Raw genomic sequence first — 56,288 nt, 5'->3', positions numbered from 1 at the left:
CCACCTGGCGGTAGACAGTTTTACCGACAAACACCCCGATGTACTGGCAAGCAAGCGGCTTTTTTCCGCTCAGCGGCGCAGGTTTGCGGGTGTTGCTCTGGATATTCTGTATGACCACTTCCTTCTGCTCCATTGGAGCGAGTTTACCGATGCCGACCAGAACACCTTTATAAAAGACGTTTACACCGAACTGCAGGCTAACGAAGACCTGATGACGCCCGTTATGAGCAGAACGACACGGCACATGGTGTCTCACGACTGGTTTGGGTCGTACCGCGACCTCGACAACATCGGTTATGCGCTGGACAGGGTAGCCGCGCGTATCCGGTTTCAAAATTCGTTTGCGGGCATTATTGACGAAATACGGCCAGTTCACTCAGAACTTGAAGAACGTTTCCTATCATTTTTCCCGGATTTACAGGAATTTGCAGGAGGAATTGAATGAAGTTTGCGATCCCTTTTTTACTCGCTACAGCTCTCATCATACCAACAGCGGCATTCGCAGAAGCAGCGCCCAAAAGCGAAGCTTCGGCCCCCGAGACGCTCGGCTTCGTGGAGTGGATTGTGATGAACGATACTGGTCTGAGACTTAAAGCGCGATTGGATACCGGTGCAAAAACCTCGTCGCTGCACGCAGTGAATGTAGAAGAGTTCAAGCAAGATGATCAGAAATGGGTCAAATTCCAGATTCCACTGGCGGACCACAAAGATCAACCCGCTGAAGGTGATATTGACCACGAAGAGATCATTCTTGAACTTGAGCGGCCGGTAGAGCGCACCGTCCTTATAAAACGTAAAGGCGCACCATCGCAGAGACGTTACGTCGTTATGATGGATTTCTGCATTGCTGGCACCAGCCACAAAACCCAGTTTTCACTGACGGATCGCGGTAACTTTTCATACCCAGTCCTGCTCGGGCGCCGGTTTATGCGGGACGACAACATACTAATTGACTCAGCAGACAGCTTTATCGCCAACAAGGAATGCGAGTACATGAGCCTGGAGGAGTTGGTCGAGCAGCATCAGGCAAAAGTCATCCAGGCTGACAATACGAAGTAATCAATGGGCGTGCTGTGCCAAAAAATCTCTGACCAGCTCCGTAACCACTGCTGGTTTATCTCTGTGAGGGACGTGCCCACACGCTCTCAACAGTTCCATCACACAAGGGCCGGCCGGCAGGGATGTGTATAGTTCCGGGTGCGCGACCGAGCCGAACTCGTCGTCCTCACCGTGAATGGCCAAAACAGGGCAGTTAACCCGGGCCAAGGTCTCATGCAAGGTCCAATGTTGAAAGTCTTCTGAAAGCCAGGTATCGGTCCAGGCTCGCAGAACCCAGGCCGCCTTTTCACCGTGATACTTTTTAAGCCGGTTTATCTGGCCGTCTTGCGCAAAAACCTGTTCTGCGTCCCGAATACCTTCCACCGTACGATCCTCAACAAACGCCTGGGCCGCTTCAGTAATGAGCGCAACACAGTGATCGGGGAACGTAGCCGCGCACACCGCCGCCATGGCCCCACCAACGCTGTGCCCAAAGGCGATAAAGTCTTCTATGCCAAGCTCTGCGCAGATTGCCGTGAACGGACCGTGCGCTTCGTTAATAATAAAGTCCGCTTCCAGTTTATCCGTCCGGGCATACGAGCGCCCAAACCCGGCCCGGTCGTACGCGATGACATGGCGACCAAGAGAAAACGCGAGATGTTCAGGAAAATCACGCCACAGCTCAACGCTTCCGAGAGAGTCATGAAAGAGCACGACAGGTGCGATGTCAGAAGAGCTGGAGCTTGCAGCAGGCGTCCAGCTCTTTACATAGAGGTTACCGGCAAAGGTAGAAACATAGCGTTCGTGGGTCGAGATCGAAGGCATTGGTCTTTGATTCCTGTCAGGAGCATATGATCAGAGAGCAAGATAGTTCAGGACTGACTGGGATGGAAGGAATGGATGGACTACCATGTATTCGGCTGAATCTGTCCTGATTATTTATGAGTACACTGATGTGTCATTTTTGAACCTTTCTTTGTTATCAGCTTTTATTCCAACCTTTTTTGTAGTCTCGATCACACCCGGTATGTGTATGACTCTGGCATTGTCGCTGGGTATAACCATAGGCGTGCGCCGCGCAATGTGGATGATGGCAGGGGAGTTGGTTGGCGTGGGCATAGTCGCGGCCACCTCCGCCGTAGGTGTCGCTACTTTTATGCTGCGTTATCCGACAGCGTTTGAGCTCTTCAAATACGCCGGTGGTGCCTATCTGATCTGGCTGGGAATTCAGATGTGGCGTTCCCGAGGCAAGATGGCTATGCCCGAAGATAACGCGGAACCAATTACAGCATCACGCTGGCAGTTGGCAGCCCAGGGCTTTATTACAGCGGTTGCCAACCCTAAAGGCTGGGCCTTTTTCGTCGTATTATTGCCACCGTTTATTGATAGCACGCTGCCTATAACGCCACAACTGAGTGCGTTGGTAATCATTATCCTCACGCTGGAGTTTATCTGCCTGCAACTATATGCCCACGGCGGTCGCACATTGCGCCGTGCGCTGAAAAAGGGGGGTAGTGTTCGCCTGGCCAACCGGATTTCCGGGAGCTTGATGATGCTGGTGGGGGTGTGGCTTGCATTTGGTTAGTGGTTTTTTGGTATTTTAAAGGCTCTCTTTAGCAAGAATGTCATTAGACTAGATGGACGGATTTATCGGTATCACAGTTGAATTCACGCAACCCATTCAACACCGTTATGCCTTCCAGCTGCATAGTCACTGATATTGTTCAGTGTGATATGTGCGATAGCATTCAGTGCCTCGCGGGTGAAGAAGGCTTGATGCCCCGTAATAATAACGTTGGGAAAAGTCAGTAGACGGGCGAAGACATCATCCTGCAAAAGCATATTGGAGTTATCCTCAAAAAACAGATCTGCCTCTTCTTCATAGACATCCAGACCCAGATAGCCTAGTTGCCCTGACTTCAACGCATTGATCACAGCAGGAGTATCAATAAGCCCACCACGGCTGGTATTTATCAGCATGGCTCCGGGTTTCATCTGACCTATGGTCGCTGCGTTAATCAGGTGATGAGTCGCCGGAACCAACGGACAATGCAGGCTGATGATGTCTGACCGGGCAAAGAGTTGATCGTTTTCGACATAGTCAACAATACCCTCGAGATCCGGATTTTCATGAGGGTCGCTCGCAATAACCTGACACCCGAACCCGGTCATAATCCGCGCAAAAACCGCGCCGATCTTGCCGGAACCAGCCATCCCGACTGTTTTGCCGTAAAGGTCAAAACCGAGCAGGCCGCTGAGTGCGTAGTCGTTCTCGCGAACCCGATTATAGGCACGGTGCAGATTACGGTTAAGGCCGAGTATCAAAGCGACAGCATGCTCGGCCACCGCATGGGGAGAATACTCAGGTACTCGGGCGACCCTGATACCCGCAGCTTTGGCTGCCTCCAGATCGACATTGTTGAACCCGGCACAACGCATGGCAATTAAGCCGACCCCGCAATCGGCCAGAATACCGATAGTCTCACTATTCAGGGTGTCATTTACAAAGCAGCAAACCGCCTCAAAGCCACAGCACAAAATTGCCGTCTGGGGCGTCAGGTGAGGTTCGAAGTAGACCAGCTCGTGGCCACCGTGATTCGCCTGATTTGCCTGATTGGTCGGATCAAAATGTTCTCTGTCATAGGATTTGGCGGAAAACACTGCAACTTTCATAGTGAATGTCCATTTTGGGCAATAAGGTAACCCTATGCCTGCATGAATCAAATATAGACTGCGGCTTAAAAAGTCGGGGGTTTTTAGCAGTTAAACCAGTTTCACGATAAGGGATATAGAGTATTGCTGTGGAAGGAAATCAGGTGAGTGGCCAATACCAGATTGCCTGGTTTCCCGTTGGGAAACCAGGCGCACAAAGCCTAATCTTTAAACATAGAAATCCAGATCTTCCTGGGCTTTCAGCAGGTCCCGCATCTTGATGGGGTCGTCACCTGAGAAGAAGATCAGGCCCCAATGCGTTCCGAAGGCTGACCGGTCAGGCACTGTCTCTTCTGTCGGCGCGACCAGTTCGTGAGACTCGAAGTAGGGGTGATTAATCGTTTCACTGGGCATTTCCAGCTTACTAACCACACGACGTCTTGGATACACACCGAAGCAACCGGCGTAGCATTTCGCGTCGACCACTTCACGAGGGAAGAAGGCCGCGACTTCCTCTTTCGTGCTCTTGGGATCAAACACCAACATGGAAGCCTGGTACGCACTGAATCCGTAGGCCTTTTCAATAAGCTCAAAAGCCTTGAACCCGGGCGGACGATACGCAACTTCGCCAAAGTACATCTCGCCGTCAGCAGTAACGAAGTACTCGGGATGAATCATACCGAATTTGATATCGAAGGTTTTGATCAGCAGTTCGATCTGCTTGGTGATCGCGTTACGCCAGCTCTCGAGTTGCTCGGTAGCGGGCACGAACACCGAATAGCCCAGAGTTACATATTCAGAAATATTCAAAAACTGGATCTTGCCATCGTGGATCCAGGCTTCGACAGCGAACTCCCAGCCATCCAGATGACTTTCCATCAGCAGGGGGTATTCTTCCTGCGGAATGAGATCAATTTCTTCCATTTTGCGAATCATTCGATGGCCAAGGCAACCGGCCTTATCGAATGCTTTGACGTGAATAGGGTCGTCCGGGTCACCATCAAGTTTGAGCAGTGTCTGGTTGACGCGCTTCATGAAACGAACGATGTCTTCCTTCTCGTGCGCCTCCTCGAAAATCCCGACGCGAATACCGCCAAGCTGCGCACGGCGCTTCATCAGAGCCTTGTCGCGGAACAGAATAGACTGGCCGTACATCCGGGGGCTATCCATCAGGACCGAGTTGATGGCACCAGACCACTCGACGGTTTCCTCGAACAACGGTATGGCGACATCGACACCTTCTTCCTTCAGCCTTTTAGCAATATCCATGGAGCGATCATTGAGACGGATAAAATCCCATGGGATGAAAGGTATCTTGTTTGCAGTACAGAAATCCGCAGCCCAGTCAGGTGCAACCACGATATAGCGTCGATCAAACTTCTGCGCGGCCTTGATCGCATTGACGCTCCAGCCAAGCAGGGCGATGTATCCTTTGTTAGGATCTTTGGGCGTCTCGGTACCTTTAACCGAGTCCATGTCCGGATCGAGCCAGGCTGCTACCTCTGAGGGTAACTCTTTCTCAGATGTCATTGACATTCGATGTTCTCCTTGCTGGTTTGTCCAGAAAAAATGGGCTGAGTTTGAAGCGTAAAATGTAAACCGCCGTGTATAAAGAGCAGCTAGGCATTTTCGCTTGTGAGGGGATCGAGTGACCAGAAGCGAAGCGAGACACTTGAATTAGTAACGTTCTCCCTGCGCAGTTATATAAGGCCATTGGTTGCAACCCTCACCTTTAATATAGACGGTATGGTAACAAATTGAAACGAATGCGCCGGAATCGGTTGCTTCCGTAACGCCTTAAGAGCATCTTTGGGCGAGCCCGAGAAGCCCTTTGAGCAGGCAAGGAAAATAGTGTGACGATTACCAGTTTTACCAAAGATATTAATGCTTTAGTTGCAAGTTTTGACGAGGCGCTGGAACAGCTGGCGTTTGCCCGCCGGACCGTTCCGTTGGCGCGTAACACCGAGGTACTGAAGGCGGCACTTAGGGTTATGGAAGTTCCCGAAGGGCTGGACGCGCTGTACGCCCGAGTACCGTCTATGGAATCCAAGGGCGTATTTACCAATGGAGATTGGGGCCAACCAGCAATCCTGAGACCCGCGATCGCCGTGCGAACGCTACGCCAGGGAGCGCCGGACTACACCGCCATCGAAGCCCTGAGTGAGCTTCGCCTGCTTGCTGTGGCCATGGGTGATTATCGCCATCCCGGCATTTCAGCAGAGCAAGCCAGAAACTTTCTGGCTCAGGTGACGGCATTGAATCTGGACCTGCTGTCAGGCCAGATGAGCGAAGCGGACAGGGAGCGGCCGCAGGGGCTAGGGCAAATCGTCAATTCGCTCTATCAGTTCCTGCTCAGCAGGCTGGGGTACGAGAGTATTCTCGACAGCCTGGTGGATGAAGTACGCCGTTTGCTGGCACAGCGCCCGATACAAACAGGCAGCATCAAACAGATGGTCAGCCAGATTGCCAAATGCCTGTTTGATCCAAAAATCGAAACCTCGGGCATGGACAAAGCGGCGCGACTGGTCAGCGCTTTGTTCAGTCCAACTAAGGGCTGTCGCGATGACCCGGGCTTTGCAGTCTACAGCGAACGTCTGGCCGCCATGGACAATTCGGCACTGTCTGAAGAGGCGGAGGGCTTTGCCAAAGCAATGCATGAGACGGGCATGGTTTCCCCGTACCATCCCTTGCTGTTACGACACCTGCGGGGGCAAAGGGATGATTTGATACCTTTGGCATTGGGCCTGAGCATCACCGGCAACGATGTTCTCCAGTGTTACCGCCAGATCGTCCTTAAACTGATCGACGAGGTTGTACACCCGGAAACCTGTCAGGCTGTCTACGGCCTGGCGATGTTTCTTGAACGTGGCGGTTTGTTCACCCCTCCAGTGGCTTCGGGCCTGTGGAGGCAACTCGAACTGACTTTGTGTCCGGCAGTATCTGACAAACTGAGCGCTGTTTTCGGTGACGCACACCCTCCACGGGTGTATTTGCTCGCCGGTGTATTGAGTCTCCTGGGGCAACCACTGGGCGTTGGCCAAGGCAATAACCCGACTTGTCAGTCAGTCATCGGTCTTTCCATGTGGGCCTTCAACGATGCCGATTATCTGTTGCAACTGGTGGCCTGGGCAGCCCGTGATGACGATGTCATTATGCGTTTTGAGGGGCAGCAAATTACCTCACAACACCTGGAGGCAGGCCTTGCGAAAGAACCTCCAACCGATGTGGACCCGGTTTCATTGATTCTGGTGCCGCACCTTGACCGCGTTTATTGTGAGATGGGGCGCTTGTGCGGCGTGCGCGACGACGACCTGCACCGCTGGATAAACCCTGAGATGTATGGCTGGTGGGTAGGGCACGGATTTCTTAGTGTTATTAGTCAGGAGACAGGTAAAATCCATGACTATCAGTATTTTATACGCCATTTCTACGCCTGCTATCACCCATATTACAACGGCAATATACCCGTCATCCATCCACAACCAGCTGGTATCGCGGTCACCGACAGTGGAGGGCGCCTTGTTGGACGCCACGCCATAACACTCATCCGCGTCAACCTTGATCGCGATGGCGAGATTCGCATCTATTTTTTCAACCCCAACAATGACAGTGGCCAGGATTGGGGGCAGGGTATTAACTGCTCGACCCAGAGCCATGGAGAGCGCTATGGCGAAGCATCACTGCCGTTCGCCGAATTTGCCTCACGCTTGTGCGTATTTCATTACGACTCGAGGGAAGTGGGAGACATCTCGGTGGTTCCCGAAACAGACGTTGCACGCGCCATAGAGCTCGGCCGCGACAGTTGGGCTGCAAGTTATGAGTGAGGCGCGGACACCCATACCCAGATCCCTGAGGCCGACACTCAGAGCGTATTGCAAGCCACGCCTGGCACGCAGCATTGCGGAGATCCTGATAACCGCACTACCTTTTGTGTTGATCTGGTTTTTGATGTGGCTGGCTGTCAGTGCTGGATACTGGCCCGTGGCACTGGTGCTGGCCGTCCCTGCTGCGGGATTCCTGGTACGACTGTTCATGATCCAGCATGACTGCAGCCACAGGTCGTTTTTCCATTCGCGTCGCGCCAATGATTGGGCCGGCCGTATCATCGGTGTGCTTACCCTTACTCCCCATGATTTCTGGCGCCAAGCCCACAACCGCCACCATGCCAACTCCGGTAACCTGGACCGACCGCAAATTGGCGGACTCGACACCCTCACAGTCCGCGAATACCAGGACCTGCCGCGGTGGCAGCAATGGCGCTATCGCCTTTATCGCTACCTGTTCTTCGTCCAGCATCAGTTCGAGGCCACCTACTGGGGCGCGACGAACACTGGGACATGCATGACGCCGCGCTGCAGGGCAGCTCCAACTATATACTGCCGGATATCCTGCGCTGGTTCAGCGCCAACATTGGCGTGCACCATGTTCACCATCTAGCTAGCCGAATCCCTTCCTACCGCCTGCCCGAGGTGCTGGAGGACTACCCGGAACTTCAAACATTCAACCGGATCACGCTGCGCGAAAGCATCGGTTCAATACGCCTGGCGCTCTGGGACGAGGACAAAAGACGGCTGGTTTCCTTCACGGAGGCAACTGGGGGATAGGGATCAAGTGTGAATGGCGTCAGACCTCACACTTCACAGAAGCTGACCAGATTGAGATGTCTGCGGGAAATTATCGCGCGCAATCAATGCAGTAGAGGCTTGTAGGGTCAACCTCCAGGCGCCTGGGGTTGATGTGTTCACCGCATTCCATACATTCCCCGTATTCATCGTTGTCGATCCGTAGCAGAGCTGCTTCGGTCAGCCGTAAATGTTGTTCAGCCCGTTGCTTACCAGCCTTTGCCATTGCCTGGCTTTGCAGGGCATCCATCCGCGAGAGCCGGCCGACGCTTTGCTGATCGAGGTGAACGGTTCCGCTTGTCTCATCACGGATTTCGCTGGTTGAGAGCAGATCCTCACGAAGTTGCAACAGCAGTTGACGAAATGTTTCCAGTTCTTCCGGGGCCATTTTTTTACCTCTTGTTCTCTGGTTATTCTCTGGGGCCGATAAGCGAGGCCCAGCGCAAACATGTTACAGAAGATAGGGATCAGTGCAGAGCTCATTGTTAAACCATACTCGATTTAACATAATATACATTATGCGCAGTACGGTATGCCGTTTTGGTGCAGTTTTGGGTCGGTTGGACGACCACAAAAAGTGCTAAAGAATAGCCACAGAAAGTACTAAATTTTCACAGGAAGTGCTAAATCCGTCGCCCACCTCTCTATCTCTATGATTCTGAACGTTTTCCGGATTTTTCCCGAATAGTGCCTTTCGGGCGATCAATGCCTGGGATTCTGGCGATTAATTTCGATGGTGGAATAGCGTCAGCCCCGGCCAGAACTATGTCAGTTTGGGTGACACAAACTGACGCAAAAAGAATGCGTATGTCTGGACGGATGAGCTGCTTCCCCGAGTAGCCCTGTCGAGGTCATCTTCCGTAACAGACCTAGTTTTAGTGTCAGCAGACTCAATATCGTCCAATACCTTACGCGCTTCGTGATGAGCCACTTCATTTGCGAAACGAACTCTCTTCGCACGCTCTTTGAGGTCCTCGTCATAAAGATATCAGCCGCTCGCTTGGCCTTGGCAACGACAACTTCAGTAGGAGGATCGATATCGCGTTTCAGATAGAGAGCGCTTGCTAAAAGCGAGGCGTAGCCTGGCATCTGCATAAGAGCGATAATTTCCTCGCGCTCGATGACATGCAGCTCGACGCCGTGCTCTTGCTCTATTTCCTCTTCCCATTTTTTGCGGTCGGCGTTGCCAACTTTGGCGGGTGTCGCGAAGATAAGCTTTCTGAGATCAGCTTTGCGATCTCGATTTTTGTTCGCGAATGCCATTTTCTCTCAGAGATTAGTTGGTGAAAATCCACCCCCTCCAAAAAATGCGCTCCATCGAACGTTAACACATTCGTGTAAACCTCTGTCGATTCGACACTTCTATGGCCCAGAAGTTGACTCACGAACTTCAACGGCCGCCCGTGCAGGAGCAGATGTACCGCAAAGCTGTGCCGAAAGGTTTGACACCCAATCTTGAACGGTGCCTCTCCCCCAACCTGTTCAATCAACCGGTCGATGTTCGCACTCACCACCTGGCGCGTGATCGGAAAGATTCACTCGTCCTTCCGAAACTTCCCCATCCACAGGTAGCTCTGGATCCGGGTCTGAAAGTCCCGATCCAAGATCGGAACAAACCGTTTCGGTGAGCGTTTCAGGCTGCGTTTGCTGGGCCGCCCTGCCCCTTGTTTCAGCGTCTTGAGCATCACGCCGAAGTCGTAGCTGTCGTCGATGAAGCTGGCCTGGGTGATCGCCAGCACCTAGGGTTTGAGCAGGTACTTGGGCATGGTGTCCAGGCTTTCGAGCAGCATTGGCCGTTTGGCGATCAGCCGGTCCCAGTCGATCTCGACCCGCTGGATCGGGAACGACACCAGGGGCCGCTCTTCGAATCCAAACGGACGGAGGCCCCTACTCTCCTAATACGCTACAAGAGCACTTGGCGTTGATGCAGGGGCAATGGGCAGGTGTTGAGTGAGCCGGGGGTATTGCCCCACCCAGTACAAACCCCGGGGATAAATGGCACTTAATCCGCAGCAACTGCTATGTTGAGAGTCAGGAAGATTTCTTGTCTGGCCTGATGCCGGGCAGGAAGCAGTGTCCGACTCAACCTGTGTGAGGAATGCCATGGATTATGATTTTTTGGATGAAAGCGGGCAAATTCTTCGTGAGGCTGGCCGTCTCGGCAAGATTGATCCCAATGTCATTGAGTTTCTTGCCGCACCGGGGCGTGTGGTGACGTTTCGCATTCCGATGAAAATGGACGACGGCAGTTTCCGGGTGTTTGATGCCCATCGTGTCCGCTACAACGATGCCCTCGGGCCGAGCCGGGACGGGACGCGGATTTCCCCCGATCTCGACCTGGATGAGGTGAAATCCCTCGCGATGATCATGTCGATCAAGCATGCCGCGGGACGCATCCCCGCCGGTGGCGGCAAGGGGGGTATCGTGGCCGACCCGCGTGAACTGAGTGACCGGGAGTTCGAGTCACTCTGCCGCGCCTATATCCGCTTCCTGCGTCCGAGAGGGCAAGCCTACGATGTACCCGGCGCCGATATCGGCACGGATCTGCAAACCATGAGCTGGATGCTGGACGAATACGAGTCGATCACCGGCTACCATGAACCGGCTGCGATCAATGACAAACCGCCCATCCTCGGCGGCTCGCTGGGGGGCTATGAGGCCACCGGGAGCGGTGTTTTCGATGTGTTCCGGGAAGCGGCGAGGCAGGCCGACTTTGACATCGAAAATGCCCGCATTGCCATCCAGGGATTCGGCCAGGTCGGCTCGGTGGCGGCGACCATGTTCTACGAAGCCGGCTGTGATGTTGTGGCAGTTTGCGATAGCCATGGCGGCGTTTATTCCAACGATGGTATCGATATTCCGGCCCTGTTGGCGCACAAGAAATCCACCGGAAAAGTCTCGGGCTATGCCGGCAGCGAGCCGATAACCAGTGAATCCATTCTGGAATGTGACTGCGATGTGCTGGTGCCTGCTTCGGTTCAGGGCGTAATTACCGCGGACAACGCGGACCGGATCCAGGCCCGGATGGTGGTGGAGGCCGCGAATGCGCCAACCACGTTGAAAGCCGATGCGATGCTGCTGGAAAGGGGCGTCATCATTGTGCCGGATGTGCTGGCCAATGCCGGCAGCGTGCACCTGTGCCAGATGGAGCGCAGTCAGGGTCTCTCGGATAATTACTGGGATATCGAGACCATCAACGGCCTCCGACAGGAACGGTTAGCGCGGGGCTACCGGGAAGCCGTGAACACGGCGGCCGCGCACCAGCTGAAATCAGTCCGGCTGGGGGCGTGGATCAACGGGCTCAAGCGCATTGAAGAGGCGATGCACCTGCGTGGTTGGTGCTAGAGCCCCGTCCGGCTAAACGGGTGCACCACCGTTCGATGTCTTTCAGCCAGTGCCGGACGGAATCCCTACCACGCCTGCACGAAAAGCTGCGGACGTTCAATACCAGCCGGTCACGACGAGCAGCTATAGTGTGATGATCCACCAACGTCAAAAAACTCCGGCGGCTTCAGCCGGTAGTATTTCTTCTCCACGTCTTTCGATTGTTCGGCGTATGGCTGCGTCATGACTTCCTGCAGTTCCCGCAGCAAAGCGTAGTTCCCCGCTGCCGCTTGCTGATAGGCAGGCACAACGAACCACTCCCGCAAACTGTACTTTGGGTTGACCAGCTTCATCTGACTGGAAAGCTCATCACAAGAGCGAGATTGAGTGAGCGACTTCCATTCTGTGAGCCACGCTGACCAGCGCTCGTCTATCCCTTCGGGGTCTAAAGCATAGGTCCGCCCCCGGTAGAAGCTTGTTTTGAGTGGCTCAATGTCGTCGGGCACCAACGAGAGTTCCCTGAAAAACAGAGTGTAATCAACCGGCGTTTGCATCATCAGCTTTGCCAGCTCGCTGAATAGGCCTGCGTCAAAAGCGTCAATTCCCAGTTTGGCCGACCACATCTTCTCCATTTGCTGTTGCATCACCTTCGGAAACTCACCTTCAATTTCGTCGAGCTGCCGCAGGCAGTATGGATGCGCAGCCAACAGTGGCCGCACCGCCGAACAAAACGAGTGGAAATTACGTTCTGCCGCCATTGGTTGGTTAAGGAACGAAAAGTGTCGTCCGCCTCCCGTCCATGGTTGGTACTGCGGATCAAACGCATCGCAGAATCCAAAGGGTCCATAGTCGAGCGTGAAGCCGCCGGCCGCACAGTTGTCACTGTTGAAGTTGCCCTGGCAGTAGCCGACGCGGATCCAGTTCGCCACAAGTGACGTGAGCCGGTTAAGGAACTCGCGCGCAAGCAACACTACTTTTTCGGCGGTGGTCAGTGTCTGGTCGATAACGTCACCGTACTCACGATCGATAAGATGCAAGACTATCTTCTCGAGCTCCTCCATCGCTTTTGGATGCTCTTTCTTGCGGGCACGACGACTGAAGAGCTCGAGCTGCCCTACCCTGATGAATGACGGTGCAACGCGCGTAGAGATGGCGACTGGCTCGGATATCAGCACGTCTGGGTTCATTGAGTGTGAGCCCTCCGAATACCACGGACGCCTGACTTTCTCGGTTTTCGACACGTACAGACTCAGAGACCGTGACGTTGGCACACCGAGTGCGTGCATGTGCTCCTGTGCCAGGAACTCCCGGACACTGGACCGCAGAACGGCCCGACCGTCCGCGCCGCGGCAGTAGGGTGTGCGCCCTCCCCCTTTCAGCTGCATTTCCCAGCGCTGACCATTGATGACAGCCTCAAGCACCGAAATTGCGCGACCGTCGCCGTATCCGTTGCCGGTCTGGAACGGGCATTGCTGGTAGAATTCGGTGCCGTAGATAGAAAGTGCGTAGCCACATGCCCACCCGACTTTGCGCATCGAGTCCGGAACATGCGCTAAGTCGCCGGAGAACATGCTGACGAAGTCGCCCGACTGCGCCATGCTGTCGGCGAAGCCCAGTTCGCGAAACAGGTCTTTCCCGTGCGCGACATATTCGGGGTTTTCGATTGGCGTGGGAATAACCGGAACATAGTGGCCGGAGAAGACTTGTCGCGGCGCGTGGTCAGCTCCGTTTGCTTTCCCCTCAGGATCGCAGTTGAGAGTATCCATAAGGGAATAGTCTGCCAACGTTGCGAGATCGTCTAGGGTCGCGACTATAGGTTGTGGTTCCTGGGACAGTCGCTTTGGCATAGGGACTCCTCATATTCTCGCGATTTGCCGTACCCGCCTTTAGCCGTTCGGCTGGCTAGCGAGCTCCTTCAGTGCTTCCATGGCTTCATCGGTTCGATCGCTGGGCACGAACATGTGGTCGTGATAGAAGCCGGCGATGACATTGGTTGTAATTCCCCGTGCGGCAAGCAAGCTCGTTACAACGGATGTGAGCCCCAGAGCTTCGAGACTGGAGTGTCCTTCGAGCGTAATGCGACGGAAGACTCTGGAGTAGTCCAGGCCCTCAGCTTTGGCCTGTTCCAAAGGAACGACCAGCGTAAGACCTTCCAATTCAGCAATGCTGACAATGGGTTTGAGCTTTTCCAGCTCACCATACTGTGCGCGAGCCACAGTGCAATAAACGTAGGTACTCGGATCAAGTTTTGGTGAGAGCTGCGTTATCAAATCCTGTAGAAACTGCGTTCGCTTCATTTTTGAGTATCCTCTGGTCGAATGTCGTGGGCATCGCTTCTTTTGGAAGTTTCAGAATAACCTCTACCAAGCTAATCGTTCCACGCTTAAATTATGCTGCTTAGGGTCCGGACGACGAATTTAGCACTTTGTGTGGTTGTTCACTGGACGTGTGCAGCGCGGGTCAAAATTATCGTCGGAGCTGCCAGAATCCGGAGTAACCAGTGTCAGAGCCCGAACGGGAAGGTTTCCGGCATACCCGAACCCGCCTCCGGGTTTTTTTCCACGTCCCGCCACCCTTCTTCGCCTATCAGCGGAACAAACCTGACCCCGCCGAGCTCTGCGGTCTCCATTTCTTCCTCGCTGGTGCGGGTAATACGTAACAGTTTCTGTTCGTGCACACTGGGACCAACAGGAATCACCAGGCGACCGCCGATGACCAGTTGCCTGGTAAGGGAGCGGGGCACCACGGGTCCTCCAGCAGTTACAACAATGGCATCAAAGGGGGCATGCTCCGCCCAGCCCAGAGTTCCATCACCGCAAAGAACTGAAACATTGTCATAGCCCAGTTTGGATAAGCGTTCCCGGGCCAGATTCGCCAGCCCCCGGTGGCGCTCAACCGTATACACCTGTTTCACAATCCGGGAGAGGATGGCCGCCGCATAGCCAGAGCCGCTACCGATCTCCAGCACCTTATCTCCCGGCTTGAGCTGCATCGCCTCCGTCATCAGGGCGACAATATAGGGCTGGGAAATGGTCTGCCCCTCATCTATGGGCAAGGGGGAGTCATCATAGGCAAATTCGGCCAGGTCAAGGCCGACAAAAACCTCTCGTGGAACAGCCTCCATAGCATCCAGCACCAACTTATCCTGAATGCCTCTCTTTACCAGTAGACCCATAAATGCTTTTTTATTGTCGCGTAGATCATTTTTCATGATGATCCTCCTCATTGGTGTTCTGGGGCTTTTCCTCCCTATAAGGAAGTTTAGTACCTACCGTGGTTGTCCATCGCATTGAATGACACTCATCAACCATCACCCCACTGACTGATCTTCCCTTCTGGCAATTTCGTACTTCTTTCAGCTATGCAGGAACCGGTGTTACAAGATGACTATATGAACGCCTCTTGTCCTCGCTGGCGCACTAAAAGGAGCATCTCAAAGCTATGCGTTATTTCGTGGCCGTCTCAATACTCTTGCTCGCAGGATGCGCATCCACTGGTAACATGTCGCCTTCGGGAACCCAGTTCAAACACCTGGACTTGAGATCTCAATCACTTGTTGGGCTCTACGATCTGGGAGTGAATCGACGCAGGATCGAGTTACTGAGGAGCCGCCTTATAGAGCGCGGTATTGCCGTCGACTGATGTCATAGATACGGGGCATGCCAGCGTGGCGTTTACAGAGCCTGTTTACGTGAACTCAGACCAGGCCCGAAAGTCAAAGCGGGCGACATGCTTGATGTACCGGAACGGGTGCTCTATCTTGATAGTTAGAGGTGTCTTTGAGGGATAAGTCGAAGTTTTAATTTCGTCCAGCTAAGAGGCAATAGAATATAACAATATGTTAGTCAATAGAGTAGCCACAAGAGATTCCGTTCATCAATTATTTGATTCGGTGGATGCTATTTCTGTTCAAGGGTACGATGAAGAGCGTAGAGTTACCTATTGGAATACAGGTAGCGAATTAATTTATGGCTACACCAAAGAAGAGGCTTTAGGGAGAAAATTAGAAGAACTCATTATTCCTGAAAGTATGCGTGACTTTGTCGTCTCTGCACATAGTAACTGGCTCGACCAAGGTATAGAAATCCCTGCATCAGAACTTACATTGCGTCAAAAAAATGGCAAAGATGTAAGTGTTTTTTCAAATCATGTTTTGTTTGTTGATGAAAATAATAAAAAAGAAATGTATTGTATCGATATCAATTTAGCTGAGGTTAGGCAAGCTCAAGCACAAGCAGTATTTAAAGAAAATATGCTTGAAGCCGTACTTGAAGCAACGCCCGACCTGTTTTTCTTAATGGAAGAAAATGGAACCATCATTGATTATCATGCTAGTGACAAAAAAAATCTCTACGTTTCAGCAAAAGAGTTTGTTGGGAATTCCATAGTTGATCTATTGCCAGAGAATGTCGCCAGAAAGTTTAAATCTTATATTGCTAAAGCAATAGATCAAGGTGGCGTATCAAGTTTTGAATATGAGTTAAATATGCCTCATGGTACGACTTACTTTGAAGCACGACTTAGTCACTTGCAAGAATATAAACAAGTAGTCATCGTTGTTCGTGATATCACCGAACAGCACAATTCTGCCGAAATAATACGGCAACACGCCTATTTTGACACTTTGACTCTATTGCCCAATCGGTTTTTATCCCTCGATCGATTATCACAAATACTTGAGGAAGCTAAAAGAAGTAGCGAGAAAATCGCTGTGCTTTTTTTAGATCTAGATGATTTTAAAAAGGTAAATGACTCATTAGGTCATGGAGTAGGCGACAAACTACTTATCGAAGCAGCCAAAAGATTAAAGTACGCATTGCGAAAATCAGATACTGTAGGTCGCTTAGGTGGCGATGAGTTTATTGTTTTGTTAAGAGCCCTCGCAGATGATAACAATGCCATAGACATTGCTGAAAACTTGCTGAAAGTTTTTAGAGAGCCGTTTCAAATTGATGGCAGAGAACTAATTCTGACATTAAGTATTGGTATTGCCATTTATCCTGAAAATGGTATTTGCGCCTCTGATTTGTTACGCAATGCCGATACCGCAATGTACCAAGCAAAAGCATCAGGGCGTAATTCATATTCATTTTTTACGAAAGAAATGAATGAGATCATGTTACGTCGTTTCGAAATAGAGGGGCAACTCCATAGCGCGCTGGAACGTAACGAATTTGAAGTACATTATCAGCCCAAGTTTGATGTAAAAACCGGAAATATTGTTGGTGCAGAAGCTTTACTTCGCTGGAAAAATCCAGCCCTGGGTAATGTAAGGCCCGATGAGTTTATTCCGATTGCTGAGCATACTGGATTAATTGTACCTATCGGAAAATATGTTGTTAAAGAAGCGCTCAGATTTTTAAATGAATGGGAATCTGCTCATCAACGAGATTACACAATGGCGGTTAATCTATCTCCCCGTCAATTCAGGGATAAAGACTTAATCAAATTTATTAAAAATTCTCTTAGTGATGCGAGCATTAAACCTGAAAGTTTTGAATTTGAAATTACCGAAGGTGTATTAATTATCGGTAACTCTTATATCGATGACGCGTTAGATGAACTGCATAAGCTGGGTGTTAAGTTATCAATGGACGACTTTGGAAAAGGATACTCATCCTTAAGTTATTTGCGGAAATATTCGTTTGACATATTAAAAATAGACCAGAGCTTTATCAACGGTATGACGTTAAACAAAGAAGATTTTAACCTTGTAAAAGCAACAATAGCGATGGCGCATAGTTTGGATTTGCTTGTAGTTGCTGAAGGTGTTGAAATGCGCAAACAACTTACGCTACTGGATGAATTGGGGTGTGACCTAGTGCAAGGATATTACTTTAGTCGAGCTATACCGGCTAAAGAACTGATTGCTTTTCAGCACCCCGAAGATAATTAAAGATTGCCTGATAAGATCCAAGCGCCCACTGCAATCAGTGTCAGGCCACCAATGATTTCAGCCTTCTGGCCGAACAGTGAACCCACGACTCGTCCCAACATGACGCCCAACGTAACCATCACTGTTGTGGCCAGGCCAATTAGCCCAGCTGCCAGAAATATACTCACCTCTACAAATGCCAGACCTACACCCACTGCCATTGCATCAATACTGGTGCCAAATGCGGTCAAAGCAATCTTGAGAAAAGAATGTCTGGAGGGTTTTTCTATCTCTTCCCTACTTGGACTCAGGCCTTCATAGAGCATGTGTAAGCCGAGAGCCACCAATACCGCGAATGCTATCCAGTGACCCCAGGCATCCACATAAGACGCGGCGACATTACCGATTAACCAACCGATGAGAGGCGTGATGGCCTCAATTGATCCAAAAATGAGACCCATTCTTAATGCTTCGAAGAAACGGGGATTTTTAAGGCTTGCTCCTTTGCCTATGGCTACTGCAAAGGCATCAGTAGACATTGAAAGAGCTAACAATAGAAGGGCTAGGGGGTTCATTCGATATTCTCCGGTCAGGCGCTGAGTCCACGACACATCCACACGCCCGACCATCAGGCATGGATATATCGATGGTCTCGCCAACCGAGAGGTGTTCGTACCATGGCATGTGGCCAGGTATGTTGATACGAACTCTTCCGAACATCGGAAGCAGGCTACTCCCCAAAGAGCGCTAAACTTAACACAGTCGCCTTACGAATCAAACTGGAAGGCGGTTAACTTAACCGCGAGGCTCTTGCGCCTCCGGAAAGTGGCCTCGGGTGGCGTTGGCAAAACGCACCAGAGCCAGCATTACTGGCACCTCCACGAGAACCCCTACCACCGTGGCCAACGCCGCGCCGGACTGCAAACCAAACAGGGCAATGGCGACTGCCACGGCCAACTCGAAGAAGTTACTGGCGCCGATCAGACCAGCAGGCGCTGCGATGCTATGGGGCACTTTCCAGGCCTTGGCCCAGCCATAAGCGATGAAGAAGACCAGAACAGTCTGAAGAATCAGCGGAATAGCGATCAGCACGATATGCAACGGATTAGCGATGATCACGTCGCCCTGGAATGCGAACAGCAACACCAGAGTGATGATCAAGCCAATCGGAGTGATGGGTGCCAGGCGTTTCATGAAAACGTTGTCGAACCATTCGATACCACGCCGTTTGATAACAGCCTGACGAGTTAGATAACCGGCGCCCAATGGAATGACAATGTAGAGCACCACAGACAGGATGACTGTATCCCAGGGAACCTGAATGTTCGAGACGCCAAGCAGGAAAACGACGATGGGCGCGAAAGCGAATAGCATGATCAAATCGTTGAGCGCAACCTGAACCAGGGTGTAGGCAGCGTCGCCTCGCGTGAGGTAGCTCCACACAAAGACCATGGCGGTACAGGGTGCAGCACCCAGCAAGATAGCCCCGGCCAGATACTCATTGGCTCGTTCGGCAGCAATCAGAGGCGCGAACACCACGGTAAAGAAGAACCAGGCGATAGCAAACATGGTGAAGGGCTTTACCAGCCAGTTCACTGCCGTGGTAATAACCAACCCCTTGGGCTGACGGCGAACGCCGAGGATCGACGTGAAATCAATCTGCACCATCATGGGAAAGATCATTGCCCAGATCAGTACCGCTACCGGGATCGACACTTGCGCATACTCGAAGCGCGACAGGACCTCAGGGACGACCGGAGCGAACTGCCCTATCAACACACCCGCTACAATGGACAGGGCTACCCAGAGCGAGAGAAAACGTTCAAACAGCCCCATACCTTCAGACGTGCTGGGGGCCTGTGAGAGCCTAGATGAAGTCATGGTGCGTCTCGCAGGTAAATTTGGTGCACTCAACCGCTCTTCTGACGGACAGTCCATCTTCGGGGCGGTATAAACACACCCCCCCAGCAATGATCAGCTAGTCACTTTGCGCGACCTTGCAGTTCCTGCTGATGCTCCAGTATTTGCTCCATCATCAACTGCATCTGATCCATGCGTTTTTCCATAAACTGGAAGCGGTCCTCCGGTTTAATTGCAGGTTGGCCCTGGCTGGAATTCCCCTGCATACCCTGACCGTTCATCATACCCTGACCGTTCATCATACCCTGACCGTTCATCATACCGTGGTTGCCCATCATACCGTCACGCATCATGTGCATCTGCTCTTGCATGAGCTCCATATGCTCTTGCATGAGCTCTTGATGGTCTTGTCCGGGATTTTGCCGCATCTGGCCACTCATATCCTGCATGCGGGACATATTCTGTTGCATTTCCTGCATCTGCTCCGGGGAGGTCATCATACCACCAGGCCCCTGCTGGTTACCTGAACCATGCGCCCAGACAATCGGTGTGGCCATAATCAACGAGATTGCGATTACTTTGGTGAAACTCTTCATAGCGAAGCTCCTTAACGAGGTCGATTTGCGACATATTCAGTAAACTTCATCTACCTGAATCGAACCTGAATTTATGCTCAAATCAACCTCACGATTGCTGTACATCAAGTTTTTGCTGGTCGATTCAGCCGTCAGATCGCGTTGACAACTTCAGACAGCATGTCCCTCACCTCACCTGCAATCTCCTCGAGTTGCTTATTACCAATTGCTGTCATGGATGAAACGGGGTCAACCGCACTAACCTCAACGCCCTCGGTTGTCTCGCGAAGAATGACGTTGCATGGCAACATTGCACCTACCCGAGGTTCTACGCCGATCGCTTCCCAGGCCATGTTTGGATTACATGCCCCGAGAATTGTGTAGGCGAGCATATCCTTGTCCAGTTTCTTTTTCATGGTGGCCTTGACGTCTATTTCCGTCAAAATCCCGAAACCCCGGTCGGCAAGGGCTTTACGGGTCCGTTCGTCCACTTCAGCGAAACCGGCATTCTGGATAACGCGATTCATTGTATAAGACATACACATCTCCTTTTTACAGGGAAGGCTCCATCAACCTAGTCATCTGATAGTTTCACTAACCTCAACCGTAGCGCATTCGTAATTACGCTGACCGAAGACAGCGACATGGCCGCCGCCGCAAAAATCGGAGACAGCAGAATCCCTGCAAATGGGTAAAGTATCCCTGCGGCGATCGGCACACCGGCCGAGTTATAAATGAATGCAAAGAACAGGTTCTGCCGGATATTGCGCATCGTAGCCAGCGATAAACGCCGCGCTTCCACAATACCCATGAGATCACCGCGCAACAGCGTAATACCCGCGCTTTCGATGGCAACGTCTGTGCCGGTTCCCATGGCGATGCCTACGTCTGCGGTTGCCAGGGCTGGCGCATCATTCACACCATCACCTGCCATGACAACAATGCGGCCTTCATCCTTCAGCCGCTGGATAATCTTGCCCTTGTCTTCCGGTAGCACTTCCGCTTCCACTTCATCAATATGGAGTTTGCGGGCAACGGCTTCGGCGGAGGTCCGGTTGTCGCCGGTCAGCATCACCACCCGAACTCCCTCCTTTTGAAGAGCGGCTATTGCCGCTTCCGTGGTCTCCTTGACCGGGTCTGCAATCGCCAGCAAACCACAGACGTTGCCATCCACGGCCGCAAAGATCACCGTGGCGCCGTCTTCTCTCAGCTGATTCGCTTCTTCCTCGAAAGCGGAGGTATCAACACTTTCTGCCTGCATCAGCAAGCGATTGCCAAGCAGAACCTTTTTTTCATCGATCGTGCCGGTGACGCCTTTACCGTTCGGGGAGTCGAAACCCTCGGCGTCCGGCAACGTCAGTTCCATAGTTTTGGCTTTTTCGAGAATGGCATGCGCCAAAGGATGCTCACTGCCCTTTTCGAGCCCCCCGGCAAATCGCATCAGGTCCTCCTCGCTGAACCCGTTCGCTGGAACCAGCTTCGTCACCTGGGGTTTGCCTTCGGTCAGCGTGCCGGTCTTGTCCACCACTACGGTGTCGACTTTCTCCATGCGCTCTAGAGCTTCCGCATCCCGGATCAGCACACCACTCTGGGCGCCTCGCCCAACACCGACCATAATCGACATGGGCGTCGCGAGTCCCAAAGCGCATGGACAGGCAATAATCAACACACTAACGGCGGCGATGAGACCAAAGGCCATGGGCGGCGCTGGCCCAAAAATGGACCAGACTACGAACGCAATGACTGCGACAAGGATAACCGCTGGTACGAACCAGCCGGCCACCTTATCGGCCAGCCCCTGGATTGGCGCGCGGCTGCGTTGGGCGCTGGCGACCATTTGCACAATTTGTGAAAGCATGGTGTCGCGTCCGACTTTGTCGGCCCGCATGATGAAACTGCCCTGCTGGTTAATGCTGCCGCCAATGACCTGGTCTCCGGTCTTCTTACTGATAGCCAGCGGCTCACCGGTGACCATGGATTCATCCACGTTGGAACTGCCTTCGAGTACCTCTCCGTCCAGGGGCACCTTGTCGCCCGGGCGAACCCGCAATCGGTCGCCGACCTTTACCTGATCGAGCGAAACGTCGGACTCACTGCCGTCATCACCCAGTTTTCTTGCGGTGGCCGGGGCAAGGTCCAACAAGGCTTTGATGGCACCAGAGGTTTTCTCCCGGGCCCGGAGCTCGAGAACCTGGCCCAACAACACCAGCACCACGATCACGGCGGCTGCTTCAAAATACACGGCGACCGAGCCATCCTGCTGTTGGAAGGCCTCGGGGAATATCTGCGGCGCCAGGGTCGCTACAAGGCTGTAAATCAGAGAGACGCCCGTGCCAATGGCAATCAGAGTGAACATATTCAGATTGCGGCTGAGGATCGATTTCCAGCCCCGAACAAAAAATGGCGCGCCACACCAGACGACCACTGGCGTCGCCAGAACCAGCTGAATCCAGTTGGAGATTTGTGGCGAAACAACATCGTCAATCTTGAAAAAGTGACCACCCATTTCAAGCAAAAAAACAGGAAGCGCCAGGGCCAGGCCGATCCAGAATCGACGAGTCATGTCAGTCAGTTCTTCGGAGGGCCCTTGATCAAGACTCACCTCCTCCGGCTCAAGCGCCATCCCACAAATCGGGCAATCGCCTGGCCCCTGCTGACGAATCTCCGGATGCATTGGGCAGGTGTACATGGTGCCCGGTGCTACCGGCTCCGCCGGCTCACTTTTTTCGCTGAGGTACTTCTCTGGATCGCCCTCGAACTTTGACTGGCATCCGGACGAACAAAAATACCAGGTCTTGCCTGCATGCTCGCTGCGATGCTCTGCGGTATGGGGATCTACCGACATCCCGCAGACAGGGTCTTTTACGGAATGCTCCCCCTGGTTTTCATGTCCGTGATGATCATGTTGATGCTCGTGCTCACTCATTCTGTGCTCCTGTTTTATTCGCAGGCCAATCAGCAAAAGCGATAAAATACAACAACGCCAGATTGACCATCGGAATCAGTATCAGGACTCCCAGCCAGCCCGGATATCCCGCACGCTGACAGAGTCGCCATACCGGTATGACGACTACAATCGCAATCACCAGCATCCACAGCCAGTGCCCGGCCCACATGGTGTTGCCAAACATGTTCTCGTCCATCATGAGATTGTCCTCCCTTATATTGTCGTAGACATCAATGGTGGTGTGAGTGAGCCTCTTCACCGTCCATTGCTTGTTTTCTTGCTGAAGATTTCAGAAATACCTGCTCACCAATCGCAATCACGATCATGGTGACGACTGCCACGCCAATCACAAACGGATCGGACCCCAGCTTGACCCAGACAAAGCCACCTAGCACCAGCAGATCCAGAACGATCGCCACGGTCGGCACCCATATTGTCGCCTTCACATCCTCGCGCAGATAACGCAACACCCCCCAATGAATGGCGATATCCATAATCAGATAGAAGATAATCCCGAGCGCCGCAATCCGTGAAAGATCAAAAAAGGCGGTTAGAATCAGACCCAGCACCACTGTGTAGACAAGTGTGTGTTTCTGAATGCTGCCGGGCATGCCGAAGTGGCTGTGGGGTACCAATTTCATTTCGGTCAACATGGCCAGCATGCGAGACACTGCAAATATGCTGGCAAGAATGCCACCCGCCGTTGCCATCATGGCAATGGCTACCGTGAACCACACCGCATACTCACCCAGCGCCGGGCGTGCTGCGGCCGCCAGGGAGTAATCCCGGCTCTCAATAATTTCGGCGAGCGACAGGTTGCTTGCGACAGCGAAGCCGACCAAGGTGTAGATCACCACGCAGGCGGCAATTGAGATAACGATAGCGCGGCCAACGTTGCGATGCGGGTCTTTGACTTCGGAGCCGCTGTTGGTGATCGTGGTAAAACCCTTGAACGCCAGTATGCCCAGAGCCGTTGCGCCCAGGAAATTGCCAACGGCACCGGCTTCTCCCGTGTTGGAAAAGTCGACGGCAAGGCTGTCGGCCAACCAGACACCGACCAGTCCAATAATCAGAATGCCGCCGATCTTTAACACACCAATGAACGACGCAACCCCCTGAACCATCCGGTTGCCCAACAGGTTGATCACGAACGCCGCCAGGATAAGTGACACCCCGAGAATTGGTACCATGAGCCCACTTTCATCGCCCCCGAACAGCTGCATGGTGTAGGAGCCAAAGGTGCGCGCCAGAAAGCTCTGGGCGATCACCATCGAGAAATACATCAGCAGGGCATGGAAGGCCGTGGGCAGGCGATCGCCGTAAGCTTTATGCAGGTACATGCCAATACCGCCGGCTGACGGATAGGCGTTGGAGATTTTGATGTAGGAATACGAACTAAAGGAAACGATCACCGCCGCAGCCAGAAATGCCAGCGGGAATAGCGCTCCAGTCATTTCGGCCATCTGCCCGGTGAGCGCAAAGATGCCGGCGCCGATCATGACGCCGGTTCCCAGCATAACCGTGCCGGATAGCGTCAGACTGCCCTCTTTGTAGCGGGTCGTCCTATCCTGCTCCTTGCTCATTCCCATGTAGCCTCCCGTTACTTTTTCATCGGTGGAATTTTTGAACAGCAGAAGGGGGCAAGGTTGGCGTTGGCCCGGATGTTTTCATCGCTGAATCGGTACCGTGCCAGTTTTTGACGCTCCCACCAACCGCCCTTCAAACGGCCGCCATACGATTCAACAAGCTCAATTAGAGCGTCGGTAGACCAATGGGTGGCGTCAAAGGTGACGATCAACCGGCATTTCGGCTTGCGTTCAGCAATGTCAACGCATGGGTGATGATTCAGTTCCTGAATAAAATCCACCCACTGGCTGTCCGTAAATCCTTCAACGGTCAGTTTACGCCGAAGCAGAAATTGCGCCTGGTTTGTTGGTTTATTGGCATGGATCATGGCTTTGCACCTCTTAGCCTATTTGCATTGCCTCTATCACAACACTCCAAACTGAACTGCTACTGAAAATCGGTGGGCAACGCCGTTTTTTAAATGGCTATTTGACATGAATCATAAATTGCATTCATAGGTCAGGACGTGTCTGCCGGCTGAAACTTACTGGAACGCGTCTTCCACAGCATCCAGAAAACCTGCCATATCCACCACCTGTTCCGAATCCGGGTCGACGGTTTTGCCCTTGAGATCCGCGGTGACGATCCCTCTGTCGACGGTATCGGTCAGTGCTGCCTTGAGGTTGACCGCGTATTCGGCCAGGGGCGCGTTGCCTTCGCGCTCGCCCAGGGTTTCCAGAGCGTTAGCGAGTGCGAAAATCAGGGCGGAGGGGTTAAAGTGGGCGTCGCGGCCGTCGCTCTCCAGATATTTCAGGTAGAGGTCATGGGCGGTGCCATGGGGCGCCTCGAAGAGCATGGTGCCGTCCTTGCTCTCGATAATGGAGCTGGCAGTGGCCAAGCTGCCGCCGAGAGCAGCGGAGATGTCCGAGAAGATATCGCCGTCCAGGTTCTGGGAGGGATAGAGGGCATTTCTCGGGGGGTCGGTGATCATCTTCTTGAGCTGACTGGAGGGTCGCATGATCATGAAAGACGGCGGTGGTGTGTGCTCCCGGGCCAGTTCTCGCCGCACTTCGGTGATAACGTTGCTGAAGACTTCGTCGTATTCCATATACTCGCGTTTGAGGCCGAAGTAGACCTCTTTGTCCTTGCGGGAGGCATCGCGGAACACCTGGGCCACCCAGTCCTTGATGGCCTCATGGTCATTGGACATGAACAGCATGGGGTCGCCGTTCCGGACGCGGCGGGCATGCTTCTCTTCGCCGTCTACGATCACCTTGAGGATGCCGTCTTCCTGCGCCGGCATGTTGAAGCTGCCGTACTGGTCGCCGCCGCCGGCGCTCATGCGGGAAATTGATACATGGGCACTGCGGCTGGGAATGCCGAACTCCCGAAGCTGGTTTACCAGTTTGAACAGCTTGCGCCCGGTGGTGTTGTCAGGCACGCCCCAGAGCGCTCGCTGTGGCGGGTTGGAGACTATGCGTGCGGCCTGGGCGTCAATGAGCTCGTAGTGATAGCTCAACCCCAGATCCTTGATCTGCTGGCGGTAATCACTGTGGTAGATGTCTTCAATTACCGTTCGCATGGCGCCATCGTAGCCCGGGATAACGGTGTCTTTCAGGCCGAGATAGACATCCCGTTTCTCGTCAATGGCACGCTGAAAAAAGCGGTGAGCCCAGGCTTTGACGTCCTCCACATCGTTGGTGGCCAACAGCCAGGGGTCTCCCTTGCGGACCTCGCGGCGGTGCAACTCCACCGGGTCGCCGCTGCTGCCCACAAACATCAGCTTGACCACACCCGTGGCTTGGGAGAGCTGGTTGAAGCTTTCTTTGATGCCGCCGAACTCCATGGTGTCCACTTCAATGTCGCGACCGACCCAGTCCGGACGGCTGATCTTGAGGTTGCGAAACTGGATATCCTCTCGGGTAATGTTGCCGCTGATGCCCTTGCGGATGGCGCCGTTAGGGGATTTGGTGGCCAGTGGGTGCAGGTTGCCGGCGTCCACATCGGGATGCTTGCGGAGCAGTTCATCCAATTGCTGGCGGTTGACGGTCATACCTGCGTTCTTCACCCCCACACCAAGGCGCTGAAGAGCGTCGATGGCATCAATCACCGCTTGGCCATTGGTCAGCAGACGGTGTTCCGCAGACAGGTCGATTTCTTCGAGCTGGATATCCAGGCGCGCGGTGACGAATTTCTTGAGAATCTGCTCGAAAGCAACCTGGGCCATTTCATCGCCGTGGAGAATGACCAAAGGCGCCGTTACATTAATCCTGCTGTCCATAGATTACTCTCCGCAGTATTGGCAATATTGACAGTGTAGGTCGATCTCACTGCGCCTTGGGCTGAGTGATTCCCAACTGTTTGTTCGCTGCATCGCGAATCTCCCGGTAACGCTCAGGATCATTAGCTAAGGTATCCAGATCATCCTCGGGGAAAATCTCATTCTTCTTTTTCCTGGCTTCCTCTTTAGAAAAGATAGACGGTATCAATTGTTCCAGACAGCGCAACATAACCTCGGGCGAAACCGACGCCCCGGGCGAAGCCCCCAGTAAAGTTCCGTAAGTTTTGTCCTTGGACACAAGGATTTCTGTGCCCATCTGCAAATCGCCGTCTTTGATGATTTGCACTCGCTGGCCGGCTTGAACCGGTTTCCAGTCAAACCTTTTACTCAAGCCTGGAGCAAAGCTATCAAGCTCTTCGAACATGCTCTTTTCGCCTTTGAAAGTCTCTGAAACCAGATATTTAACCAGGGGGAAATGCTCTAAGGCGACGTTCAGCAAGCCCTGGATATCATGCGGGCGAATTGATCTGAGGTAATCAAAAAATCCACGGTCTCTCTCGAGAACAGGATTGAATGAGGCGAAAGGACCAAACAATAAGTAATGCTTACCGTCCACCACCCGCAAATCGAGATGTGGCACGGACATGGGAGGCGCGCCCACTTTCGCTTTGCCATAGGTTTTGGCCCGGTAATACCCGGCTTGCTCTTCACTGATCGGCGCCCGAAGAAAACGCCCCCCGACCGGAAAGCCGGTGAAGCGGTTCCGAAACGGCAAGTGGCTTTTCTTTAGAAGGGGGAATGCGCCCCCACCGGCCCCGACAAACAGCACATCCGCTTTATGCTGGACCGGCTTCCCTTTGCATTCAGCCTCGATAACCCACCGCCCTGTCGGGCTCCGGTGCACGCGCTTAACGTGGGTGCCATACTCAAATTTTACACCCAGGTCCTGCGTTGCGTGGGCCGCCATCTGCTCCGTTAACGCACCAAAATTAACGTCAGTACCTGTCTCAATGACGGTGGCCGCCATTTTTTCATGGCGTGGGCGCTCGTCCATGGTGTAAGGAATCCAGCTCTTGATTTCATCAAAGTCTTCTGAATAACGCATGTGCTCGAAGAAATGATGGGCCGACATTTCCTTGAACCGCAATCGCAGTTCTTCAATAGCGGACTCGGAAACAATGGTGCAGTGCTTGGTTTGATTAATAAACGTTTTAGGGTCTTTGATGACACCTTTTTCGATCAAATAAGCCCAGAATTGCTTGGCAACATTGAACTGGGCGTGGATCTTCAGAGCTTTTTCAACCGAAATGACCTCTGCATCTACTGGGGTGTAGTTGAGCTCGCAATTCGCTTCATGCCCCGTGCCGGCATTCCAGAATGGAGAGGAGTTTCCCGCGCCGGGACCGTCCAGTCTCTCTAAAATGGTGATATCCAACTCGGGTGCCAACGTTTTTGCCAGAGTGGCAAACGTGGTCCCCATAATTCCCGCGCCTATGATGACTACATTCATAAAGTCTACTCGCCAGCGTCAAATTTTTAGACATTCGCCAAAACGTTACTCAAATCTTGCTCATCTATAGATCGAAAATACTTCTCCCTGGCTTCCGGCCAATCCTTTAAAAAGACCGCTATGAGGCTTTGTCACCAACCCGGATCAGAAGGAGAGTCTTGCCCCAATCACCGCGAACCAGTCTTCTACATTGCCGCCCTCCGCACGAACGAAATCGGCAGTGTCAGCATATTTGCGCTCATGAACGACGCCGATATAGGGAGAGAATGATCGGTCGATCAGGTCATAGCTTAACCGCAGCCCGGTTTCTGTGGAAACCAGTCCCTTGCCGACTCCGATCTCCCGGTCTTCACTGAATGCCACCTTGGCATCCAGAGCGGCCACAAGAATCCAGTGGTTAGTCAGCAGGAGTTCGTATTCTGCATCCAGCTCCGTTGAGGTGTCTCCGTCCTTGCTGACATACAGATTAGCATCGATTTCAAACCACTGAGGAGCAAGCCCCGCAATCCCGAGAACTGCATAGGTTCGATCAGGGCCATCCGGCGTGTCAAATCTTAGACCGGCCTTGGCGTCAAAGAAGTCAGAAACAGGCGTCTGCACGACCAACTGATTTTCCAGCTTTTCGTAGGCCTGCTCTTCAATGGCGTATTCTCCCTTTGTCAGCCAACGGACTTTCAGCTCGTCCGTACCATAGAAAAAATCTCCGCTCCATACCCCAAGTTCTTCGTCGTCGTCACTGTAGCGGTATTCAAACTCCTCGAATTGAGCACCCCAGACCTTTAGCGGCATTTTACGCGCAGTGGTGTCCTGAATCCGCTCTTGAGCGGAGGCCGCTGCCGGTATGACGCTCAGCCCAAATACAGCGGTCGCAACCAATGATATCCAGCGACTCATACGTCGCCTCCTTCTTTGTCTATTGAGGCCTCGTCAGCAGCGGTCTGAGTGGTTTCCGGGCCGCCCTCAACAATGATCTTCCGGAACATCCCCGCTGCGGCATGGTAGGACAGGTGACAATGGAAGGCCCACTGTCCCGGCGCATCCACCTCGGTTTCCATATAAACCGTAGTACCGGGCTGAACGCTGACCGTATGCTTGACGGGGTTCATCTGGCCAGCGCCGACATCCAGAATGGACCACATGCCGTGAAGATGCATGGGATGAGTCATCATGGTTGTATTAACAAACTTGAACCGCACCCGCTCGCCATACTTGAGGCGGATCGGATCGGCGTCCTCATATTTGACGCCATTGATGCTCCAGGTGTAACGCTCCATGTTGCCAGTCAGTTTCAGTTCGATTTCCCGGGTCGGCTCCCGCTCGTCGTAAAGTGGCCTTTGTGCTTTCAGATCGGCATAAGACAGAAACTTGCCGCCATTGGCCGCCGTTGGAACCAGGCCGCTGCCCGCAGCGTAAAAGGGATCACTGGCACCACCAGCCGACATCATTGAACCCTGGCCCATATTAGAGTGATCCATGCCGGCCATGCTGGAGTGGTCCATGCCTTCCATTCCTTCCATGCTGCCGTGGTCCATGCCTTCCATGGCGCCCATGTCTGCCATGGTCAATCGGGCCGCTTCGCGCAACTCTGGCACTTCAGCTACCATTCCCGCCTCAGGCGCCAGTGTTCCCCTCGCATACCCTGAACGCCCCATGGATTCGGCAAAAATCGTAAAAGCCTGCGCCTCTCTGGGCCGCACGATTACGTCGAAGGTTTCTGCCACACCAATGCGGAACTCATCCACATTGACCGGCTGAACATTGTTTCCATCCGCCTGCACGACGGTCATTTCCAGGCCCGGAATGCGAACATCGAAATAGGTCATTGCTGAAGAGTTAATAAAACGCAGCCGAATCCGCTCTCCCGGATCGAAAATGCCGGTCCAGTTCTGGTCGGGGCCTTTGCCGTTAATCAGGCCAGTGAAGCCCTGCAGGTCTTCAACATCGGCTTTCATCATGCGCATATCACCCCATGCCATACGATCCTTCACGGTGGTCAGCAGACCGTTTTCAGAGACGTCCGAGAAGAATTCGCCGACGGTTTGCTGCTCGCGGTTGTAGTAGTCCGCCGTCATTTTAAGATTGCGCATGATGCGATCACCGGAATGCGGATGCTTGTCCGTCAGCTGAACCACGTAATCGCGATCGTAACGAAACGGTTCACGGCCATCGGGTTCAATCACAATGGCACCGTAGGCGCCATCCGGCTCCTGGAAGCCGGAGTGGCTGTGAAACCAGTAAGTGCCCGACTGGGTAATGGGGAACTTATAGGTAAAGGTTTCCCCGGGCTTGATACCCGTGAAACTGATACCGGGCACGCCATCCTGGTTAAAAGGCAGGATCAAACCGTGCCAGTGAATCGAAGTCATCTCATCAAGGTTGTTGGTCACATTGATGGAAACCTCTTCGCCTTCCTTGAAGCGCATAACCGGTCCCGGGGATTTGCCGTTGTAGCCAATACCCTCTTTGACAAAGTCTCCCGTGTCGATTTCGACCCGGTCGACAGTCAGATCGTACTCACCCGCCAAGCCCATAACAGGCAAAAGCAGGCCCAAAGTGCCTGCAAGAAAGGCCATTTTCATGGTCATCTACTCCTAACTACCTGATTTATAATGCTCGAAGCGTAAGCTCTCGAGCGGGCTGTTCGGTTACCCGGAGTCTGCAGACAATCACTCAAAATTCACATCGCCGTACATGCCTGCCTGGTAATGACCCGGAACGTTGCAGGCAAATTCAATACTGCCCTTCTCGGAAAACGTCCAGACCACTTCCTTACTTTCACCCGGCTCTAACAGCACGCTGTTCGGGTCGTCATGCTTCATGGAATGGCCGTTTCCCATATCCATTTCCATCATGTCCCGATTGAGTTTGCCCCCCTGAATAACCCCGTGTTCAACCATCATCATCATTTCTTTTTGATGCGCCTCGTGCATGGTGGGGGTGCCAATATTGAACTCATGCACCAGATTGCCCTTGTTTGAAACGACAAAACGCAAGGTCTCCCCTGGCTTAACCTGAATGGACTCAGGTTCGTAGTAGTTGTCATGCATTTCGACGTTAATAGTGCGACCAACGTCAGAAACCTTGCCCGACTTACCGGCTGTCGCGCCCTGGCCGTGGCCATCGTCATGGGCTCCGGCTCCCAGAGCAGTCAATGAAACTGACATGGCTAATGCTGCAACTACGAACTTTGATAGACTCATCAAACCTTCTCCTGTGATATGGCATAGCGTGCGCTCAAAACCCAATGGGCTTGTCCGGCAACGTGAGTACTTTGCTAAAACGCTGGGTACCATCGCGCACCAACCTGAATTCTTTCTGAAAATACCGAACTATTTTCAGTTCAGGCTGAATTCAGGTTGATCAGCGACACTGCACCGGCCTGATTTGGCTGAAAGAAGGAAGCAACAAATGAGATTACTGCTGGTAGAAGACGACCGATTGCTTGCCGACGGGCTTGCCAGTCAGCTTGAGAAAGCCGGTTTCAGCGTGGATGTCACTAGCACCGCCAAAGAAGCCGTTATTCTGGGTGAGCAGGAAGACTACAAAGCAGGCGTGCTGGATCTCGGATTGCCAGACGGAAATGGCCTGGACGTGCTGAGAAAATGGCGTGCAAGCAAAGCCACCTTTCCGGTTCTGATACTGACTGCCAGGGGGGACTGGCAAGATAAAGTAAACGGCCTGAAGGCAGGCGCGGACGACTACTTGGCCAAGCCCTTCCAAACCGAAGAACTGATTGCCCGATTGAACGCCATCATGCGAAGAAGCGAAGGCAGAGTTCACTCGTCGTTGAAGGCGGGGCGCTTTGAGCTGGATGAGAACCGGCAGTGCCTGAAAGGCGAAGATGGTGCAGAACACAGTCTAACCGGCACGGAATTCCGGCTGCTGCGATGCCTGATGAGCCGGCCTGGTCATATTTTTTCCAAAGAACAGCTTATGGAGCAGCTTTACAATCTTAACGAAAGCCCAAATGAAAATATCATCGAAGCCTATATCCGACGCCTGAGAAAGCTGGTCGGGCCGGAGACCATCGCAACGCGGCGCGGTCAGGGATATCTGTTTAATGACGCTGTTTAAAAAGCCTGTATCGGTAAAAGGTGCGCTTCTACTCCTGTTGTTACCAGCGGGCATTGGCCTGATGGCTATTGCATGGCTTGTACACGGGCTACTTCTGGAAAGGATGTCCCGGGAGTTTGTAGAAAGCCGCCTGAAAGACGAAGTGGCCTTCCTGGAGCATCATATTCGCCAAGCCGAAGGTCAATTAAACATGCTTCAGACCGGCGATTATTTTGAGGAGGTATTTCACCATGCCTTTGCCATCAAGTCCCCGGACCAAACGGTCATATCTCCGCAATCCTGGTACCCGTTGTTGAGCCCCTTGCTGCAATCTGATGAGCAGAAAAGTATTAGAGTAAACAATTCGAAGATATCCAACGCGCCTTCCGACATTCTCGCCTACCGAAAATCATTTTCTGTAAAAGGCATTCCTATTACGGTAATCGTCTCAGAAGACATGGGGGCGCTACAAAACAGCCAGGCAGAACTGCATGCATGGACAGCGATCGTATCGATCTTGCTGATCTTTTTGCTTGTGGGGATTATCTGGTTTGGCATTAACCTGTCAATGCGGCCTGTTGTCTCGCTCCAGGCCGCTCTCAAACGATTACAGAGCGGCGAAATATCCCGGATCAACGCACAGGCTCCTGAAGAGTTCCGGCCATTGGTGCAACAACTCAATCAACTGCTTGATTCTCTGGATCAACGGCTTGAGCGCTCCCGGGAAGCGCTCGCAAATCTGTCTCACAGTGTCAAAACGCCCATTGCGGCCGTTAGACAGGTTCTCGAAGATACCAGCCGGCCACTTGATAATGACCTGAGATATGAGATGGGATCGCGACTAAGCGATATCGACAAGCAGTTGGAAGCGGAAATGCGGCGCAGCCAGTTTGCCGGGCCACAGGTAGGTAAAAGCGCCTACCCGGTGAAGCAAGCCCGTGATCTTCTGTGGATGCTGGGCCGGCTTTACCCGGAAAAGTCATTCGAACTATCAACGTCACTCACTGAGGAATTTCGCTGGCCAATTGAGGCGCATGATCTGAACGAAATATTGGGAAATTTACTCGATAATGCCGGAAAATGGTCCGCAGAATGCGTTGAACTTTCTTTAGAACAACATGATGGTTTGGCGCAGATCATCGTAACTGACGACGGGTCTGGGGTTTCAGAAGGTGAATGGGTGCACTTGGGACAGAGAGGGCGACGGCTCGATGAGCAAACTCCGGGGCATGGACTTGGCCTTGCTATTGTCCGCGAGATAGTCGTTCGGTATGGAGGCCAGGTCTTCTTTGCAAATGGGTCAAAAGGAGGTTTGAAAGTACGAATCGAAATCTCTGTTTAATGCCCTTTCTCGCAAAGTGCCATTTGCCTACAAAAATCATTGCCGCCGTACTGCGAGCTGTATACTTACTCAGGGTTCTATGAAATCACACTAACTACGCCAAAAATGCGGCGAAAACATCACGAACACACTAAGCAACTCCAGCCGCCCCAGCAACATAGCCACCATCAGGACCCATTTCGCCGCATCCGGTAACGTTTGAAAATTACCGGCGGGGCCTATGGTGTCGCCGAGCCCTGGCCCGACGTTAGCCAAAGCTGTCGCAGCTCCCGTTAAGCTCGTAACGAGGTCCAACCCCAGTGCAGCAAGAATCGCAGCGACCACGGCCAGTGTTGCGAGGAAAATGAATGAAAACGCAACACTGGAGGCCACAATCTCATCACTGATAATTCGCCCGTTATAGTATCTCGTCATCACTGCATTCGGGTGCAGAAGCCGAAGCACCTGCTCCCTTAAAAGCAGCATGGACAACTGAAACCGGAAGATTTTCATGCCGCCGCTGGTCGAACCCGAACAACCACCCACAAACGTCAGGAAAAAGAACACAACAACCACGAATGGTCCCCAGAGCGAGTAATCCTGAGAGGCATACCCGGTGGTAGTAACGACGGAGGTCACGTTGAACAACGCATGAACAAAGGCATCTAGTGGAACAGTCCCCTCCTTCACTACACGATAGATGGCTATCATCGCTGCCACCACTAACAAGAACTTGAGGAAAAAGTGAACCTGGCGGTCCTTTAGCAGCGGTTTTGCATGGCCATTCAGTAGCCGAACAAACAGAAAAAATGGAATGGCGCCGAGCATCATGAAAATGGACGACGCGAACAGGATTGGAAGCTCGTCAAACTGCCCCATCGAGCTATCTGAAGTCGAATAGCCGCCGGTGGAAACGGTGGTTAACGCGTGATTTACTGCGTTGAAGAGGTCCATCCCCAGTGTCCAATAGACCAGAATGCAACTAAAGGTCAGTGCAAGGTAGCTAAACACCAGACCTTGGGCCAGGCGGTTTGTCCGGGGCACCGCTTTCTCAGTCCACTCTGACGATTCCGTGGCAAACAGTCGCATACCACCGATTCTCAAAAATGGCAGAATCGCCACAGCCATGCCAATGATTCCGATGCCGCCCATCCACTGCATAATGGAGCGCCAAAGCAGAATATCGTAAGGCAAACTATCAAGGCCGCTCAGCACTGTAGAGCCAGTGGTTGTTACACCGGAAATGCTCTCGAAAAACGCATCCGTAATGCTGAGCTTCAGATCACTGAGCAACAATGGCAAGCTCGAAAACAACGGAATAACAACCCATGCCGACACGGTCAGGATAAACATCTGCCGTTGCTTGAGCGCGTGACGTTTTCGACCGACACTGAAGAAACAAAGCAAACCAACCACGAAACAGATACTTGCCGACGTCACAAACGCCTGCCAATCCGGCGTGTCACCGAACATCAGCAGGTTCACTGGCAGTGTCATCAGAAAGCTGAGCAGAATCAGCAGAAACCCAAGAATCTGAACAACAGGCAATACATTGAACAACGCCATCATCAGGATCGCCAAGTCATTTTATGGACCATTTTCGCCAACGCAAAGGCGATTGCGGCTTCGGCTAATTGCACATATTTGGCGCTGCCAGCGTAGAACAAATCTGCTTTTGTGTGAATTACAAATTAACCAAGGCGGAAGCTAGCTCACTTCTTGAGGGTCAACTCATTATTGAGAGTATGGAAGCCGTCCGCTCCTTGAGTGAGTTTTATAGCAGTATCGATTTGCCTCTGTGTGTCGAGGACGCCAACCAGACGCACATCACCTTTACGCGTGGTCACGTTAATATCAAAGCCATTCAGAGCGACGTCTCCCTGCAAAGCTTTTTTGACGTTTTTCGTCACGTCCGCATCAGCTACGTTGGCGGCGTTCGAGGTGGTCCGCTGTATACCTTCGAAATTTCCAGGGGGCTTGTTGCAGGCCGTCAACAACGCAAGGCTGATCAAGGCAATGCTCAGAAATTGTGTTCCACGATGTTTGCTCATTATAGTCTGCTCCTTGTTGGCAGGGTTTCTGCCAGTTTTCAATTGATGAGACTGCGCCTGCATGCGACGTCGGTCTGTATGTTGCCAAACAACAGCGGTCCGTCAGTGACCGAGGTTGAAAGACGATCCCTGTTTCAACGAAATTCAAAAATTTCCTGATGAAAGCGTAATGACATGGACCGTTGCTTCAGTCCGCTTCGCAAGGCTTTTGCCAAGCCTTCCGGCCCGCAAAACCAGATGTCCACCCTATGGGCATGGATCTGCAGTTGGTTCGCGGTCAATCGCTGTCCCTGCAGGCTGTCATGGATGTGCAGTGATATGTCCGGAAGTTGCTCCGTCAGTTTTAGCAGACGCATCACCATTGGATCACTCGCCGCTCCAGCGCTGCAGTAATAAAGTGTGACCGCAGGATGTGCTTGCTCGGTATTGATCAGCCGGTTTTCCAGTGCAGCGAGAAACGGTGTGATACCTATGCCACCTGCCACCCAGATCTGCTGCGCATTTTTTCTGCCGCCATCGAGATTAAAGCGACCATAGGGGCCTTCGAGTGTAACTGCCTGTCCACTGCGTAGCTGCTGCGGGATCTTGCGGGTGTAGTCCCCCAGGGCCTTGATCTGAAAACTGAGCTGCCCGCTGGCATTGTCAGCACAGGACAGGCTGAAAGGATGTGCCCCTTCGATCCGATCGAATGTTACCAGGGCAAACTGCCCGGCGCGATGGCCGGGCCACTGCCTGCCCATGTCACAGACGACCTCTGTGATGTTAGCTGATGTTTGCTTGACGGCCTGAACCAGCCCTTTGTAGCGACGACTGCTTCCGATTTTTCCGGTCAGTGATTGCAGGCTGGCGGTGACACCAGCCACCATTAACAGTGCCATCAGCCAGCCGGTGGGTTGTTGCCACCATTGCAGTGGTGCCAACAACACTGCATGGGCGACCAGTGCCAGATAAATCAGGGGCATCACCCGATGCAGGTAACGCCAGTAGCCAAAGGGCACCCAACGGATCAGGGTAATGACAACCAGAAACACCAGCAGATACAGGCCCGGCTCGCCAAGATCTTCAGCGCCATCCTGAAGACTGTCCAGCAAGCCCGAAAAATTTGCTTCCTTCAAGCTGCGGTCATTACCGAACAGGGCTTCGAGGGCATCATCCGCCATTTCGATCAGCCAGTGCGCCAGCGCAAAAATGACGGCCAGAATGCCGGTCCATTTATGCAGCTGATACATTTTGTCCAGACCAGCCAACGGGGATTCCAGCCATCCGGGTCGGGTCGCCAGCACCATGGTGATGGACATGAAATTGATGGCAAGGTACCCGCTGAGCGTCAGTAACTGCTCATAACTAAGCCCTGGGGTCCAGAAACTGAGCTGAACCGCCAAAAGCAGAAAAAGGGCAACACTGACACGCATGTTGGGCACGAATAAACTCCGACTGGGTTTGTTTGAATTCTGCAGGGTTAACCTGACAGCAGCCTTAAAATCAACAAACTAAGTCGGGTTCAAACTCTCACACAGGGTTCGTATTGCACGTTTCACGCCCTTCAAATAAGATAGTAATCAATTACTATCTTTTGTGGGAGGCTATCATGATCAAGCGCTCAAAGAACCTTCCGGCCGATGCACGCCGGTCCGCTACAGTCGAGTCTGTGGTTCAGCTTGCCGGCTCGCAGAATCCTGGCGAGATAACGACAGCTGCTATCGCCAAGCACATGAATTTAACCCAAGGCGCTTTGTTTCGCCATTTCCCGAACAAGGAGGCCATTTGGCAGGCTGTCATGGAATGGGTGGCGGAGCGTCTGCTGGATCGAATTGACCGCTCTACACAGGGAATTGAATCGCCTTTGGCGGCATTGGAGGCGATATTCATGACTCATGTCGAATTTGTGGCTGAGCATCCTGGGGTGCCCAGGATGATGTTTGGCGAACTTCAACGTGCAGAATCGACGCCAGCCAAGCGTATGGTGCAGACCCTGATTCAACGCTACGGAGAACGCCTCAATCATCTTATTGAGAAGGGCAAGTCGAGTGGTGAGTTGAATTCTTCGTTGGATAACGAGGCGGCGGCCACGCTGTTCATTGGCACGATTCAGGGCCTGGTCATGCAATCGCTATTGAGTGGAGATGTACAACACATACGCCACGATGCACCCCGAGTATTCGCGATTTATCGGCGCGGTATCGGGAGTGATTTATGAAACACTTGCCGCTGCAGGGCCGCACCCTGGCACTGCTGGCTGTCATCGTTCCTTTGCTTGTGCTTTTCATCTACGTTGGCTTGCGCTCTGGTCCACTGGCCCCCGTCGCAGTCACCGTCGTGACAGTGGAATCGCGTGCGCTCACGCCGGCGCTGTTTGGCATCGGCACTGTGGAAGCGCGTTACACCTACAAGATCGGACCAACGTTTGCCGGGCGCGTCAAATTCCTGGAGGTGCATGTAGGCGACCAGGTCAAGGCTGGACAAGTACTGGGCGAGATGGACCCGGTCGACCTTGATGACAAACTGCGCTCGCAGCAAGCGGCATTCAGGCGAGCGCAAGCTGCATTGCGCGACGCGGAGGCTCGGCAAACCTATGCGCAGACCCAGGCGGGCCGCTATAAAAAGTTGTTCGCCGCGGGATCGACAAGCAATGAAGCTCTCAACACCAAACAACAGGAATTGGATATAGCCGCGGCCGGCTTATCCGCTGCGCAGGAAGACCTCGCCCGTGTTCGGTCAGATCAAGAGGCTCTGGTGACGCAGCAGAAAAATCTACGGCTGATCGCCCCGCACGATGGCGTAGTCGCCTCGCGAGACGCCGAGCCAGGCACGACGGTCGTCGCCGGCCAGTCCGTGCTGGAGCTCATCGATCCCGAGAGTTTGTGGGTCAATGTGCGCTTTGACCAGGTCAGCGCAGCGGGGCTGGCCAAAGAGTTACCGGCTCATATTGTTTTGCGCTCACGTAGCGGCCAAACGCTGAATGGACGTGTGTTGCGAATCGAACTGAAAGCCGACGCGGTGACCGAGGAAATGCTCGCCAAAGTGGTCTTCGATGACATTCCCCGGCCTCTGCCACCGATAGGTGAGCTGGCAGAGATCACGGTTGACCTCCCTGCCCTTCCTGCCGCGCCGACCCTCTCCAATGCTGCAATTCGTCGCGATGGCGATAACGTGGGCGTTTGGCAAATCGTTGACGAGGAGTTGCGTTTAACGCCAGTCACTCTGGGTGTTTCGTCCCTGGATGGCTTTGTTCAAGTCCAAAAGGGAATCAAGGAAGGCGATCAAGTTGTGCTCTACAGCGAAAAGGCGCTGACGTTGAGCAGTCGCATCGACGTGGTTGATCACATTCCAGGGGTGTCCAGATGATAAGCCTGGCCGGCCGCGACATTCTTCAGGCGTGGGGGAAATTCGTTTTTACCGGTGTAGGTCTCGGGCTGCTGATTGGCGTAACGCTCTCTATGGCCGGAATCTATCGTGGCATGATAGATGATGCGAAAGTATTGCTGGATAACAGCAGGGCAGATCTCTGGGTGGTGCAAAAGGATACCCTGGGCCCTTATGCAGAACCGTCCAGTGTCTATCAGGATACCTGGCGCGGTATCCGCGGTATGCCCGGTGTCGCACGAACAGCCAATGTCACTTACCTCACCATGCAGGTGCGCCAAGGTCAGCGCGATGTGCGAGCAATGATCGCCGGCATAACGGCAGGCGAACCCGGCACACCTGGCTGGCCGCCGTATCTGGTTGCCGGCCGTCAGATCACCCGTAGCCATTATGAAGCCGTCGCTGATATCGCAAGTGGTTTCAAGCTTGGCGATCGCCTCCAGATACGCCGCAACCACTACACAGTGGTTGGCTTGACCCGCCGCATGGTTTCCTCTGGTGGCGACCCCATGGTGTTTATTCCGTTAAAAGATGCCCAGGAGGCACAGTTTCTGAAAGACAATGATGCCATCTTGCAAAGCCGGCGTCGCACTGAGGCCAACCCGGCATTCAACAAGCCAGGCAGTCCTGACTTGCTTGACGCCGTTATCCATTCGCAAACCACCAACACCTATGTAAACGCGGTTCTGGTACAGATAAAAAACGGTTATAGCGTGGACGATGTGGCTGAATCGATCCGCCGCTGGAAACGGCTGACGGTGTATACCCGGGTGCAGATGGAAGAGATCCTTGTAGGTAAGTTGATCGCCACCTCCGCAAAACAGATCGGTATGTTTCTGGTGATTCTTTCGATGGTTAGTGCAGCTATTGTGGCTTTTATTATCTATACACTGACGCTTGGCAAAATCCGTGAGATCGCCGTGCTCAAGCTGATTGGCACTCGAAACCGCACTATTGCCGGAATGATCCTGCAACAGGCAATTGCCCTGGGAGTCATCGGCTTCGTGGTTGGAAAAATAGTCGCCACCTTGTTTATGGCACCGATATTTCCCAAATATGTGTTGCTTGAACCCCTTGATTCAATATTTGGGTTCATTGCGGTTGTTTTGATCTGCGTATTGTCGAGCGTTATCGCCATTTATGCTGCACTGAAGGTTGATCCGGCCGAAGCGATTGGGTGACAAGATGAGCGAAAAGGGTATCCGTATTGAAGGATTGAGCAAGCGTTACGGCAAGGGCGATACTGCAGTTGATGCGTTAAAGCATGTAGACATGCAGGTTGCACCGGGAGAAGTTGTCGGCCTCATTGGGCCTTCCGGCTCCGGCAAAAGTACCTTGCTCAAATGTCTTGGTGCGGTGATTAACCCGAGCGCCGGGCGCATGATTCTAGGTGATCAAGTAATCTTTGATGATGGCTGGAAAGTCCGTGACCTTCGCGCTCTGCGACGTGATAAAATCGGCTACGTGTTTCAAGCTCCGTATCTGATTCCTTTTCTTGATGTCACTGATAACGTTGCGCTACTGCCTATGTTGAGAGGCATGCCAAATGGCGAGGCGCGTGCAAGGGCACTCGAATTACTCACAGCGCTGGACGTACAACACCGTGCCCGCAGCATGCCATCAAAGCTTTCTGGTGGCGAACAGCAGCGGGTAGCGATCGCACGCGGGCTGGTAAATCAGCCGCCAGTGATACTGGCCGACGAACCGACGGCCGCCCTTGACAGTGAGCGCGCCATGGCCGTCATAAAGATCCTCAACGACATGGCGTGTAAGTTCGAGACCGCCATTATCGTTGTCACCCACGACGAAAAAATCATACCCACTTTCAAGCGTATTTATCACATCCGTGACGGCGTAACCCACGAGGAAATGGGCGAAGGACGGGGGTTTGAATGAGCGCCGTGCTAAGGTCGAACTGATCCGGCAAAAGGACTACAGTCGCACACGATGAGGTATAGTCTATGTCTTGACAAGTGAACCCCTTGAATACATTGAACCTCACAGGGAACTGAAATAGCGCTACGCAGTCCCTCGATAAAACACATTTTTTAGCATCCTTTTGCGGGTGTGTTCGTCTCCATGACGGGAATGCTTCAACCATGCCCCTTCCAAGGAATGTTTAGATGACCACACGATTGCGCGAGCTTTACGCCAGCAACTCTCGTGAAGCCAACCTGCTGTTTTTTATGTTGGCCGTCTTTGTGCTGATCTATTTTATTCCAGCCGGAACTGCGCGCTTCGACAACGCAGTACTGGAGGCGGTTCGCTTGACCCATTGGTACGCCCAGGAACACGTTATCCTGTGCTTGCTGCCAGCGTTCCTGATTGCCGGTGCCATGTCGGCGTATATCAGCCAGGATGCGGTTATGCGCTATCTGGGGCCCGAGGCGTCCAAGCCGGTGGCATTCAGCGTGGCATCGGTATCCGGCACGCTGCTGGCTGTCTGTTCCTGTACTGTCCTGCCCCTATTCGGCGGCATCTACAAGCGTGGTGCGGGCCTGGGCGCGGCGATTGCGTTTCTTTATTCAGGGCCCGCCATCAATATCATGGCCGTTGTCGTCACAGCCAAAGTTCTGGGGCCTGAGATCGGTATTGCCCGGGCCGTCGGAGCCATTCTGTTTGCACTGGTGATTGGTACCATCATGCACCTGATCTATCGCAAGGAAGAGGCACAGCGAACGGTCAAGAACGCTCGCGGATTTGGTGGCGGTGACACTGATAAGCCAGCGAGCGCAATTGTGCCTTTTTTCGCGCTGATGGTCGGGGTGCTGGTATTCGCAAACTGGGCGGCTGCCGACAGCGCTGTCTGGATGCAGATCTATGAGTGGAAGTGGCTGATTACGGCACTGCTTTCCGCCGCTCTGGCGGGACTACTGATCTGGCGCTGGCATTGGCCGGCGAATCAATTGCTGATTCTGGCGGCTGTCATTGTGGTTGCGGCTGTCATCGTGCCAAGTGCTCCCGAGTTGCCCTTTGCTATCGGTATTGCCGGTTTGATGATTATCGCGGCATTGCGTGATCAAGATCGCGAGTGGACCCTACAAAGCTGGGATTTTGCGAAACAGATTCTACCGCTGCTCCTGGGCGGGGTATTCATTGCCGGCTTCGCGCTGGGTCGTCCTGGCCATGAAGGAATCATTCCTTCGGAATGGGTAGCGATGGCCGTGGGCGATAACACACTGACCTCCACAGTCATCGCCTCGGTATTGGGCGCACTGATGTACTTTTCTACCCTGACCGAAGTACCTATCGTTGAAGCGTTGATGGGATCCGGTATGGGCAAAGGGCCGGCACTGGCGCTACTATTGGCAGGGCCCGCACTCTCCCTGCCGAACATGCTGGTGATTCGCACAATATTAGGCACGCAAAAAACGTTGGTTTATTGTGCTTTGGTTGTGGTGATGGCCACCACCACCGGTTTTGTTTATGGCAACTGGTGGTAATTCCAACCGTTAAACTCATGTAAAGAGCGAGGACAAACAATGAAATTTACTATCTATGGCAGTGGCTGTTCCAAGTGCAAACAATTAACAACGAATGCAGAAGACGCAGCAAATGCGAAAGGACTCCAATATGAAGTCGAGAAAGTGACCGACACCAATGCCATCATTGATGCCGGCATTATGCGCACCCCGGCACTGGCGATTGATGGTGAAATCGTTATTGAAGGCAAAGTGGCCAATGCAGACGAGATCCAGAAATTGCTCGCCTGAGGTATGGATGGCGGGTCAGGCGCCCGCTTCTGGTTTTCCAGCGATGCACGAGCGAGCCTTCAACTGTGCGCGTCGACCACGGCAATATTAAGTTCGGCTTCAAAACCGTCGCTCTGGCCTGAGGCTGGGGATCGAAGGGTCAGCGTAATTCCCGCACCACTGGCGATGGCTTCCACAATCGCAAGCCCGATGCCGGAGCCCACTGCTTTCGTGCTGGAGCGGACAAAGCGGTTTCGCAACAAGGCGAGCTTCTCCGGCGATACAATCTCACCGCGATTGACCACCCGCAGGATACCGTCGCCTGTCAGGCTAATGTTCACGGGTTGATCGTCCGCACCATGCCTGAGGGCATTCTCGATCAGATTTCGAGCCAGAATGGCGAAGGCATCCAGGTCAAGTAATGACGTGACGTCTCCATCAGGCAGGTTGAGCTCGATTTTACCGGGCGCCTGGTGCTCATAATCGCTGGCGATCATCCGCAGTATGGGTACAAGATCGTGACGATGTTCTGATAAGGCGCCGCCACCCTCAGCCTTTGCCAGCTCCAACAGCTTCTCGGACAGTCTGGAGAGGGTGCGTAGAGACACTTCAATCTCGCCGGCTTGGGTTTTAACTCTGACGTCCTGCGTTTCCACCTTTAACCGCTGGAGCTTGGCCAACGCCGTTGCTAGCGGGGTTCGCAATTCATGGGCACTGTTGGCGGTAAAACTGCGCTCGGCTTCAAGTGCGCGACGCAAGCGGTCCAGCAACCGGTTAACCGAAATCATGATGGGCCCAAACTCTTCCGGCAGACGGTCGACTGCCACGGGAGAAAGGTCGCCACCACCACGGACCTCTATCGATTGCTGCAGTAGTAAAACCTCGCGAAGTGACCGTCTTATCACCCACCACACCCCGACCAGGCTGATGGGAATTAAAAGTATCAGTGGCAGGAGTAATGCAAGACTCGTTTCCAGCACGGCTACGCGTCTATGCGCCAAGGGCTCGGCAACTTCAATGTACAGCGTACCGCTGATGGCTGACTCCCCGTATATCCGGTGAGTTGACGTTTCGGAGAATCCTTCTTGGGGTATGGCACCGAAAATCCGGGGATCCGCGTCGTGGGATTGCAGCAAGAGGTTGCCTGACTTATCGCGAATCAGATAGGTGAGGTACTCATCGTGCTCTTTCAGGGCCAATGCCCGCTGAAGGCCGGTGTCCCCTTCCCTGTTCAGTATGTCGGTCACAGCCAGTGGCAGGATACGCTGCGCTGTTTCCTCCAGCGCACTGTCGAACACCTCGTTCATTTCGTGCCGGGCGACCAGGCCTGAAGCAATAACGCCCAACAGCCAGAGCAAGGTCACTCCGATGGTGAGCCAGGTGCCAAGGGTTTTTTGCAAGCTGGTTTTAGTGCTCATCAGGTTCCAGCCGGTAGCCCATGCCTCTGACAGTCACTATGGCACTTCGCCCCAGTTTTTTGCGTAGACGGCTGATGTAGACCTCGATGGTATTACTTTCAATTTCGGCCCCGAATTCGTACAGCCGGTCTTCAAGCTGAGCCCGCGATAGCAGTATTCCCGGGCGCTGCAGAAAACCCTCGAATAGTGCCCATTCCCTTGCGGTTAGCTCCACCGGCTGACCGTTGCGGCTAATGCGGTGGTCACCAAGATCTACTTCAAGGTTTCCGACACGCACCAGAGGGTTTGGGTTGCCGCGATAGCGTCTTGCCACGGCGGCCACCCGGGCAGAGAGTTCAGATAAATCAAAAGGTTTTACCAGGTAGTCGTCAGCACCGGCATTCAACCCTGCAATGCGGTCTGACACCTGATCCCTGGCGGTCAGAATGATCACGGGGGTTGCATCACCGGTTGCCCGCAGTTTTTTTAAAAAATCAAAACCGTGGCCATCCGGCAGCATCAGGTCGAGCAAAATCAGATTATAACTGGTGGTTTTCACACTCGCATCGGCAAAACCGAGGCTCTGTACCCAATCCACGGCATGGCCATCTTCGCTGATCTGATCCCGCACAGCCTCACCCAACCCAGTTGTATCTTCAACCAACAGTACGCGCATATTTCGCCCTTTGCCTGATCATCAGCAGAAGATACTACAGCCGTTAACTGACCGCAGCCTGAAACAGCATTGTTACTATTCAGGCCAGTGTCAGGTAAGAGCCTTAAGATTCGTTAAACGCATTCAACGGGAGACATGCGATGAAAATAAAACCCATTGTTATCACATTTTCGTTGCTGCTAATGAGCAGCAACGCCCTGGCTGACGATGATTGCGATGACCCGATTGCCGGATGGCAGCCCCGGGAGAATCTCCGGCAACAGCTTGAATCGGAAGGCTGGACGGTTTTCCGCATCAAGGTGGATGACGGCTGTTACGAAGTCAAAGGCAGGGATCCAGATGGTCATCGGGTGGAAGCTGAGTACTCGCCGGCGACCTTTGAGCTAATGGAGATGGAGCGGGAAGACGACGATGACGATGACGATGACGACTCTCGGGGCAAGTCGGGGAGCTATAGCAAACCGATAAGCGAAGAGCAGGCTCCGCGTAAGGGCATCATCAAAGGCCGCCCCACCGTGACTGTTGAGTAGTTATAGGAGATTACATCATGAAGAAGATTCTGTTAGCACTGGGGCTTGCGACTGCCATGGCGTTGCCGGTTTACGCACAGGCCCGGGAAGTCACCTTTACCACACAACTGAGCAATTATGGTGGTGATGGAGCCTATCTAGCGCTCTACCTCACCGATGCCGATGGCCAATACCACGGAACTCTCTGGATTGCTGGCGAGAAGAGTAAGTATTACAAGCATCTGCGTGACTGGGCCCGGGGCAGTGGTCAGAGCCAGGCTGAATACGATGGCCTGACCGGTGCCAGTGTTACCAGTGGGCGCACCCTGAACGTGACGCTGGAACTTGACGACGCACTGATCGACTCCGGTTACCAGGTTCGTGTTGATACCGCCGTTGAAGACATGCGTGACAACCGTGCAGATGTGGTGGCTCCTCTGACCACTGAAGGTTCTGGCAAGTCAGTTTCTGGCCGTGGCTATGTCCAGTCCTTTGTTTATAACCTCAAGTAATTGACGGGACACAAGATTCATGTTGCGCAAGCTCCATAGCTTACCCGGATTGGTCGCTGCACTGTTGCTGTTGGTGCTGGCGATCACGGGCGTTATTTTATCTGTTGTACCTGCCATTGAACGGTCGGCCGCGTCCATCCCGGCGACCGGTGAACTCAGTGTTGCTGAGCTGGCCGAACGTGTAGTGGCACATTATCCGGGCACCGAGCAGATTCAACGCTCTCTTTCAGGGGAAGTTGTCGTCTATTACAGCCGTGACCGCCAGCCGGGTGCAGATCTGGTTAACCCCCTGACCGGCGAAGGTATCGCCCCCTATCAGCCGTCGGCCTTTTTACGCTGGGTAAAGAATTTGCACCGGTCGTTTCTTCTGGACGATGCAGGCCGAATACTCGCCGGGGGTTTGGCGGTTGTGATGGTGCTGATGTGCCTGTCCGGAATGTTTCTGCTGGCTCGGCGTATGGGTGGCTGGAAGGCAATTTTAAGGCCTATTGCCGGCACCGGTAGCTCGCGGGTTCACGCCGAGCTGGCCCGGTTTGCGGTTATTGGTTTGTTGTTGTCTGCATTGACGGGTAGCTACATGTCTGCGGTAAGGTTTGGTCTTTTACCGGAGGCTGCCAATGCGGAGCCATCATATCCGGCAGAGGTCTCAGGCGGCACGCCGGCACCAGTGAGCTCTTTGATCGCTCTAAAAAACGTGGATGCCAATGAGCTGCGTGAACTGGTATTCCCTTATCCGGATGATCCCAGTGACGTCTATTCCCTGAACACCACTCAGGGTGCCGGGTTCGTTGATCAGTCAACTGGCGAACTGCTGCAGTACCAGCCACGCTCTGCCGGTAACCATTTCCATCACTGGATGGTCCGTCTGCATACGGGTGAAGGCCTCTGGTGGTTAGGCCTGGTTCTCGGAATGGCGGCATTGACCGTGCCAGCGTTGTCGTTTACCGGCATGCGGATCTGGTGGCAGCGGCGCTCATCATCAGTGCGCCTTGATGAAGGCGCCAGCATCGAAACGGCTGATGTCGTTATTCTGGTGGGTTCGGAAGGTAATACCACCTGGGGTTTTGCCAGAGATCTCCAGCGCAAGCTCAACCAGGCCGGCAAGAAGGTACATTGCGCACCGATGAATGACCTAGCAGAGCACTACCCCCTTGCCTCTGTGCTTTTTGTTCTGGCATCAACCTACGGTGATGGCGGCGCGCCCTCCTCCGCCAGTCAGTTCATGACTCGGCTTAAACACTTTCAGGCGGATGACGGGTTGAAGTTTGTTGTTCTGGGATTTGGTGACCAGCAGTTCCCAAAATTCTGCCAGTATGCGCTGGATGTGGATGCCGCCCTCGGTAGCAAAGGCCTGCAGCAAATGCATCCCGTTACCCGAATTGATCGCGGTTCGGCACTGCAGTTTCGGGAATGGGGTGAGGCTATCAGCAAGCACATGGGCGTTTCATTGGCACTGACTCATAATCCTGCCCCCGCCGTCACGTCGGAGTTCGAGCTTGTTGAACGTGTTGACTATGGCGTTGCGGTACAGGCGCCTACCAGCATATTGCGTTTCAAACCGGTACAAAGCCGTAGAAGCTTATGGCAGGTATTGTCTTTAAAGAGTGGATTGCATCTGCCGAGTTTCGAAGCAGGCGACTTGTTTGGCGTTTCACCACCTGAGGATCAGACCGCCCGATTATATTCGCTGGCGTCTTCGGCCTCGGATGGACAACTGGAAATCTGCGTCCGTAAACAGACCAATGGCCTTTGTTCAGGATATCTGCACAGCCTCAAACCGGGAGACCGGATTACCGGATTTATCCAGCAAAATCCAGGCTTTCGTCCAGCAGGAGGTGCAACACCCATTATTCTTGTTGGTGCCGGTGCGGGAATCGGACCACTTGCGGGTTTTATCCGAAAAAACACCGATCGTAACCCTATGTACCTGTACTGGGGCGGTCGCAATCCGCAATCGGATTTTCTCTATCAGCCAGAACTTGGCTGCTATCTGAATGACCACCGCCTTACCGGGCTGAATACAGCGTTTTCACGATCAGCAGAGAAAGCCTATGTTCAGGATGCCATTGTTGCTGATGAAACCGCGTTGCGACAACTTATTGAGAAAGGCGCTCAGGTGCTGGTCTGCGGGGGACGGGATATGGCCTCTGGTGTTAGCCAGGTGTTTGACTCAATTCTCAAGCCATTGCATCTGAATGTAGATGAGTTAAAAACCGAGGGGCGTTACCTGGAAGATGTTTACTGACCGAGGATGCGATTGGCTCACTGATCATGACATCTCCAATCGCATTCCGTCCGCTGCCACACCGACATCGTTCGGTAGCGCCGGATTCATCATCAGGAACTCGTCCAGCTGATGACCAACATGCGTCAGCAATGTCCTTCCCGGGCGAATAATGTTAACCAACTCGAGCGCGAGCGTCAGGTCATTGTGATTTCTTGGCGGCTCGGGCTTTGGAGGCGTGCTGCAGTCCAGAACCATCACGTCAGGTCGGTGCTCGCAAAGCCAATCCAGAGAGGACTCTGGAAGCCATACAGTATCGGTTAAATAAGCCAGCCGTTTCCCCTGATGCTCAATGCAGTAGCCTAATACCGGCCTGGAATGATTCAGTGGTAATGGTGTTATTTTCAACGGACCAAGATTGACAGTCGTAAACGGAACCATTGGGGTCTGGAAATCAAGAATCCCGGGATGCTTATAAAGATCATCACACCCCCGTGAATCCGATGGACCGTATACTGGCACGGTGTGTTTGGCGCCCCACCTCAGATGGAACAACCCCATCACATGATCCATGTGGTAGTGCGTAAGCAGGATTGCCTGAAAGCTTCCTGGCGGAAAAGTCTCACACAAATCCGTTCGTCCCGCGTCCAGCATCAATGTATATCCACCTGCTTTTACCAGTGCACTGCACGCCCGGCGGGCTTGGCCTGGATCGCGATTCGCGCGCTCGCAAGCCGGACAATCACAGCCATAGACGGGCACCCGACGGGCATCACCCGTACCTGAAAACTCGAATTCAAAACCCATTGGCTTCCGCTTTTTCCGTGCCAGCGTTGCAGACCGTCAAAATAGTCTTAAGATGTCCGAAGGCGGTCTCCAGCTCATCATTGTTATCGACGATCTTAGTGTCTTCAGGCATCAGATCTGCAAGGTCTGCAGACCGATTCAGGCGCCATTCGATCGCTTCTGGGCACTCTCTCCTCCGCTCCAAAAGACGCCTGCGCAGTTCCACTGGGTTCACCGTGATCAGGATCGGAACAATTCTGTCACCGTAACGGTCCCTTGCCGCATCAAAGTTGGCTCTGGAGCCATTAACCAGAACACTACAGCCCAGGTCCAGCCAACGGTCAATCTCAATACCCACGCCGTAATGATGACCGTTCGCCTGCCATGTCATCGCAAACAGACCTAGCGTTTTTCGCTTTAAAAACTCCGAAGTCGTCAGTGCCACATGGTTTTCTCCACCTGATTCAGGGGGCCGGGTGATGTAGCGATGCGCCACAACCAGCGGTGAATCAGCGAGCCGCTGTCGACACAACCGCAGAAGTGAATCCTTGCCTGAGCCGGAAGGACCCATCAGATAAAACAGCCTTGCATCCATGGTTGGCTCCACTCAGTAAACCCTCTTCCCTGCCCGCCATACCGATTCGATCAGCGGTTGCTCGCCACACTCGCTAACCAGAACTAGATCGGCGCGCTTACCTGTCTCAATGACACCACGATCATTGAGCCCTGCGCATCTGGCTGGCATTGAAGAAACCGTAGCAATCGCTTTTGGTAAATCGTAACCGTTGTCTGCCATTCGCGCGAGGCGGAAAGCTGCATCCAACATGCTAGCCGGATAGTAATCCGAGGAGAGAATATCGAGCACGCCCTCCTGAGCCAGGGTTGCCGCAGCAATATTCCCGGAGTGAGAACCACCCCTGACCACATTAGGTGCGCCCATCATCACTTTCAGACCTTTTTCGTGAGACGCTTTGGCGGCCTCAAGCGTGGTCGGAAATTCGGCAATGGTCATCTCGAAGCCTACGGATTCCTCCACGTGAGCGACCGTCGCATCGTCGTGACTGGCAAGCGCTATTCCGCGCTGGTGACAGATTTCCACGATGGCGCGGCGATTCTTATCACTATAGCGCTGGCTGTCCTCTTTTCGCGAACGGATAAACGCCTCGATCTCCTGGCTACTGATACCATGCTTGCCCATGTAGTACTCGCGGTACTTGTCCAGATTCACGAACTGCCGCTGTCCCGGGGAATGGTCCATGACAGAAACCAACTGAAGCATCGGCTGATCAATCAACGCCTGAAACATGTCCAGGGCGCCTGCGTGGCTCACTTCGCATCGGAGATGCAGAAAATGGTCCGCTCGCAGCATACCGTCCTGTCTGCCCGCCTCCAGGGCATTGACCATGGTTTCCAGCGCTTTCAGCCGGGTACTGCCAGCTATAATGTCGCCGACGGAAATCGCATCGAATACGGTGGTAATGCCAGAGGCTACGATCTGCGCATCGTGGGTAATCACAGCTGGAATGCCTGGCCAGATGACGCCCGGGCGCGGTGAAATGTGTTTTTCCAGATTGTCAGTGTGTAACTCCACCATTCCTGGCATCAGGATGGCACCAGAACAGTCTATTGCACCCGTCAGACTGGAACGGCCACGAGTAATTTCGGCAATCTGGCCGTCGCGAACAACCATACTTCCATCGAATACCTCATGTTTGGTCACGATCCGCGCGTTGGTGAGCACAAAGCTATCGGCGGCCGATAGGGCACCTGCCACCTTGGAGTGGCTCTTTTCGTGATCGGCTACGTTCATGCCTGAATCTCCTCTGCTGAAGGCTGAGCTTGTCTGGCAGCCAGTGGTATCGCTCTGTCTGCGACCTGGTTTCGTACATCGGCATCGTGAAAAATGCCCACAACTGCGGAGCCACGTTCCCGCGCTCCCTGTATCAGTTGCACCACCACCTCCCGGTTGCCGGCATCCAACGACGCCGTCGGTTCATCCAGAAGCAGGATCGGGTAATCGACTATGAAGCCCCGGGCAATATTGACTCGCTGTTGCTCACCGCCGGAAAACGTGGAAGGTGCAAGTCTCCATAGACGCTCGGGGATGTTTAACTGTCTTAGTAGTTGTTCAGCACGGGCTTGACTCTTCTCCCCGCTGACGCCAAGGCGGCGGGCAGGCTCCATCACCACATCGAGCGTTGAGACTCGTGGAATAACCCGTAAAAACTGACTGACATATCCGATGGTGTGCTTGCGAATCGCGATCACATCCCTTGGCAGGGCCGTCACCAGATCCACTTCAGCTCCGAGATGGTTCACCCATACGCGACCGGATTCCGGTTTATAGTTGGCGTAAAGCGAACGCAACAGAGAACTTTTCCCGGAACCTGAGGGGCCATCAAGCACAACGCATTCTCCCCGGCCCACTTCGAAACTGATGTTTTGAAGCACTTGATAGGACACCCCACCCTGATTATGGAGGGTGAACCCTTTGCACAGTTTGTCGACACGTATCATTGCACTCATTGTTCAATCCTTCCCTATAGCCCGATCAGTTACTCAGTACCGACGAAACCAACAGCTGCGTGTAAGGATGACGCGGGTCATCCAGTACCTGATCCGTAAGCCCCTGCTCTACCACCTTGCCTTGTTTCATAACCATCAGGCGGTGTGAAAGGAGACGGGCAACGGCAAGATCGTGGGTCACCAGCACAACGGACAACCCAAGGTCCATCACCAGATTTCGCAAAAGATCCAGCAAGCGCGCCTGCACCGACACATCCAGGCCTCCGGTGGGCTCATCCATGAACACCAGTCGCGGGCTGGTCACCAGGTTGCGGGCAATCTGCAGGCGTTGTTGCATACCGCCGGAAAAGGTGCGCGGAATGTCGTTAATGCGAGCCGTATCAATCTCAACCTCCCGCAGCCAATGTTCGCCAGCCCCCCGCAACTCGCCGTAATGCCGACTCCCAACCGCCATCAGGCGTTCGCCAATATTGGCACCGGCGCTTACGCCCATGCGCAGGCCATCGCTGGCATGCTGGTGAACCACACCCCATTCGGTGCGCAAAAGCGACCTGCGATCACTCTCTGATATACCGTAAAGATCCTGCTCGCGTTGATGCTGATTGGTGTAAAGCACCCTGCCCTGATCAGGTGCCATCGCACCGGAGAGACAGCTCAACAGGGTAGTTTTTCCGGATCCTGACTCGCCGACAATGCCGAGCACTTCGCCGGGATAAAGATCGAAGTCGACCCCGTCCACACCCTTGCCGGGTGCATAAAGTTTCCGAAGCCCCTGAACCTGCAATAGAGGTGCAATGGCCTCTGGGGCCCGCTCTGCGGCCTGATTCATGAAAGTACCTCCTCAATGTGTGAAGCCTCGGAAGACGCGTCCCGGCGACCCCGGCAGTAATCGGTATCGGAGCAGACGAAAATTCGGGCGCCCTCATCGTCGGTAATCACTTCATCCAGGAAAGAGTCCTCTGCGCCACAGAATTCACAGTTATGCTCCCAGCGTTGGATTTCGAAGGGATAGTCCTCAAAGTCCAGACTGCTGACCCGTGTGTAGGGAGGGACGGCATACAACCGCTTTTCACGGCCCGCGCCGAACAGCTGCAGCGCCGGACAGTCATCCATTTTCGGGTTATCAAATTTGGGAATGGGCGATGGATCCATAACGTAGTGCCCGTTCACTTTCACCGGGTAGGCATAGGTGGTTGCGATATGGCCGTAGCGAGCAATGTCCTCGTACAGCTTCACGTGCATGACACCGTATTCCTGAAGGGCATGCATGGTTCTCGTCTCTGTTTCCCTGGCTTCGATGAATCGCAATGGGTCCGGAATGGGCACCTGATAGACCAGGATTTGTCCAGGTGACAGAGGCGTTTCAGGAATTCGGTGGCGTGTCTGAATGACCGACGCCTCGGTGGTCGCCTCGGTGGTAGCGACACCAGCGGTGCGCACGAAGAAGCGACGGATGCTGACCGCATTGGTGGTATCGTCAGCGCCCTGATCAATCACCTTCAGCACATCATCCTGACCAATCACCGTAGCGGTCACCTGCATGCCTCCGGTTCCCCAGCCATAGGGCAATGGCATTTCACGGCCACCAAAAGGCACCTGATAGCCCGGGATTGCGACCGCTTTCAGAAGCCCGCGCCGAATCATGCGCTTGGTCTGTTCATCCAGGTATGCGAAGTTATAACCGGTCGATTCTTGGGTTTGAGCAGATTGCATTGTCATGCTTCAGACTCCTGCCTGGGGTGTGTTTCCGTGGCGGCCTGTCGAACCTCGCTGCCGCGTTTGCGCTGGTGAAATTCCCGTCGCAGCTGGCGTAGAAGCACCAGCTCTGACTGAAAATCCACGTAGTGGGGCAGCTTCAGGTGAGAGACAAAGCCAGAAGAGTCCAGGTTGTCGCAGTGCGAAAGCACGAACTCCTCATCCTGCGCCGGCGTGTTCAGCTCCTCGCCCAGGTCTTTAGCCCTCAGTGCCCTATCCACCAGCGCCATCGCCATGACTTTGCGCTCGCCCTGGCCAAACGTAAGGCCATAGCCACGGGTAAACCTCGGCGCTTCGGTGGCGGAGCCACCAAACTGGTTGATCATGTCGCACTCGGTGACATCCATGTCGCCGATAACAATGGGAAAGCCCAGTTCTTCCGGCAGGATTTCGATGGCGACGGTGCCGTACCGGATTTCACCGGCAAAGGGATGGTTGCGCCCGTAACCGCGCTGAGTGGAGTACCCCAGAGCCAATAAAAAGCCTTCGTCTCCCCGGGCCAGCGCCTGAAGCCGAGTAGCACGGTTGGCGGGATACGTCAGCGGGTCCCGGGTTATATCTCCGGGCTCATCGTCTTTGCCCGAGGTGTTCCGATCCGCTTTCGCTTCTCCGTCTGGCCCCTCGATCAGGCCTTCGCGGTTGAGCATATCCAGCACCCGCGGGCACGCCTCGACAGGCTCATCGCTCGGCTCTGGGCCCTGCGGTGCCTCGCCATTGGCCATCAGCGTGAAATCCAGCAAACGGTGGGTGTAATCGTAGGTCGGCCCCAACACCTGTCCGCCCGGTACATCCTTGTAAGTCGCGGAAATTCGGCGCTGGATAGCCATGTGGTTGGTTTCCAAAGGCTGAGACGACACAAACCGAGGCAAAGTGGTCCGATAAGCACGAACCAGGAACACCGCTTCCACCGTGTCGCCGCTGGCCTGCTTCAACGCCAGAGCGGCCAGTTCCGGGTCGTAGAGCGAGCCTTCCGACATCACCCTGTCGACTGCCAAACGTAACTGGCTCCGGATTTGAGCAATGGACAGCTCTTCAACCGAGCCGTCGCCCCGGCGGGTTTCTGCCAGCCATTCATGGGCCGCATCGATGGCCTTTTCGCCGCCTTTTACTGCTACGTACATGGTTAAACCTCCATAGTCGCGTGGCTTAGCCGGGTAGTCCGGGGCAGCGCCATCAGACGATTGCCACAGGTCAGAATCAGATCGACACCACAGGGAAAAGCCGCACGGTTGCGGGCCAGGCGCTCTATCCAGCCGTGATCAAAGCCACCGATGCCTACTGTTCGCGTGCCGCGGATGCCGGGGCCTTCCAAATTCAGCTCACCGTTATCGGCCAGACTCTCCACCTCAACGATCACTGTTGCTGACCGGTCCGGATACTCGAAGGAGCCCTGATTAAAAGCGCCTAACCGGCCGTCTCCACTACTCGTCATCAAAACGAAAGCCGCCTGCGCGGCGTCTTCAACCAGGCGACACCCACAATGAAATCGCAGTGAGCTGGAAACCTCCGATGAGAAAAGCTCGGGCTGGATCCAAACCGGGGTTTCCTGATCAAGTAACGCCAGACACACTTGATAAGTGGCGGCTGAGATTGGCGGCGGGGATTCAATCGCACCTGTCGCCATGATCGTGCCTGGCTCTGCCATGGCGGAGAGAATCTGTCGAAACACCTGTTGCGACTGATGGGTGACGTCAGCAAACCCGGCACTCAACTTGTGCTGGCTGGTAAACATTGTCTGTTGTGCGTTCACGCTCACTCCCCTCTCACCATGGTCATAAAATCAACGCGGGTTGATGCGGCTTTGCGGGCCTGCAGTGACCGTGCGGCTTGCCACTGGTCATAAAGCGGCTGGATAACGGACTGGCCAAGCTCCGGGCGCTCCTGTAACAAGGCATCGAATATCGCTGCCAACTCCGCATGGCGCCGATTTCTCCCACGCACATAGCCGAATCCCCGAGCACCAGACACCGTTTCAATAACGCATCGGGTCATGGTGGTTTCGCCCAGATTGAAAGGCTGACCGGTCCCGCCAGTCCGTCCCCGAACCATTGCCAATCCGATTTCAGGCGCTCTCAGGCTGCGGTACTCCGGGAGGTCTAGACAACCCAGGCTGTTTTCCAGCTCAGCTTCATTGGCACGAGCCAGCACCGCCATCCAGTGCTGGCGCTGTTTGATGGCCTCTTTCTCAGAGGCTTGGGGGGTCTCATTCATAGCAACTCATCTCCTTCCGTTATCAGGTTCTGACGAGGTTCAATCCGATACTCAAAACAATCTGCCCGACTGCGGGATACGCTGTACTCAATGAGATTCCCCGAACGGGTACAGAGGTTGTTGGACCGGACCTGTAATAGGGGCTTATTCCGCGGGTACTGCAGCAACGTAGACTCCTGAGCCGTCGGTAACAGCGCAGAAATCAGACCCTGCTTACGCTCGAGAGTCAGCGCGTAGGTCGCCTCCAGATAGGCATGCAGTGACCCGCCCCGGTACTGTTCAAACAGATCCGGACAATGGGCAGTTGGCAGGTAGTGCGAAATCAGCGTGACCGGCTGATTATCGACACTCCGGAGGGTATCGATCTGAAATACCCGTGTTCCGGGCTTTACCCACATTTTTGCAGCAAGCGGCGCGTCCACAGAGACAGTTTGTCGCCCTATGACAGTGGCCTTGGCGTCGTGCCCCAGGGCTTGTACCGATTCACTGAATCGACCGCGGGCACCGATCCGGTATTCCAGAGAGTGCTCCAGCACCAGGGTGCCCTTACCATGTTGGCGGAGCACCATGCCGGCATGGACAAGCTCATCCAGGGCCCGGCGGACGGTGTGCCGGTTAATGGAGAAGCGTTCAGCCAATTCGCTCTCCGGCGGCAGATAATCACCGGCTCGGAACCGGCCCCGGATTTCTCTCTCCAGCGTGTTTGCAATGTCCTGATAAATGGCCATCAGATAAACCGCTTCCGGACACATTGAGAGATGAGGTCCAGCCCTGTCACCACCACGATGATCACGATCATTACGGCGCAGGTCTGGGCAAACATGAAACCGCGCATACTTTCCCAGAGAATCACCCCGATACCGCCCGCTCCCACCATGCCGAGCACAGTTGCCGAGCGAACATTGGATTCGAAGCGATACAGGGAATAGGAAATCCACAACGGCAGTACCTGTGGAATGACG

At 53.7% G+C, this 56,288-nt stretch carries 58 protein-coding genes, 1 pseudogene and 1 riboswitch (2 of these 60 only partly in view); of the genes and pseudogenes, 20 read left to right on the top strand and 39 right to left on the bottom strand.

What is annotated here, in order from left to right; all coding sequences use genetic code 11:
• On the top strand, positions 1-445 hold the 3' portion of the coding sequence (locus BUA49_RS13770) for an acyl carrier protein phosphodiesterase (RefSeq protein ID WP_072798568.1). It extends 131 nt beyond the left edge of the window; the window shows 445 of its 576 coding nt (coding positions 132-576); the start codon falls outside the window, past its left edge; the stop codon is at positions 443-445.
• Positions 442-1,059 (top strand): ATP-dependent zinc protease family protein, encoded by a 618-nt coding sequence (locus BUA49_RS13765; RefSeq protein WP_072798567.1) that lies wholly within the window; start codon positions 442-444, stop codon positions 1,057-1,059. The genes BUA49_RS13770 and BUA49_RS13765 overlap by 4 nt, the downstream gene beginning before the upstream one ends.
• On the opposite strand, the gene BUA49_RS13760 is transcribed toward BUA49_RS13765, so the two are convergent.
• Positions 1,060-1,863 (bottom strand): alpha/beta fold hydrolase, encoded by an 804-nt coding sequence (locus BUA49_RS13760; protein WP_072798565.1) that lies wholly within the window; start codon positions 1,861-1,863, stop codon positions 1,060-1,062.
• A gap of 85 nt (positions 1,864-1,948) precedes the next feature.
• Between BUA49_RS13760 and BUA49_RS13755 the strand changes: the two genes are divergently transcribed.
• Positions 1,949-2,623: a LysE family translocator gene (locus tag BUA49_RS13755; protein WP_228704496.1), complete on the top strand. Its 675-nt coding sequence runs from the start codon at positions 1,949-1,951 to the stop codon at positions 2,621-2,623.
• Between the two features lie 83 nt (positions 2,624-2,706).
• Here BUA49_RS13755 and BUA49_RS13750 read toward each other — a convergent pair whose 3' ends face one another.
• Positions 2,707-3,711, bottom strand: coding sequence for a 2-hydroxyacid dehydrogenase (locus BUA49_RS13750; protein ID WP_072798563.1), 1,005 nt, complete (start codon positions 3,709-3,711; stop codon positions 2,707-2,709).
• 207 nt (positions 3,712-3,918) lie between these two features.
• Positions 3,919-5,226 carry an ATP-grasp domain-containing protein gene (locus BUA49_RS13745; RefSeq protein WP_072798562.1) on the bottom strand — a complete coding sequence of 436 codons (1,308 nt, stop codon included), beginning with the start codon at positions 5,224-5,226 and terminating at the stop codon, positions 3,919-3,921.
• Positions 5,227-5,543: 317 nt separating this feature from the next.
• Between BUA49_RS13745 and BUA49_RS13740 the strand changes: the two genes are divergently transcribed.
• The 3 genes and pseudogenes from BUA49_RS13740 to BUA49_RS18080 all read left to right on the top strand — a co-directional run bounded on the left by BUA49_RS13740 (position 5,544) and on the right by BUA49_RS18080 (position 8,294).
• Positions 5,544-7,514, top strand: a complete 1,971-nt coding sequence (locus BUA49_RS13740; protein WP_072798560.1) for a hypothetical protein — start codon at positions 5,544-5,546, stop codon at positions 7,512-7,514.
• Positions 7,507-7,932: pseudogene (locus BUA49_RS18290) on the top strand (fatty acid desaturase); the annotation flags it as partial. The gene BUA49_RS13740 and the pseudogene BUA49_RS18290, both read left to right, overlap by 8 nt.
• Positions 7,933-7,943: 11 nt before the next feature.
• A complete protein-coding gene (locus tag BUA49_RS18080; RefSeq protein WP_323807525.1) occupies positions 7,944-8,294 on the top strand; it encodes a fatty acid desaturase in 351 nt (116 codons plus the stop codon).
• A gap of 70 nt (positions 8,295-8,364) precedes the next feature.
• On the opposite strand, the gene BUA49_RS13730 is transcribed toward BUA49_RS18080, so the two are convergent.
• The 4 genes from BUA49_RS13730 to BUA49_RS18070 all read right to left on the bottom strand — a co-directional run bounded on the left by BUA49_RS13730 (position 8,365) and on the right by BUA49_RS18070 (position 10,051).
• Positions 8,365-8,700 carry a TraR/DksA family transcriptional regulator gene (locus BUA49_RS13730; RefSeq protein ID WP_072798558.1) on the bottom strand — a complete coding sequence of 112 codons (336 nt, stop codon included), beginning with the start codon at positions 8,698-8,700 and terminating at the stop codon, positions 8,365-8,367.
• Positions 8,701-9,080: 380 nt separating this feature from the next.
• Positions 9,081-9,575, bottom strand: a complete 495-nt coding sequence (locus tag BUA49_RS17805) for a hypothetical protein (RefSeq protein ID WP_175547583.1) — start codon at positions 9,573-9,575, stop codon at positions 9,081-9,083.
• Positions 9,464-9,838, bottom strand: coding sequence for a tyrosine-type recombinase/integrase (locus tag BUA49_RS18075; RefSeq protein WP_267283718.1), 375 nt, complete (start codon positions 9,836-9,838; stop codon positions 9,464-9,466). The genes BUA49_RS17805 and BUA49_RS18075 overlap by 112 nt, the downstream gene beginning before the upstream one ends.
• A 9-nt stretch (positions 9,839-9,847) precedes the next feature.
• Complete coding sequence (locus tag BUA49_RS18070) at positions 9,848-10,051, bottom strand: hypothetical protein (RefSeq protein WP_228704493.1); 204 nt, start codon at positions 10,049-10,051, stop codon at positions 9,848-9,850.
• A 364-nt stretch (positions 10,052-10,415) separates the two neighbouring features.
• On the opposite strand from BUA49_RS18070, the gene BUA49_RS13715 reads away from it, so the two are divergent.
• Entirely contained in the window at positions 10,416-11,657 is a 1,242-nt protein-coding gene (locus BUA49_RS13715) for a Glu/Leu/Phe/Val family dehydrogenase (protein ID WP_072798555.1), read from the top strand.
• Between the two features lie 110 nt (positions 11,658-11,767).
• On the opposite strand, the gene BUA49_RS13710 is transcribed toward BUA49_RS13715, so the two are convergent.
• The 3 genes from BUA49_RS13710 to BUA49_RS13700 all read right to left on the bottom strand — a co-directional run bounded on the left by BUA49_RS13710 (position 11,768) and on the right by BUA49_RS13700 (position 14,847).
• Complete coding sequence (locus tag BUA49_RS13710; protein ID WP_072798553.1) at positions 11,768-13,483, bottom strand: protein adenylyltransferase SelO; 1,716 nt, start codon at positions 13,481-13,483, stop codon at positions 11,768-11,770.
• Between the two features lie 39 nt (positions 13,484-13,522).
• A complete protein-coding gene (locus BUA49_RS13705) occupies positions 13,523-13,933 on the bottom strand; it encodes an ACT domain-containing protein (protein ID WP_072798552.1) in 411 nt (136 codons plus the stop codon).
• 206 nt (positions 13,934-14,139) lie between these two features.
• Positions 14,140-14,847, bottom strand: coding sequence for a protein-L-isoaspartate(D-aspartate) O-methyltransferase (locus tag BUA49_RS13700; protein WP_072798550.1), 708 nt, complete (start codon positions 14,845-14,847; stop codon positions 14,140-14,142).
• Positions 14,848-15,077: 230 nt separating this feature from the next.
• On the opposite strand from BUA49_RS13700, the gene BUA49_RS17555 reads away from it, so the two are divergent.
• Positions 15,078-15,278, top strand: a complete 201-nt coding sequence (locus BUA49_RS17555; protein WP_084063591.1) for a DUF1499 domain-containing protein — start codon at positions 15,078-15,080, stop codon at positions 15,276-15,278.
• A 196-nt stretch (positions 15,279-15,474) separates the two neighbouring features.
• Positions 15,475-17,532 carry a sensor domain-containing protein gene (locus BUA49_RS13690; RefSeq protein WP_072798548.1) on the top strand — a complete coding sequence of 686 codons (2,058 nt, stop codon included), beginning with the start codon at positions 15,475-15,477 and terminating at the stop codon, positions 17,530-17,532.
• On the opposite strand, the gene BUA49_RS13685 is transcribed toward BUA49_RS13690, so the two are convergent.
• The 13 genes from BUA49_RS13685 to BUA49_RS13625 form a co-directional block, all read right to left on the bottom strand.
• Positions 17,529-18,086 (bottom strand): manganese efflux pump MntP, encoded by a 558-nt coding sequence (locus BUA49_RS13685; RefSeq protein WP_072798546.1) that lies wholly within the window; start codon positions 18,084-18,086, stop codon positions 17,529-17,531. The genes BUA49_RS13690 and BUA49_RS13685 overlap by 4 nt on opposite strands.
• Positions 18,087-18,093: 7 nt before the next feature.
• Positions 18,094-18,262: riboswitch (yybP-ykoY riboswitch) on the bottom strand.
• Positions 18,263-18,306: 44 nt separating this feature from the next.
• Positions 18,307-19,392, bottom strand: coding sequence for an ACR3 family arsenite efflux transporter (arsB, locus tag BUA49_RS13680; protein WP_072798544.1), 1,086 nt, complete (start codon positions 19,390-19,392; stop codon positions 18,307-18,309).
• A gap of 101 nt (positions 19,393-19,493) precedes the next feature.
• Positions 19,494-19,967, bottom strand: coding sequence for a hypothetical protein (locus BUA49_RS13675; protein ID WP_072798543.1), 474 nt, complete (start codon positions 19,965-19,967; stop codon positions 19,494-19,496).
• Between the two features lie 131 nt (positions 19,968-20,098).
• Positions 20,099-20,485 carry a DUF302 domain-containing protein gene (locus tag BUA49_RS13670; RefSeq protein WP_072798541.1) on the bottom strand — a complete coding sequence of 129 codons (387 nt, stop codon included), beginning with the start codon at positions 20,483-20,485 and terminating at the stop codon, positions 20,099-20,101.
• 35 nt (positions 20,486-20,520) lie between these two features.
• The gene (locus tag BUA49_RS13665) at positions 20,521-22,872 is read right to left on the bottom strand and encodes a heavy metal translocating P-type ATPase (RefSeq protein WP_072798539.1); all 2,352 of its coding nucleotides are present in this window, start codon (positions 22,870-22,872) and stop codon (positions 20,521-20,523) included.
• Positions 22,865-23,092 carry a hypothetical protein gene (locus BUA49_RS13660; protein WP_072798537.1) on the bottom strand — a complete coding sequence of 76 codons (228 nt, stop codon included), beginning with the start codon at positions 23,090-23,092 and terminating at the stop codon, positions 22,865-22,867. The genes BUA49_RS13665 and BUA49_RS13660 overlap by 8 nt, the downstream gene beginning before the upstream one ends.
• Positions 23,093-23,123: 31 nt before the next feature.
• Complete coding sequence (locus BUA49_RS13655; protein WP_072798702.1) at positions 23,124-24,476, bottom strand: APC family permease; 1,353 nt, start codon at positions 24,474-24,476, stop codon at positions 23,124-23,126.
• Between the two features lie 17 nt (positions 24,477-24,493).
• Positions 24,494-24,847 carry a hypothetical protein gene (locus BUA49_RS13650; RefSeq protein ID WP_072798535.1) on the bottom strand — a complete coding sequence of 118 codons (354 nt, stop codon included), beginning with the start codon at positions 24,845-24,847 and terminating at the stop codon, positions 24,494-24,496.
• A gap of 156 nt (positions 24,848-25,003) precedes the next feature.
• Complete coding sequence (locus BUA49_RS13645; RefSeq protein ID WP_072798533.1) at positions 25,004-26,740, bottom strand: isocitrate/isopropylmalate family dehydrogenase; 1,737 nt, start codon at positions 26,738-26,740, stop codon at positions 25,004-25,006.
• Between the two features lie 46 nt (positions 26,741-26,786).
• Positions 26,787-28,250: a malate:quinone oxidoreductase gene (locus BUA49_RS13640; protein WP_072798531.1), complete on the bottom strand. Its 1,464-nt coding sequence runs from the start codon at positions 28,248-28,250 to the stop codon at positions 26,787-26,789.
• Between the two features lie 144 nt (positions 28,251-28,394).
• On the bottom strand, positions 28,395-29,144 hold the full coding sequence (locus BUA49_RS13635; RefSeq protein ID WP_072798529.1) for a copper resistance protein B: 750 nt from the start codon (positions 29,142-29,144) through the stop codon (positions 28,395-28,397).
• Positions 29,141-30,829 carry a copper resistance system multicopper oxidase gene (locus BUA49_RS13630; protein WP_072798527.1) on the bottom strand — a complete coding sequence of 563 codons (1,689 nt, stop codon included), beginning with the start codon at positions 30,827-30,829 and terminating at the stop codon, positions 29,141-29,143. Before BUA49_RS13630 ends, BUA49_RS13635 begins: the two co-directional genes overlap by 4 nt.
• Positions 30,830-30,916: 87 nt before the next feature.
• The gene (locus tag BUA49_RS13625) at positions 30,917-31,450 is read right to left on the bottom strand and encodes a cupredoxin domain-containing protein (protein ID WP_072798525.1); all 534 of its coding nucleotides are present in this window, start codon (positions 31,448-31,450) and stop codon (positions 30,917-30,919) included.
• 208 nt (positions 31,451-31,658) lie between these two features.
• On the opposite strand from BUA49_RS13625, the gene BUA49_RS13620 reads away from it, so the two are divergent.
• Positions 31,659-32,324, top strand: coding sequence for a response regulator transcription factor (locus BUA49_RS13620; protein WP_072798523.1), 666 nt, complete (start codon positions 31,659-31,661; stop codon positions 32,322-32,324).
• On the top strand, positions 32,311-33,645 hold the full coding sequence (locus tag BUA49_RS13615) for an ATP-binding protein (protein WP_072798521.1): 1,335 nt from the start codon (positions 32,311-32,313) through the stop codon (positions 33,643-33,645). The genes BUA49_RS13620 and BUA49_RS13615 overlap by 14 nt, the downstream gene beginning before the upstream one ends.
• A gap of 90 nt (positions 33,646-33,735) precedes the next feature.
• Here BUA49_RS13615 and BUA49_RS13610 read toward each other — a convergent pair whose 3' ends face one another.
• From BUA49_RS13610 to BUA49_RS13600, 3 genes are all read right to left on the bottom strand, one after another.
• Positions 33,736-35,193: a TrkH family potassium uptake protein gene (locus BUA49_RS13610; protein WP_228704492.1), complete on the bottom strand. Its 1,458-nt coding sequence runs from the start codon at positions 35,191-35,193 to the stop codon at positions 33,736-33,738.
• Between the two features lie 143 nt (positions 35,194-35,336).
• Positions 35,337-35,675: a BON domain-containing protein gene (locus BUA49_RS17800; protein WP_175547591.1), complete on the bottom strand. Its 339-nt coding sequence runs from the start codon at positions 35,673-35,675 to the stop codon at positions 35,337-35,339.
• Between the two features lie 134 nt (positions 35,676-35,809).
• Positions 35,810-37,087, bottom strand: a complete 1,278-nt coding sequence (locus BUA49_RS13600) for a ferredoxin reductase family protein (protein ID WP_228704504.1) — start codon at positions 37,085-37,087, stop codon at positions 35,810-35,812.
• A gap of 176 nt (positions 37,088-37,263) precedes the next feature.
• On the opposite strand from BUA49_RS13600, the gene BUA49_RS13595 reads away from it, so the two are divergent.
• The 6 genes from BUA49_RS13595 to BUA49_RS13570 all read left to right on the top strand — a co-directional run bounded on the left by BUA49_RS13595 (position 37,264) and on the right by BUA49_RS13570 (position 42,751).
• On the top strand, positions 37,264-37,872 hold the full coding sequence (locus BUA49_RS13595) for a TetR/AcrR family transcriptional regulator (RefSeq protein WP_072798518.1): 609 nt from the start codon (positions 37,264-37,266) through the stop codon (positions 37,870-37,872).
• Positions 37,869-39,020 (top strand): efflux RND transporter periplasmic adaptor subunit, encoded by a 1,152-nt coding sequence (locus tag BUA49_RS13590; RefSeq protein WP_072798516.1) that lies wholly within the window; start codon positions 37,869-37,871, stop codon positions 39,018-39,020. Before BUA49_RS13595 ends, BUA49_RS13590 begins: the two co-directional genes overlap by 4 nt.
• A complete protein-coding gene (locus tag BUA49_RS13585) occupies positions 39,017-40,219 on the top strand; it encodes an ABC transporter permease (RefSeq protein ID WP_072798514.1) in 1,203 nt (400 codons plus the stop codon). The genes BUA49_RS13590 and BUA49_RS13585 overlap by 4 nt, the downstream gene beginning before the upstream one ends.
• A gap of 4 nt (positions 40,220-40,223) precedes the next feature.
• Positions 40,224-40,934, top strand: a complete 711-nt coding sequence (locus tag BUA49_RS13580) for an ABC transporter ATP-binding protein (protein WP_072798699.1) — start codon at positions 40,224-40,226, stop codon at positions 40,932-40,934.
• A gap of 227 nt (positions 40,935-41,161) precedes the next feature.
• Complete coding sequence (locus BUA49_RS13575; RefSeq protein ID WP_084063590.1) at positions 41,162-42,481, top strand: permease; 1,320 nt, start codon at positions 41,162-41,164, stop codon at positions 42,479-42,481.
• A gap of 39 nt (positions 42,482-42,520) precedes the next feature.
• On the top strand, positions 42,521-42,751 hold the full coding sequence (locus BUA49_RS13570) for a thioredoxin family protein (RefSeq protein WP_072798512.1): 231 nt from the start codon (positions 42,521-42,523) through the stop codon (positions 42,749-42,751).
• A 59-nt stretch (positions 42,752-42,810) separates the two neighbouring features.
• Here BUA49_RS13570 and BUA49_RS13565 read toward each other — a convergent pair whose 3' ends face one another.
• Both BUA49_RS13565 and BUA49_RS13560 read right to left on the bottom strand, forming a co-directional pair.
• Positions 42,811-44,148, bottom strand: coding sequence for a sensor histidine kinase (locus BUA49_RS13565; RefSeq protein WP_072798510.1), 1,338 nt, complete (start codon positions 44,146-44,148; stop codon positions 42,811-42,813).
• Complete coding sequence (locus BUA49_RS13560) at positions 44,138-44,803, bottom strand: response regulator (RefSeq protein WP_072798508.1); 666 nt, start codon at positions 44,801-44,803, stop codon at positions 44,138-44,140. The genes BUA49_RS13565 and BUA49_RS13560 overlap by 11 nt, the downstream gene beginning before the upstream one ends.
• 140 nt (positions 44,804-44,943) lie before the next feature.
• Between BUA49_RS13560 and BUA49_RS13555 the strand changes: the two genes are divergently transcribed.
• Genes BUA49_RS13555 through BUA49_RS13545 form a run of 3 tightly spaced genes read left to right on the top strand, consistent with a single transcriptional unit; the run spans position 44,944 to position 48,069 of the window.
• Positions 44,944-45,333 carry a PepSY domain-containing protein gene (locus BUA49_RS13555; RefSeq protein WP_072798507.1) on the top strand — a complete coding sequence of 130 codons (390 nt, stop codon included), beginning with the start codon at positions 44,944-44,946 and terminating at the stop codon, positions 45,331-45,333.
• A gap of 17 nt (positions 45,334-45,350) precedes the next feature.
• Entirely contained in the window at positions 45,351-45,824 is a 474-nt protein-coding gene (locus BUA49_RS13550; RefSeq protein ID WP_072798505.1) for a DUF2271 domain-containing protein, read from the top strand.
• Positions 45,825-45,843: 19 nt separating this feature from the next.
• Positions 45,844-48,069, top strand: coding sequence for a PepSY domain-containing protein (locus BUA49_RS13545; RefSeq protein ID WP_072798503.1), 2,226 nt, complete (start codon positions 45,844-45,846; stop codon positions 48,067-48,069).
• Between the two features lie 24 nt (positions 48,070-48,093).
• Here BUA49_RS13545 and phnP read toward each other — a convergent pair whose 3' ends face one another.
• The 11 genes in view from phnP to phnE are tightly spaced (at most 25 nt apart) and all read right to left on the bottom strand, a layout consistent with a single transcriptional unit that may run on beyond the window.
• On the bottom strand, positions 48,094-48,855 hold the full coding sequence (gene phnP, locus BUA49_RS13540; protein ID WP_072798501.1) for a phosphonate metabolism protein PhnP: 762 nt from the start codon (positions 48,853-48,855) through the stop codon (positions 48,094-48,096).
• Positions 48,845-49,429 (bottom strand): ribose 1,5-bisphosphokinase, encoded by a 585-nt coding sequence (gene phnN, locus BUA49_RS13535; protein WP_072798500.1) that lies wholly within the window; start codon positions 49,427-49,429, stop codon positions 48,845-48,847. Before phnN ends, phnP begins: the two co-directional genes overlap by 11 nt.
• 12 nt (positions 49,430-49,441) lie before the next feature.
• Positions 49,442-50,644, bottom strand: a complete 1,203-nt coding sequence (locus BUA49_RS13530) for an alpha-D-ribose 1-methylphosphonate 5-triphosphate diphosphatase (protein WP_084063589.1) — start codon at positions 50,642-50,644, stop codon at positions 49,442-49,444.
• Positions 50,641-51,360 carry a phosphonate C-P lyase system protein PhnL gene (gene phnL / locus BUA49_RS13525; RefSeq protein WP_072798498.1) on the bottom strand — a complete coding sequence of 240 codons (720 nt, stop codon included), beginning with the start codon at positions 51,358-51,360 and terminating at the stop codon, positions 50,641-50,643. Before phnL ends, BUA49_RS13530 begins: the two co-directional genes overlap by 4 nt.
• Before the next feature lie 25 nt (positions 51,361-51,385).
• Complete coding sequence (phnK, locus tag BUA49_RS13520) at positions 51,386-52,189, bottom strand: phosphonate C-P lyase system protein PhnK (protein WP_072798497.1); 804 nt, start codon at positions 52,187-52,189, stop codon at positions 51,386-51,388.
• Entirely contained in the window at positions 52,186-53,079 is an 894-nt protein-coding gene (locus tag BUA49_RS13515; protein WP_139248789.1) for an alpha-D-ribose 1-methylphosphonate 5-phosphate C-P-lyase PhnJ, read from the bottom strand. Before BUA49_RS13515 ends, phnK begins: the two co-directional genes overlap by 4 nt.
• Complete coding sequence (locus tag BUA49_RS13510) at positions 53,076-54,236, bottom strand: carbon-phosphorus lyase complex subunit PhnI (protein WP_072798495.1); 1,161 nt, start codon at positions 54,234-54,236, stop codon at positions 53,076-53,078. Before BUA49_RS13510 ends, BUA49_RS13515 begins: the two co-directional genes overlap by 4 nt.
• Before the next feature lie 2 nt (positions 54,237-54,238).
• A complete protein-coding gene (gene phnH, locus BUA49_RS13505; protein ID WP_084063588.1) occupies positions 54,239-54,865 on the bottom strand; it encodes a phosphonate C-P lyase system protein PhnH in 627 nt (208 codons plus the stop codon).
• A gap of 2 nt (positions 54,866-54,867) precedes the next feature.
• Complete coding sequence (gene phnG / locus BUA49_RS13500) at positions 54,868-55,326, bottom strand: phosphonate C-P lyase system protein PhnG (RefSeq protein WP_072798493.1); 459 nt, start codon at positions 55,324-55,326, stop codon at positions 54,868-54,870.
• On the bottom strand, positions 55,323-56,054 hold the full coding sequence (gene phnF / locus BUA49_RS13495; RefSeq protein ID WP_175547590.1) for a phosphonate metabolism transcriptional regulator PhnF: 732 nt from the start codon (positions 56,052-56,054) through the stop codon (positions 55,323-55,325). The genes phnG and phnF overlap by 4 nt, the downstream gene beginning before the upstream one ends.
• On the bottom strand, positions 56,054-56,288 hold the end of the coding sequence (gene phnE, locus BUA49_RS13490) for a phosphonate ABC transporter, permease protein PhnE (RefSeq protein ID WP_072798489.1). Its footprint extends 563 nt past the window's final position; the window shows 235 of its 798 coding nt (coding positions 564-798); its start codon lies beyond the right edge, outside the window — the gene reads right to left on this strand; the stop codon is at positions 56,054-56,056. The genes phnF and phnE overlap by 1 nt, the downstream gene beginning before the upstream one ends.

The organism is Marinobacter antarcticus, from assembly GCF_900142385.1.
GTDB lineage: Bacteria > Pseudomonadota > Gammaproteobacteria > Pseudomonadales > Oleiphilaceae > Marinobacter > Marinobacter antarcticus.
Note: the sequence above shows the minus strand (reverse complement) of the source record. Positions and strands in the feature narration are given on the sequence as shown.

Excerpts from the sequence above, each read along its gene's own strand:
- BUA49_RS13575 (WP_084063590.1), top strand. The coding sequence starts at position 41,162 with ATGACCACACGATTGCGCGAGCTTTACGCCAGCAACTCTCGTGAAGCC.
- BUA49_RS13670 (WP_072798541.1), bottom strand. The coding sequence starts at position 20,485 with ATGTCTTATACAATGAATCGCGTTATCCAGAATGCCGGTTTCGCTGAA.
- BUA49_RS13665 (WP_072798539.1), bottom strand. The coding sequence starts at position 22,872 with ATGAGTGAGCACGAGCATCAACATGATCATCACGGACATGAAAACCAG.
- phnG (WP_072798493.1), bottom strand. The coding sequence starts at position 55,326 with ATGAATGAGACCCCCCAAGCCTCTGAGAAAGAGGCCATCAAACAGCGC.
- arsB (WP_072798544.1), bottom strand. The coding sequence starts at position 19,392 with ATGACTTCATCTAGGCTCTCACAGGCCCCCAGCACGTCTGAAGGTATG.
- BUA49_RS13690 (WP_072798548.1), top strand. The coding sequence starts at position 15,475 with ATGTTAGTCAATAGAGTAGCCACAAGAGATTCCGTTCATCAATTATTT.
- BUA49_RS13550 (WP_072798505.1), top strand. The coding sequence starts at position 45,351 with ATGAAGAAGATTCTGTTAGCACTGGGGCTTGCGACTGCCATGGCGTTG.
- BUA49_RS13715 (WP_072798555.1), top strand. The coding sequence starts at position 10,416 with ATGGATTATGATTTTTTGGATGAAAGCGGGCAAATTCTTCGTGAGGCT.
- BUA49_RS13640 (WP_072798531.1), bottom strand. The coding sequence starts at position 28,250 with ATGAATGTAGTCATCATAGGCGCGGGAATTATGGGGACCACGTTTGCC.
- phnF (WP_175547590.1), bottom strand. The coding sequence starts at position 56,054 with ATGGCCATTTATCAGGACATTGCAAACACGCTGGAGAGAGAAATCCGG.
- BUA49_RS13655 (WP_072798702.1), bottom strand. The coding sequence starts at position 24,476 with ATGAGCAAGGAGCAGGATAGGACGACCCGCTACAAAGAGGGCAGTCTG.
- phnK (WP_072798497.1), bottom strand. The coding sequence starts at position 52,189 with ATGAATCAGGCCGCAGAGCGGGCCCCAGAGGCCATTGCACCTCTATTG.
- BUA49_RS13700 (WP_072798550.1), bottom strand. The coding sequence starts at position 14,847 with ATGAAAAATGATCTACGCGACAATAAAAAAGCATTTATGGGTCTACTG.
- BUA49_RS17800 (WP_175547591.1), bottom strand. The coding sequence starts at position 35,675 with ATGAGCAAACATCGTGGAACACAATTTCTGAGCATTGCCTTGATCAGC.
- BUA49_RS13560 (WP_072798508.1), bottom strand. The coding sequence starts at position 44,803 with ATGCGCGTACTGTTGGTTGAAGATACAACTGGGTTGGGTGAGGCTGTG.
- BUA49_RS13590 (WP_072798516.1), top strand. The coding sequence starts at position 37,869 with ATGAAACACTTGCCGCTGCAGGGCCGCACCCTGGCACTGCTGGCTGTC.
- BUA49_RS13600 (WP_228704504.1), bottom strand. The coding sequence starts at position 37,087 with ATGCGTGTCAGTGTTGCCCTTTTTCTGCTTTTGGCGGTTCAGCTCAGT.
- BUA49_RS13765 (WP_072798567.1), top strand. The coding sequence starts at position 442 with ATGAAGTTTGCGATCCCTTTTTTACTCGCTACAGCTCTCATCATACCA.
- BUA49_RS13660 (WP_072798537.1), bottom strand. The coding sequence starts at position 23,092 with ATGATGGACGAGAACATGTTTGGCAACACCATGTGGGCCGGGCACTGG.
- BUA49_RS13755 (WP_228704496.1), top strand. The coding sequence starts at position 1,949 with ATGTATTCGGCTGAATCTGTCCTGATTATTTATGAGTACACTGATGTG.
- BUA49_RS13565 (WP_072798510.1), bottom strand. The coding sequence starts at position 44,148 with ATGAGCACTAAAACCAGCTTGCAAAAAACCCTTGGCACCTGGCTCACC.
- BUA49_RS13675 (WP_072798543.1), bottom strand. The coding sequence starts at position 19,967 with ATGAAGAGTTTCACCAAAGTAATCGCAATCTCGTTGATTATGGCCACA.
- phnP (WP_072798501.1), bottom strand. The coding sequence starts at position 48,855 with ATGGGTTTTGAATTCGAGTTTTCAGGTACGGGTGATGCCCGTCGGGTG.
- BUA49_RS13705 (WP_072798552.1), bottom strand. The coding sequence starts at position 13,933 with ATGAAGCGAACGCAGTTTCTACAGGATTTGATAACGCAGCTCTCACCA.
- BUA49_RS13595 (WP_072798518.1), top strand. The coding sequence starts at position 37,264 with ATGATCAAGCGCTCAAAGAACCTTCCGGCCGATGCACGCCGGTCCGCT.
- BUA49_RS13710 (WP_072798553.1), bottom strand. The coding sequence starts at position 13,483 with ATGCCAAAGCGACTGTCCCAGGAACCACAACCTATAGTCGCGACCCTA.
- BUA49_RS13730 (WP_072798558.1), bottom strand. The coding sequence starts at position 8,700 with ATGGCCCCGGAAGAACTGGAAACATTTCGTCAACTGCTGTTGCAACTT.
- phnL (WP_072798498.1), bottom strand. The coding sequence starts at position 51,360 with ATGAGTGCAATGATACGTGTCGACAAACTGTGCAAAGGGTTCACCCTC.
- BUA49_RS13555 (WP_072798507.1), top strand. The coding sequence starts at position 44,944 with ATGAAAATAAAACCCATTGTTATCACATTTTCGTTGCTGCTAATGAGC.
- BUA49_RS18080 (WP_323807525.1), top strand. The coding sequence starts at position 7,944 with ATGGCGCTATCGCCTTTATCGCTACCTGTTCTTCGTCCAGCATCAGTT.
- BUA49_RS13635 (WP_072798529.1), bottom strand. The coding sequence starts at position 29,144 with ATGAGTCGCTGGATATCATTGGTTGCGACCGCTGTATTTGGGCTGAGC.
- BUA49_RS13585 (WP_072798514.1), top strand. The coding sequence starts at position 39,017 with ATGATAAGCCTGGCCGGCCGCGACATTCTTCAGGCGTGGGGGAAATTC.
- BUA49_RS13620 (WP_072798523.1), top strand. The coding sequence starts at position 31,659 with ATGAGATTACTGCTGGTAGAAGACGACCGATTGCTTGCCGACGGGCTT.
- BUA49_RS13745 (WP_072798562.1), bottom strand. The coding sequence starts at position 5,226 with ATGTCAATGACATCTGAGAAAGAGTTACCCTCAGAGGTAGCAGCCTGG.
- BUA49_RS13615 (WP_072798521.1), top strand. The coding sequence starts at position 32,311 with ATGACGCTGTTTAAAAAGCCTGTATCGGTAAAAGGTGCGCTTCTACTC.
- BUA49_RS13650 (WP_072798535.1), bottom strand. The coding sequence starts at position 24,847 with ATGATCCATGCCAATAAACCAACAAACCAGGCGCAATTTCTGCTTCGG.
- BUA49_RS13625 (WP_072798525.1), bottom strand. The coding sequence starts at position 31,450 with ATGAGTCTATCAAAGTTCGTAGTTGCAGCATTAGCCATGTCAGTTTCA.
- BUA49_RS13515 (WP_139248789.1), bottom strand. The coding sequence starts at position 53,079 with ATGACAATGCAATCTGCTCAAACCCAAGAATCGACCGGTTATAACTTC.
- BUA49_RS13630 (WP_072798527.1), bottom strand. The coding sequence starts at position 30,829 with ATGAAAATGGCCTTTCTTGCAGGCACTTTGGGCCTGCTTTTGCCTGTT.
- phnN (WP_072798500.1), bottom strand. The coding sequence starts at position 49,429 with ATGGATGCAAGGCTGTTTTATCTGATGGGTCCTTCCGGCTCAGGCAAG.
- BUA49_RS13645 (WP_072798533.1), bottom strand. The coding sequence starts at position 26,740 with ATGGACAGCAGGATTAATGTAACGGCGCCTTTGGTCATTCTCCACGGC.
- BUA49_RS17555 (WP_084063591.1), top strand. The coding sequence starts at position 15,078 with ATGCGTTATTTCGTGGCCGTCTCAATACTCTTGCTCGCAGGATGCGCA.
- BUA49_RS13760 (WP_072798565.1), bottom strand. The coding sequence starts at position 1,863 with ATGCCTTCGATCTCGACCCACGAACGCTATGTTTCTACCTTTGCCGGT.
- BUA49_RS13530 (WP_084063589.1), bottom strand. The coding sequence starts at position 50,644 with ATGAACGTAGCCGATCACGAAAAGAGCCACTCCAAGGTGGCAGGTGCC.
- BUA49_RS13570 (WP_072798512.1), top strand. The coding sequence starts at position 42,521 with ATGAAATTTACTATCTATGGCAGTGGCTGTTCCAAGTGCAAACAATTA.
- BUA49_RS13545 (WP_072798503.1), top strand. The coding sequence starts at position 45,844 with ATGTTGCGCAAGCTCCATAGCTTACCCGGATTGGTCGCTGCACTGTTG.
- BUA49_RS13580 (WP_072798699.1), top strand. The coding sequence starts at position 40,224 with ATGAGCGAAAAGGGTATCCGTATTGAAGGATTGAGCAAGCGTTACGGC.
- BUA49_RS13610 (WP_228704492.1), bottom strand. The coding sequence starts at position 35,193 with ATGATGGCGTTGTTCAATGTATTGCCTGTTGTTCAGATTCTTGGGTTT.
- BUA49_RS13685 (WP_072798546.1), bottom strand. The coding sequence starts at position 18,086 with ATGAACCCCCTAGCCCTTCTATTGTTAGCTCTTTCAATGTCTACTGAT.
- BUA49_RS13510 (WP_072798495.1), bottom strand. The coding sequence starts at position 54,236 with ATGTACGTAGCAGTAAAAGGCGGCGAAAAGGCCATCGATGCGGCCCAT.
- BUA49_RS13750 (WP_072798563.1), bottom strand. The coding sequence starts at position 3,711 with ATGAAAGTTGCAGTGTTTTCCGCCAAATCCTATGACAGAGAACATTTT.
- BUA49_RS17805 (WP_175547583.1), bottom strand. The coding sequence starts at position 9,575 with ATGGCATTCGCGAACAAAAATCGAGATCGCAAAGCTGATCTCAGAAAG.